At 60.1% G+C, this 57,402-nt stretch carries 54 protein-coding genes and 1 riboswitch (1 of these 55 only partly in view); of the genes, 10 read left to right on the forward strand and 44 right to left on the reverse strand.

From position 1 onward, the window contains the following. Positions 1–86: 86 nt before the first annotated feature. The 11 genes from PG888_RS06120 to PG888_RS06170 form a co-directional block, all read right to left on the reverse strand. On the reverse strand, positions 87–890 hold the full coding sequence (locus tag PG888_RS06120) for a HEPN domain-containing protein (RefSeq protein WP_182938858.1): 804 nt from the start codon (positions 888–890) through the stop codon (positions 87–89). An 11-nt stretch (positions 891–901) separates the two neighbouring features. Continuing rightward, positions 902–2,083 (reverse strand): DUF262 domain-containing protein, encoded by a 1,182-nt coding sequence (locus PG888_RS06125; RefSeq protein WP_270692972.1) that lies wholly within the window; start codon positions 2,081–2,083, stop codon positions 902–904. A 606-nt stretch (positions 2,084–2,689) separates the two neighbouring features. After that, positions 2,690–3,910, reverse strand: a complete 1,221-nt coding sequence (gene thiH / locus PG888_RS06130; protein WP_182939702.1) for a 2-iminoacetate synthase ThiH — start codon at positions 3,908–3,910, stop codon at positions 2,690–2,692. A 35-nt stretch (positions 3,911–3,945) separates the two neighbouring features. Beyond that, positions 3,946–4,713 carry a thiazole synthase gene (locus tag PG888_RS06135; protein ID WP_270692974.1) on the reverse strand — a complete coding sequence of 256 codons (768 nt, stop codon included), beginning with the start codon at positions 4,711–4,713 and terminating at the stop codon, positions 3,946–3,948. 1 nt (position 4,714) lies between these two features. Further along, positions 4,715–4,921 (reverse strand): sulfur carrier protein ThiS, encoded by a 207-nt coding sequence (thiS, locus tag PG888_RS06140; RefSeq protein WP_182938856.1) that lies wholly within the window; start codon positions 4,919–4,921, stop codon positions 4,715–4,717. Further along, positions 4,918–5,694 (reverse strand): HesA/MoeB/ThiF family protein, encoded by a 777-nt coding sequence (locus PG888_RS06145; RefSeq protein ID WP_182938855.1) that lies wholly within the window; start codon positions 5,692–5,694, stop codon positions 4,918–4,920. The genes thiS and PG888_RS06145 overlap by 4 nt, the downstream gene beginning before the upstream one ends. Then, positions 5,684–7,306, reverse strand: a complete 1,623-nt coding sequence (gene thiE, locus PG888_RS06150; protein ID WP_182938854.1) for a thiamine phosphate synthase — start codon at positions 7,304–7,306, stop codon at positions 5,684–5,686. The genes PG888_RS06145 and thiE overlap by 11 nt, the downstream gene beginning before the upstream one ends. Next, positions 7,303–9,360: a phosphomethylpyrimidine synthase ThiC gene (thiC, locus tag PG888_RS06155; protein WP_182938853.1), complete on the reverse strand. Its 2,058-nt coding sequence runs from the start codon at positions 9,358–9,360 to the stop codon at positions 7,303–7,305. Before thiC ends, thiE begins: the two co-directional genes overlap by 4 nt. 280 nt (positions 9,361–9,640) lie before the next feature. Then, a riboswitch (TPP riboswitch) is annotated at positions 9,641–9,753 on the reverse strand. A gap of 77 nt (positions 9,754–9,830) precedes the next feature. Continuing rightward, on the reverse strand, positions 9,831–10,346 hold the full coding sequence (locus PG888_RS06160) for a MerR family transcriptional regulator (protein WP_182938852.1): 516 nt from the start codon (positions 10,344–10,346) through the stop codon (positions 9,831–9,833). A gap of 56 nt (positions 10,347–10,402) precedes the next feature. Then, positions 10,403–10,888 carry a hypothetical protein gene (locus tag PG888_RS06165; protein WP_182938851.1) on the reverse strand — a complete coding sequence of 162 codons (486 nt, stop codon included), beginning with the start codon at positions 10,886–10,888 and terminating at the stop codon, positions 10,403–10,405. 86 nt (positions 10,889–10,974) lie between these two features. Continuing rightward, complete coding sequence (locus tag PG888_RS06170) at positions 10,975–11,397, reverse strand: hypothetical protein (protein WP_111809133.1); 423 nt, start codon at positions 11,395–11,397, stop codon at positions 10,975–10,977. Positions 11,398–11,485: 88 nt separating this feature from the next. Between PG888_RS06170 and PG888_RS06175 the strand changes: the two genes are divergently transcribed. Next, a complete protein-coding gene (locus PG888_RS06175; protein WP_005340090.1) occupies positions 11,486–12,154 on the forward strand; it encodes a response regulator transcription factor in 669 nt (222 codons plus the stop codon). After that, positions 12,151–13,380 (forward strand): sensor histidine kinase, encoded by a 1,230-nt coding sequence (locus tag PG888_RS06180; protein ID WP_182938850.1) that lies wholly within the window; start codon positions 12,151–12,153, stop codon positions 13,378–13,380. The genes PG888_RS06175 and PG888_RS06180 overlap by 4 nt, the downstream gene beginning before the upstream one ends. A 245-nt stretch (positions 13,381–13,625) precedes the next feature. Here the strand turns inward: PG888_RS06180 and rimK are convergent, their stop codons facing one another. Together rimK and metH are read right to left on the reverse strand one after the other, a co-directional pair. Beyond that, complete coding sequence (gene rimK / locus PG888_RS06185) at positions 13,626–14,522, reverse strand: 30S ribosomal protein S6--L-glutamate ligase (protein WP_005340088.1); 897 nt, start codon at positions 14,520–14,522, stop codon at positions 13,626–13,628. Between the two features lie 231 nt (positions 14,523–14,753). Further along, entirely contained in the window at positions 14,754–18,449 is a 3,696-nt protein-coding gene (metH, locus tag PG888_RS06190) for a methionine synthase (RefSeq protein ID WP_182939701.1), read from the reverse strand. A 216-nt stretch (positions 18,450–18,665) separates the two neighbouring features. Between metH and PG888_RS06195 the strand changes: the two genes are divergently transcribed. Further along, positions 18,666–19,943 carry a cation:proton antiporter gene (locus PG888_RS06195; RefSeq protein ID WP_042057196.1) on the forward strand — a complete coding sequence of 426 codons (1,278 nt, stop codon included), beginning with the start codon at positions 18,666–18,668 and terminating at the stop codon, positions 19,941–19,943. Positions 19,944–20,434: 491 nt separating this feature from the next. Further along, entirely contained in the window at positions 20,435–20,611 is a 177-nt protein-coding gene (locus PG888_RS06200; RefSeq protein WP_005342935.1) for a hypothetical protein, read from the forward strand. 154 nt (positions 20,612–20,765) lie between these two features. Here the strand turns inward: PG888_RS06200 and PG888_RS06205 are convergent, their stop codons facing one another. Both PG888_RS06205 and PG888_RS06210 read right to left on the reverse strand, forming a co-directional pair. Then, entirely contained in the window at positions 20,766–21,263 is a 498-nt protein-coding gene (locus PG888_RS06205; RefSeq protein WP_075112783.1) for a GNAT family N-acetyltransferase, read from the reverse strand. A gap of 128 nt (positions 21,264–21,391) precedes the next feature. Continuing rightward, a complete protein-coding gene (locus PG888_RS06210) occupies positions 21,392–22,213 on the reverse strand; it encodes an HDOD domain-containing protein (protein ID WP_182938849.1) in 822 nt (273 codons plus the stop codon). A gap of 169 nt (positions 22,214–22,382) precedes the next feature. Between PG888_RS06210 and PG888_RS06215 the strand changes: the two genes are divergently transcribed. After that, entirely contained in the window at positions 22,383–22,649 is a 267-nt protein-coding gene (locus PG888_RS06215; RefSeq protein ID WP_005348674.1) for a hypothetical protein, read from the forward strand. 73 nt (positions 22,650–22,722) lie between these two features. On the opposite strand, the gene aphA is transcribed toward PG888_RS06215, so the two are convergent. Beyond that, positions 22,723–23,442, reverse strand: a complete 720-nt coding sequence (gene aphA, locus PG888_RS06220) for an acid phosphatase AphA (protein ID WP_182938848.1) — start codon at positions 23,440–23,442, stop codon at positions 22,723–22,725. A 107-nt stretch (positions 23,443–23,549) separates the two neighbouring features. Continuing rightward, positions 23,550–24,224: an adenine nucleotide alpha hydrolase gene (locus PG888_RS06225; protein ID WP_182939700.1), complete on the reverse strand. Its 675-nt coding sequence runs from the start codon at positions 24,222–24,224 to the stop codon at positions 23,550–23,552. A 180-nt stretch (positions 24,225–24,404) separates the two neighbouring features. Between PG888_RS06225 and PG888_RS06230 the strand changes: the two genes are divergently transcribed. The 4 genes from PG888_RS06230 (at position 24,405) to PG888_RS06245 (ending at position 27,336) form a co-directional block, all read left to right on the forward strand. Further along, positions 24,405–25,721, forward strand: coding sequence for an MFS transporter (locus tag PG888_RS06230; RefSeq protein WP_182938847.1), 1,317 nt, complete (start codon positions 24,405–24,407; stop codon positions 25,719–25,721). A 139-nt stretch (positions 25,722–25,860) separates the two neighbouring features. Further along, complete coding sequence (locus PG888_RS06235; RefSeq protein ID WP_058054193.1) at positions 25,861–26,583, forward strand: MarC family NAAT transporter; 723 nt, start codon at positions 25,861–25,863, stop codon at positions 26,581–26,583. A 159-nt stretch (positions 26,584–26,742) separates the two neighbouring features. Beyond that, positions 26,743–26,946, forward strand: a complete 204-nt coding sequence (locus PG888_RS06240) for a hypothetical protein (RefSeq protein ID WP_042057225.1) — start codon at positions 26,743–26,745, stop codon at positions 26,944–26,946. Between the two features lie 186 nt (positions 26,947–27,132). Beyond that, positions 27,133–27,336, forward strand: a complete 204-nt coding sequence (locus PG888_RS06245) for a hypothetical protein (RefSeq protein ID WP_042057178.1) — start codon at positions 27,133–27,135, stop codon at positions 27,334–27,336. 122 nt (positions 27,337–27,458) lie between these two features. Here PG888_RS06245 and tldD read toward each other — a convergent pair whose 3' ends face one another. From tldD to PG888_RS06375, 26 genes are all read right to left on the reverse strand, one after another. After that, entirely contained in the window at positions 27,459–28,907 is a 1,449-nt protein-coding gene (tldD, locus tag PG888_RS06250; RefSeq protein WP_042032236.1) for a metalloprotease TldD, read from the reverse strand. Between the two features lie 70 nt (positions 28,908–28,977). Then, the gene (locus tag PG888_RS06255) at positions 28,978–29,799 is read right to left on the reverse strand and encodes a carbon-nitrogen hydrolase family protein (RefSeq protein WP_182938846.1); all 822 of its coding nucleotides are present in this window, start codon (positions 29,797–29,799) and stop codon (positions 28,978–28,980) included. A 37-nt stretch (positions 29,800–29,836) separates the two neighbouring features. Beyond that, positions 29,837–30,157, reverse strand: a complete 321-nt coding sequence (locus PG888_RS06260) for a Dabb family protein (protein ID WP_270692982.1) — start codon at positions 30,155–30,157, stop codon at positions 29,837–29,839. Between the two features lie 49 nt (positions 30,158–30,206). Beyond that, entirely contained in the window at positions 30,207–34,097 is a 3,891-nt protein-coding gene (locus PG888_RS06265) for a YhdP family protein (RefSeq protein ID WP_270692983.1), read from the reverse strand. Continuing rightward, the gene (gene rng, locus PG888_RS06270) at positions 34,098–35,567 is read right to left on the reverse strand and encodes a ribonuclease G (RefSeq protein WP_005348639.1); all 1,470 of its coding nucleotides are present in this window, start codon (positions 35,565–35,567) and stop codon (positions 34,098–34,100) included. Between the two features lie 95 nt (positions 35,568–35,662). Beyond that, a complete protein-coding gene (locus tag PG888_RS06275; RefSeq protein ID WP_058054199.1) occupies positions 35,663–36,250 on the reverse strand; it encodes a Maf family protein in 588 nt (195 codons plus the stop codon). A gap of 2 nt (positions 36,251–36,252) precedes the next feature. After that, complete coding sequence (gene mreD, locus PG888_RS06280) at positions 36,253–36,738, reverse strand: rod shape-determining protein MreD (protein ID WP_042057163.1); 486 nt, start codon at positions 36,736–36,738, stop codon at positions 36,253–36,255. Further along, positions 36,738–37,628, reverse strand: a complete 891-nt coding sequence (gene mreC, locus PG888_RS06285; protein ID WP_042057160.1) for a rod shape-determining protein MreC — start codon at positions 37,626–37,628, stop codon at positions 36,738–36,740. The genes mreD and mreC overlap by 1 nt, the downstream gene beginning before the upstream one ends. Before the next feature lie 42 nt (positions 37,629–37,670). Beyond that, positions 37,671–38,711 carry a rod shape-determining protein gene (locus PG888_RS06290; protein WP_005340051.1) on the reverse strand — a complete coding sequence of 347 codons (1,041 nt, stop codon included), beginning with the start codon at positions 38,709–38,711 and terminating at the stop codon, positions 37,671–37,673. 204 nt (positions 38,712–38,915) lie between these two features. Beyond that, the gene (locus PG888_RS06295; protein WP_270692986.1) at positions 38,916–42,608 is read right to left on the reverse strand and encodes a DUF6701 domain-containing protein; all 3,693 of its coding nucleotides are present in this window, start codon (positions 42,606–42,608) and stop codon (positions 38,916–38,918) included. Next, positions 42,605–43,030: an MSHA biogenesis protein MshP gene (locus PG888_RS06300; protein WP_270692987.1), complete on the reverse strand. Its 426-nt coding sequence runs from the start codon at positions 43,028–43,030 to the stop codon at positions 42,605–42,607. Before PG888_RS06300 ends, PG888_RS06295 begins: the two co-directional genes overlap by 4 nt. A 37-nt stretch (positions 43,031–43,067) precedes the next feature. Continuing rightward, positions 43,068–43,997, reverse strand: a complete 930-nt coding sequence (locus PG888_RS06305) for a PilW family protein (protein WP_270692988.1) — start codon at positions 43,995–43,997, stop codon at positions 43,068–43,070. Next, the gene (locus tag PG888_RS06310) at positions 43,997–44,566 is read right to left on the reverse strand and encodes a type II secretion system protein (protein ID WP_270692989.1); all 570 of its coding nucleotides are present in this window, start codon (positions 44,564–44,566) and stop codon (positions 43,997–43,999) included. The genes PG888_RS06305 and PG888_RS06310 overlap by 1 nt, the downstream gene beginning before the upstream one ends. Beyond that, positions 44,553–45,047 carry a prepilin-type N-terminal cleavage/methylation domain-containing protein gene (locus PG888_RS06315; RefSeq protein ID WP_270692991.1) on the reverse strand — a complete coding sequence of 165 codons (495 nt, stop codon included), beginning with the start codon at positions 45,045–45,047 and terminating at the stop codon, positions 44,553–44,555. The genes PG888_RS06310 and PG888_RS06315 overlap by 14 nt, the downstream gene beginning before the upstream one ends. 57 nt (positions 45,048–45,104) lie before the next feature. Continuing rightward, positions 45,105–45,542, reverse strand: coding sequence for a prepilin-type N-terminal cleavage/methylation domain-containing protein (locus tag PG888_RS06320; protein WP_158110908.1), 438 nt, complete (start codon positions 45,540–45,542; stop codon positions 45,105–45,107). A 14-nt stretch (positions 45,543–45,556) separates the two neighbouring features. Beyond that, positions 45,557–46,228, reverse strand: a complete 672-nt coding sequence (locus tag PG888_RS06325; protein WP_270692993.1) for a type II secretion system protein — start codon at positions 46,226–46,228, stop codon at positions 45,557–45,559. 77 nt (positions 46,229–46,305) lie between these two features. Continuing rightward, positions 46,306–46,767: a hypothetical protein gene (locus PG888_RS06330; RefSeq protein ID WP_270692994.1), complete on the reverse strand. Its 462-nt coding sequence runs from the start codon at positions 46,765–46,767 to the stop codon at positions 46,306–46,308. Between the two features lie 77 nt (positions 46,768–46,844). After that, entirely contained in the window at positions 46,845–48,065 is a 1,221-nt protein-coding gene (locus PG888_RS06335; RefSeq protein WP_270692995.1) for a type II secretion system F family protein, read from the reverse strand. 3 nt (positions 48,066–48,068) lie between these two features. Next, on the reverse strand, positions 48,069–49,778 hold the full coding sequence (mshE, locus tag PG888_RS06340; protein ID WP_042057133.1) for an MSHA fimbrial ATPase MshE: 1,710 nt from the start codon (positions 49,776–49,778) through the stop codon (positions 48,069–48,071). Between the two features lie 74 nt (positions 49,779–49,852). Further along, entirely contained in the window at positions 49,853–50,947 is a 1,095-nt protein-coding gene (locus tag PG888_RS06345; RefSeq protein ID WP_270692997.1) for a tetratricopeptide repeat protein, read from the reverse strand. A gap of 100 nt (positions 50,948–51,047) precedes the next feature. Beyond that, on the reverse strand, positions 51,048–51,938 hold the full coding sequence (gene mshM / locus PG888_RS06350; protein WP_075112765.1) for an MSHA fimbrial biogenesis protein MshM: 891 nt from the start codon (positions 51,936–51,938) through the stop codon (positions 51,048–51,050). A gap of 92 nt (positions 51,939–52,030) precedes the next feature. Further along, positions 52,031–53,704 (reverse strand): pilus (MSHA type) biogenesis protein MshL, encoded by a 1,674-nt coding sequence (gene mshL / locus PG888_RS06355; RefSeq protein ID WP_270693001.1) that lies wholly within the window; start codon positions 53,702–53,704, stop codon positions 52,031–52,033. Positions 53,705–53,774: 70 nt separating this feature from the next. Next, a complete protein-coding gene (locus PG888_RS06360) occupies positions 53,775–54,104 on the reverse strand; it encodes a SctD/MshK family protein (protein WP_005342886.1) in 330 nt (109 codons plus the stop codon). Further along, the gene (locus PG888_RS06365; RefSeq protein WP_270815672.1) at positions 54,097–54,744 is read right to left on the reverse strand and encodes an MSHA biogenesis protein MshJ; all 648 of its coding nucleotides are present in this window, start codon (positions 54,742–54,744) and stop codon (positions 54,097–54,099) included. Before PG888_RS06365 ends, PG888_RS06360 begins: the two co-directional genes overlap by 8 nt. After that, positions 54,744–55,337, reverse strand: coding sequence for a PilN domain-containing protein (locus PG888_RS06370; protein ID WP_111809110.1), 594 nt, complete (start codon positions 55,335–55,337; stop codon positions 54,744–54,746). The genes PG888_RS06365 and PG888_RS06370 overlap by 1 nt, the downstream gene beginning before the upstream one ends. Beyond that, on the reverse strand, positions 55,337–56,200 hold the full coding sequence (locus PG888_RS06375) for a hypothetical protein (RefSeq protein WP_058054213.1): 864 nt from the start codon (positions 56,198–56,200) through the stop codon (positions 55,337–55,339). The genes PG888_RS06370 and PG888_RS06375 overlap by 1 nt, the downstream gene beginning before the upstream one ends. A gap of 86 nt (positions 56,201–56,286) precedes the next feature. Here PG888_RS06375 and PG888_RS06380 point away from each other — a divergent pair, with 86 nt between their 5' ends. Beyond that, positions 56,287–57,210 (forward strand): 1-aminocyclopropane-1-carboxylate deaminase/D-cysteine desulfhydrase, encoded by a 924-nt coding sequence (locus tag PG888_RS06380; protein WP_182938836.1) that lies wholly within the window; start codon positions 56,287–56,289, stop codon positions 57,208–57,210. A gap of 63 nt (positions 57,211–57,273) precedes the next feature. On the opposite strand, the gene PG888_RS06385 is transcribed toward PG888_RS06380, so the two are convergent. Beyond that, positions 57,274–57,402: the end of an EAL domain-containing protein gene (locus tag PG888_RS06385; protein ID WP_182938835.1), read on the reverse strand. 1,800 nt of this gene lie beyond the right edge of the window; 129 of the gene's 1,929 nt are visible here — the last part of the coding sequence; its start codon lies off the right edge, out of view; it ends in the stop codon at positions 57,274–57,276.

Raw genomic sequence — 57,402 nt, forward strand, 5'->3', positions numbered from 1 at the left:
CACAGGCCTATAAGTATTTGTTTTGTAGGCAAAAAACTATTTTTAATTTTTAACAAAATGTTCACGATCTCGCCCTGTTAGGATAACTAAGATGCTTGTGGCCTATACGTTGCCAGGTAAATTTTTGCAAGATTCACTGTATTTGATGCCAACATTTTCAAAAAAGCAGCAGAACTAAGAACTTGATCTGGATCGGGAAACTGTGTTGTTGCTGTTGGATGAGCAACTTGATTCCGCTCCTCCATTATTGCATTTAACTTAGATTGTGCCTTTACTGTTGTCTCACTATCAGTGGATGTTTCCAACGCTAATTTCACTGTCGCCTGCTTACCAATTTCACGCCAAAAATCTTGCACTCCAACTCTTTTCAGAAGATCTGCAAGAACACGGTCCTTAATATTAGAATCTGTCAATGATAGCACAGAGGACTTTATGGTTACTGGACCAGAAATTGCCCCTTTGCTAGCCACTAGAGATGCTAACAAGGAATCAACCATAACATCATTATATCCATATCTTCGTGGATTTTGTGCAATCTCCAGAGTCCTAGTCTTAAGCTCACCTTGGATTACATCTGGCAGTTCAGTGAATGCATTTACTTTAGATGCAATTTCATCGGACACAGTTTCTACTATTTGCCTAATACAATACTCGAAGCGGCCAGCAAGATACAGCTGTAACGAGCCAGAGAGAACTGGTAGATCAGTCCTGCGTTGCTTGGATGCTTCATGTAGTAAAGCAGCTGTTGACCATAAAACTCCAGATTCACATTCTATTTCTGGTGGAGTACTGGCCCCAAACTCTCTGAAATTTTTAATTAAAGATAGTAAATGCTCCGCTCGCTCTACATCACTGCAAAATTCTGTTAACACAACATCAAGCGCACTCATGATTGTAAACCTCACGCAGAAAGTATCTCTATGGCTAGCAGAATGCGTTGACGAACAGCCTCAATCGTATTTCCTCTACCAATCAATATTTCATAGCTTTCCTCATTAGCTAATGCGCTCGCAAGCTTATCAACAATAATAGTCTTCCTATTTTCAACATCCAACCCAGGATTAATACTTAGTGCGATCATTAGTGCATCATATAATGGACGACTTGGCCTTCTTGTTTTGGGTAGTTTAAATGGTTCACCATCAAAAACCATATAAAGCCTTTTAATAGAGTCACTAAAATCAGACTGCATTCTTTGTTGCTCAGCTTCGTTAATATCTTTATTAAACTCCATATATCTGTCTAAAATACGTCTCAATGAGCCAGTTTTACCAGAGAGGAATGCGTCTTGTAATGCAAAAAAACGAAGAACCAATTCGGCATCTGCCATAGTGGAGAAAAGAGAGTTTTTTAGCAATTCCTCTGAAGGCTCGCTTTCCTCATTTTTTTTATATTTTGGTATATTCCACGTTGAAGTAAAATACTCCGTCCTTGCTAGTTTAATTAGTAGCGCATTTAAGGTTCCGGGGTAAAGTGCATTTCTCAGCTCTTGAGGATTTAGTTTAATACCGCCTGTATTAAGACGATCAAATAACACTCTGCGTACATCAAGCTCATGAGCCCCCTTGTCTGTTTCTGCGAGTAATACGATGGCTGAAATGCTTCGTCTCAAAAGACCACGCTGTAAAACAACAGGCAGTTCAGTAAACCGTTTGTTGTTTAACTCGGACCAGTACTCAAGGCTATTAAGAGAGAACTCATTAGAGAAAAATGCATGTATCGTCTCTATTCTCTGGCGACCATCTATTACTTCATACTCACCATAGTCCCTTTCAAAAAGGAAAATAGGTGGCACGGGTATATTTAATAAAAATGACTCAATGAGCAAGGAGCGCTTTTTATTTGTCCATCTCAATCTCCGTTGATAGCCAGGAGATGTGTCAATTATTTGCCTTCCCGGCTGAAGTGCATGCTTAAGATAATCCAACTGGTAATCTCTAGTCTCACGAACCACACGCAGTTGACTTGCTGCATATTTCTCAGCAGGGTCAACCATGCTTGAAAAAAAAGAATTTGTTTCGGAAAGATCGTCCTCAAACCATTCATCTATTTCATGTTCGTCTGATGTAAATTCTTTACTCATTTTACTCACCCATTAAATAAAAATGACCAAATTAAATTTTAATAACCGATAAGACTTGCTCACTAGCCGTATCAAATTAACTCTGAATTAGCTATACAACGCATTGGATCGAACCCAATAGAGATAATGAACTTCTAGTAATGTTATCGATTGAAGCCGTCATGGGGAAGGATATCGAGGGGATGATGTGACCGTGATCCTAAAACGTTGAGCTTTGGAAAAATCAGTTCCAACCACTGACGACAAAACCCTTACAACGAATAGATGGCTAAGGCCTAAGATCATCGGCGCATACCGATGGAACCCGACGAAGTCGGGCGAATAAGCGGGGGAGAAGACCTTTGGTGACTTTGGGTCTTTCCAAAGTCACTCGCCCCGGCCCGAAGGGCGGGCGAAACCCCTTCGAGGCCAGCGGCCTCGCATCCTGCACGGCAAAGCCGTGCCACCACACAACGGCCCCTGCCGCCAACGCCATACCTCGGAACGGACGATTACGCCTACCGGCTAATCGACCCTACGATTGCACGGCGCAGCCGTGCCTGCTTGCCACAGGCACGGAGTCTGGCTGGACGCCGGAATGCCACCGGCAAAGGGGCGTGGCCGCCCCTAGCGGCCCAAGAAGGGTTCCCAGTCCTTGAACACCGGCTGCAACCCTGCCTGCCGCACGGCGGCGGCCACTTCCCCCACCGGGCGGTCGTCGTGGATGGCGAACTGCTCCAGCTCCTCGGCATCCCCCTCGGCATAGCCACCCGGCTGGGTGCGTGACTCGGCCGACATCTGGGTGATGCCAAGGCGCACCGCGCCGTTGCGAAACGTGGCCGACTCGCGGGTGGAGAGCGACAAGTCCAGGGTTGGCGAGAAGAGGCGCCAGGCGCAGATCAGCTGTGCCAGCTGGCGATCCGACATGACCACGGCAGGTTCCAGTCCGCCGGTGCAGGGGCGCAGGCGCGGGAAGGAGAGCGAATAGCGGCTCTGCCAGTGGTGGCGCTCAAGCCAGCTCAGGTGCTCGGCGACAAAGTAGCTGTCGGCGCGCCAGTCCGAGGAGAGACCGATCAGCGCCCCCAACCCGATTTTGTCGATACCGGCGCGGCCCAACCGATCCGGGGTGGCGAGGCGCCATACGATATCCCGCTTGTTGCCGCGCAGATGGTGGCGGGCGTAGGTGGGGGCGTGGTAGGTCTCCTGATAGACCATGACGGCGTCGAGGCCGAGGGTCTTCAGTTCGGCATATTCGGCTTGCGAGAGGGGCTGCACCTCCATCCCTACCGTGCTGAAGTGGCGGCGGATGATGGGCATCACCTCGCGAAAATAGGCGAGCCCCACCTTGTGCTCGTGCTCGCCGGTCACCAGCAGCACGCTGTCAAAACCGCGCGCCTTGATGGCCAGACACTCGCGCTCAATCTCATCTGCATTCAGGGTCTTGCGCTTGAGGCGGTTGCTCATGGAGAAGCCGCAGTAGGTGCAGTCGTTGGCGCACAGGTTCGACAGATAGAGCGGCACATAGAAGCCGATGGTGTTGCCAAAGCGCTGGCGGGTCAGCCGCTCGGCCTCGGCCGCCATCTGCGGCAGATACACCTCGGCAGCCGGCGAGATCAGCGCCATAAAATCGCTCAGGGTGCGGCGGGGTGCACTCAGGGCGCGTGCCACATCGGCGGCCGTCTTGGCGCGGATCTGCATGCCGATATCGTCCCACTCCAGCTCCTGCCATCGGTCGAGAAAGGTAGGCTCCTTAGCCCTCACCCCCGGCGCCCTCACCCCCAGCCCCTCTCCCAGAGGGAGAGGGGGGCTAAACACATTAGCCTCGGGAGAAACCGAGAAAGAGGACATGGCGATTGGCTCTTGCCCCGCGCCAGCATCATGACTCATAACGCCCCCAGAAAATCGGTGAGCGGGCTGGAGGCTTGGGCCTGCAGGGCGCGGGCGCCGAGGCCCGCTTCATAGGCACTACGACCGGCGGTGCAGGCGAGCGCAAAGGCGCGGCCCATGGCGACCGGATCGCCGCTCACTGCAATGGCGGTGTTGACCAGCACGGCATCGGCCCCCAGTTCAAAGGCGGCGGCGGCGTGGCTCGGCGCACCTATGCCCGCATCCACCACCACAGGCACATTGGCCTGCTCGACGATGATGGAGAGAAACTCCCGGGTCACCAGCCCCTGATTGGAGCCGATGGGGGCGCCCAGCGGCATCACGGCGGCGCTGCCCACCTCTTCCAGCCGTTTGCAGAGCACGGGGTCGGCGCCGCAGTAGGGCAGCACCACAAAGCCCTCTTTCACCAGCTGTTCGGCGGCTTTCAGCGTCTCGATGGGATCGGGCAGCAGATAGCGCGGATCGGGGTGGATCTCCAGCTTCAGCCAGTTGGTGCCCAGCGCCTCGCGGGCCAGGTGGGCGGCAAATACCGCCTCGGCGGCGGTCTTGGCGCCTGAGGTGTTGGGCAGCAGCTTGACCCCGAGTTGCAGCAAGGGGCTCAGGATATCGTCGTGGGCCTTGCCCGGTTCGAGCCGCTTGATGGCCATGGTGACCAGTTGGGAGCCACTCGCCAGGGTGGCGGCGGCCATCAGATCCGGGCGGGCAAACTTGCCGGTGCCGGTAAAGAGGCGCGATGAGAAGGTGTGATCGGCAATTGTCAGCATGTCAGCCTCCAGCAATGGCAGTGAAGAGGTGAAGTTCGTCCCCGTCATTGAGACGGGTCTCGGCCCAGCGGCCACGGGGCAGCACGCCGCCGTTAAGGGCTACCGCCACTCCCTGTGGATTAACGTCTTGCGCTGCCAGCAGATCGGCCACACTCAGCCCTGCCGCCAGCGACTGGGCTTTATCGTTGAGTCGAATGGTGAGGGTCATGGGGTGATCTCCTTATCGTGTGTCGGGCATCGGCGCTGCCCGCAAACCGGGCAATCGGGATCCGGGGCCAGAGTGAGGGTCTGCCACTGATGGGTCAACGCATCGAAGCGGCGCAATGTGCCAGCGACCGGGCTCGGCATCCCGAGCAGCAGTTTCAGTGCCTCCAGCGCCTGCAAAGAGCCCATCACTCCCACCAGCGGGCCGGTGACACCGCTGGTCTCGCAGCTCTCCTTGATCTCTGTATCCAGCGGATAGAGGCAGGCGTAACAGGCGTGATCGCTGCTGGTGCGCGCCATCAGCTGCCCCTGCCAACCCACTGCGGCGGCGGAGATCCAGGGTTTGTCCTGCTCCACGCAGGCGGCGTTGATGGCCTGGCGGGTGGCGAGGTTGTCGCAGCAATCGATCACCAGATCTACCTCGGCCACAAACTCCGGCAGGCTGGCGGCATCGAGCCGCTGGTTGATGGCGATCAGCTCCACCAGCGGGTTGTGGGCCGCCAACCGCTCGCGGGCCAGCTCCGCCTTGGAGTGGTTGACCGCCTCGCTATCGAACAGGATCTGGCGCGGCAAGTTGCTGGAATCGACCGTATCGCCATCGGCCAGCCACAAGGTGCCCACCCCGGCCCCGGCCAGATAGAGGGCGAGCGGCGAGCCGAGCCCGCCAAGGCCGACGATCAGCACCGATTTATCCTTGAGCCGCGCCTGCCCCGCCTCGCCCACTTCCGCCAGCATCAGCTGACGGCCGTATCGCAAATACTCAACATCAGAGAGCATGTTCCACCTCTCTTATGTCAGTGGCCGAGCGTGGCTCATCCCCCGCTCCCACGGCCTCGAGCAGCCGTTCGGTCGCCCCCTGCCAGTCATCGCTGGCCGTGATGGCCGAGACCAGCGCGATACTGCCGACCCCGCTTGCCTTGACCGCCGCCACCCGCTCCTCGCTGATGCCGCCGATGGCCACCGTCGGCCACTGCGCCATCAGGGCGCGGTAGCGGTGCAGCCGCACCAGCCCCTGCGGGCGCGAAGGCATCGCCTTGGTGTTGGTCGGGAAGATATGGCCGAGCGCCATATAGGAGGGGGCCAGCTCGCGCGCCCGCATCAGCTCGAAGTAGCCGTGGGTGGAGATGCCAAGGCGCAGCCCGGCCGCCTGAATGGCGGCAAGATCGGCGGTTTCCATGTCCTCCTGCCCCAGATGCACGCCCCAGGCGCCCGCCTCGATGGCCTGCTGCCAGTAGTCGTTGATAAAAAGCCGCGCCCCATGACGGCGACCGAGCGCGACAGCCTCGGCAATGGCCGGTGCCACCTGGGCGGCGGGCAGATTCTTGATCCGCAGCTGGATGGTCTTGACCCCCTGCCCCAGCAGGCGGCGCAGCCACTTGACCGAATCGACCACCGGATAGAGGCCCAGATGCTGTTCGGTTGCGGCAAAGGGGCCATCCGGCAGGCGGACGCAGCTCGCTTCCATCCCTTCAACAGAAAAGAGGCCGAAACGGCGATCTAGCGTTGAGCCCGCCAGCACGGCGCGGGGGAAGTGGGCAAGATCGGCGGGCCAGCCGAGATGGGCGATGGGGCCCGGGCCTGCGCCCACCCCCTGCGCCGCCGCCAAGCCCTGTTGCAGGTAGGCTCGCGCCAGAGTGATGGCATCCTCTACTGGATAATCCAGCGCCACCACGGCGGCAATGGCGCTGGCGTAGCAGCAGCCGGTGCCGTGGCCGTGGCGGGTATCGAGGCGCGGCGCGGCGAGCCAGAATTCGCGGCTCTCGTCCTGGTAGTAGTCGAGGCAGAGATCCCCGCCCCACGCAAGGTGGCCCCCCTTGACCAACACGGCGCGGGCGCCGAGTTCGCGCAGCCGCCGGGCGGCGAGGCGCACCAGCTCGGGACTGGTGGCGGGCAGGCCGGTCAGGGCTTCCAGCTCGGGACCGTTGGGGGTGATCAAGGAGAGGCGCGGCAACAGCTGCTCGCGCACCGCCTCCAGCATATTGGGCTCCGCCATCGGGGTGCCGGTGCTGGCGATGGCTACCGGGTCGTAGACCACAAAGGGGGCCTCGATGGCCGCCAGTCGGCGGGCCAGCACCTCCACATGGAGCCGGGTCGGCAGCAGGCCGATCTTGATGGCGGCGGGCGGCAGATCGACGCCAAGGGCGTCGATCTGGGCGGTGAAGGTCTGCATCAGCACGGGGTCGACCATCTTCACCGCCACCGAATTTTGGGCGGTGATGGCGGAGATGACCGAACAGCCGTGCACACCTAGGTCGTGCAATGTGTGCAAGTCGGCCTGAATGCCGGCGCCACCGCCGGAGTCGGAACCGGCGATGGTCCAGACCACAGGACGCGCCTCTGTGGCCACCAGCAGTTCGGCGGGGCTGACAGCCCCGCTTGCGCTGCTCACGCCTCCTCCCCTGCGGCCTGTTTCAGCGCCGCCGCCTGATGGTAGATCTCGCCGCCAGTCTCCTTGAAGGTCTCGGCCATCCGCTCCATGCCGCGCACCACCTCGGCCTGCTTGAAGGTCTCGGGCTCCTTACGGGCCATGCCGCTCTCCATCTGAGCCACTACCTGCTCCTGCTGACCATCCATGCCGACCAGCTTGATCTCCACCGCTTCCAGCTTGGCTGCATTCAGTTCAGCGGTGTAGGCGCGCACGTCCTGAGTGATCTTCATGGAGCAGAACTTGGGCCCGCACATGGAGCAGAAGTGAGCCACCTTGCCGGACTCCTGCGGCAGGGTCTCGTCGTGGTAGGCGCGGGCTGTGTCGGGGTCGAGGGCCAGATTGAACTGATCCTCCCAGCGAAACTCGAAGCGCGCCTTGGACATGGCGTTGTCGCGGATCTGGGCGCCCGGGTGCCCCTTGGCCAGATCGGCGGCGTGGGCGGCGATCTTGTAGGTGATAAGCCCCTGCTTCACATCCTCCTTGTTGGGCAGGCCCAGATGCTCCTTGGGGGTGACGTAGCAGAGCATGGCGCAGCCGTACCAGCCGATAAGCGCGGCGCCGATGCCGGAGGTGAAGTGATCGTAACCCGGCGCGATGTCGGTGGTGAGCGGGCCAAGGGTGTAGAACGGCGCCTCATGGCAATGCTCCAGCTGCTCGGTCATGTTGCGCTCGATCATGTGCATCGGCACGTGACCCGGCCCCTCGATCATCACCTGCACGTCGTACTCCCACGCGATCTTGGTCAGCTCGCCCAGGGTGCGCAGCTCGGCAAACTGGGCCTCGTCGTTGGCGTCATAGACGGAGCCGGGACGCAGACCGTCGCCCAGCGACAGGGCCACGTCATAGGCGGCGCAGATCTCGCAGATTTCGCGAAAGTGCTGGTAGAGGAAGTTCTCCTTGTGGTGGGAGAGGCACCACTTGGCCATGATGCTGCCGCCGCGCGAAACGATGCCGGTGAGGCGCTTGGCGGTCATCGGCACGAAGCGCAGCAGGACGCCGGCGTGGATGGTGAAGTAGTCCACCCCCTGCTCGGCCTGCTCCAGCAGGGTGTCGCGGAACAGCTCCCAGGTGAGGTCTTCGGCGATGCCGTTGGTCTTCTCCAGCGCCTGATAGATGGGCACGGTACCGATGGGCACCGGGCTGTTGCGCAGGATCCACTCGCGGGTCTCGTGGATATAGCGGCCGGTGGAGAGATCCATGACGGTGTCGGCGCCCCAGCGGGTGGACCAGACCAGCTTCTCCACCTCCTCTTCGATGCTGGAGGTGACCGCCGAGTTGCCGATGTTGGCGTTGATCTTCACCAGGAAATTGCGGCCGATGATCATCGGCTCCGCTTCCGGGTGGTTGATGTTGCTGGGGATGATGGCGCGACCGGCGGCCACCTCATCACGCACGAATTCGGGGGTGATGTTCTGGGGCAAACGGGCACCGAAATCGCGGCCAGGATGCTGGGTGCGCAACAGTTCAGAGCGCACCCGCTCGCGACCCATGTTCTCGCGAATGGCGATAAATTCCATCTCGGGAGTGACGATGCCGGCGCGGGCGTAGTGGAGCTGGGTGACCCGACGGCCCGGCTTGGCGCGGCGCGGCTTTGGCAGATGCTCGAAGCGCAGGTGATCCAGCCCCTCGTCGGCCAGCCGCTCCTGAGTGAAGGTGGAGCTGAGCCCCGGCAGTTCGTCGGTATCATCGCGCTCCAGCACCCAGTTCTCCCGCAGGCGCGGCAGGCCGCGGCGCACGTCGATGGCGACCCCCTCCTCCCCGTAACGGCCCGAGGTGTCGTAGACCGGCACCGGCTCGTTGGGCTCGAACCGGGGATCTTCTTTGGTGCCACCGACGAAGGTGTCGGCCAGCTGGATTTCCCGCAGGGGTACCCGGATATCGGGGCGGGAGCCTTCGATAAAGATGCGGCGGGAGTTGGGATGAGCCATCCCCTTGAGGCTGTCGATAAAAGCCTGAGCGCTGGAGCGCTGCTCGCGGCGGCTGGATTTGGTGGTATCAGATACGGAAGTAGACATAGCAAAACTCACATTAACTGGTTGAAGTTATGGGTGTTTGCTTGTCTGGAGTTCGAGGAGAAGATGAACTTGCGGCGGGGTGTTTATCTCAGGAGGGAGTGCGTGCGGGATGGATCTCCGCTCTGCTGTTCTGCCGCTTTCCGCTCTCTGCACGTTGTGGGCAAGGCGCCCCACGCGCTGGACAACCGGACGGGACAGACTCCCTCCTGTGCGCCCTGACCCATCAAGGGTGATCCCTTCGATGAGCGGAAGAGGCTTGTTCCTCCCCCGGCGCGGTAACCCGCAAGTTACCCTTGTTCCCTTCGCAGGTTTTAACCTGATCAGGTTCCACGGATCCCGAATTAACGGTCTCAGCTTCGCGTCGTTCGACGGTCAGCACTCCGACAAGATGGCGCCAGTATAAGGGGGAAAATCTAAAGCACAAGCCGTTAACAATCCGGGTCAACGGCTGGCGCTGTGGTCGGACCGGGTTACTCCCCGCGCGACCAGGTGCGGATGGCAGCGATCTCCGCGGCCGGGATCTGCAGGGATTCGAGGAATTCCTGATGGGCCTGTGGCTCCATCTTCTCAAACTGGATATGCCAGTTGCGCATCATCTCTTCGGTCATGCCTGCGGCCTGCATGATGGCAACCCAGCGTGCCTTGTCTACCATGGGGATCTCCTCGTGTATCTGTTGGCGATAGAGGATGATGGCCCGTTGTTGCCGCCTCAGCTCGGCGATCTCCTGCTCCAGTCGCAGCAGGTGACCATCGAGGCAGGAGTGGCTCTCCTGCCTCGCTGCCAGCAGGGTGCCGATCTCTTCAAGCGGCAGCCCCATGGCGCGAAAACTGGCGATCTGCCGCCCCCGTTCCAGTTCGGCCTCGCCATAGCGGCGATAGCCGTTCTCCCCGCGCAGGGCGGGAAGCAGCAGACCGAGACGTTCGTAATAGAGCAGGGTGGTGCGGCTCAGGCCCAGTTCTCTGGCCAGCCGGGTAATCGTCAACATAGGGGTTCCTTCATCCAACGGGCAGAGGATAAACCCGCCTATCATAGACAGGTCAACTACTCCTCCGGATTGACGACAAGGATTTCGCTTAAGCGGCCCTGTTCGTCGCGGATCAGCACCAGATCGCTCCCTTCGTGCAGATCGGCGGCCGAGCCGTTGATCCAGCGCACCTGCGGGTTGAGTGGCACAGTGCCCAGAGTGGCCAGCGTGAGTTGCTGTTTATCGAAGGATTGCAGGCGATCTTGCGCCCGCTGCCAGGGCTGATTGGCGAGCGGGGCTCTGGCGGCCAGCAGCTCAATCCGGGTGGCAACGCCATCGGCGACCAGCAGGGCAAGCTGGTCGCCGGGTTTGAGTGGCTGCGGCCACATCTCCCCTTGCCGCCAGACGGCGGCACTGCCCTGCTCCACTTCGGCCCCCTGAAATTGCAGGCGGATGCCGTCGTTGTGCTCCAGCTCAACCAGCCACAGCTCGTCGGCTCCCGCCTGCGCCGCCCAGAGCGGCACACCCAGCATCCATGCACACCACTTTCTCGATTGTTCCATCTTCGTTCTTCCCTGAACAAAAAGCCCATGCTGGACAAGCATGGGCTTCATTCGGGAGCATTTCTAATCGGAATGCAGAGATCGGATCAGTCATCCTCGCGGCAACGACTCAGGCGCATGCCGTCAAACTTGCACTCCAGCTCGAGCCAGCGCCCTTCGAACGGCGCCAGACTGCTGTCCGAGGTGGTGTAGCCCCAGATCCGCCCCCCTTCGACCGGCCCCTCCAGATCCATCTCGTCCTTGTCATCTTCGTCGAGGGCTTCGACCTTGCGTACATAGCGCACGCCGTTCTCCACCACCCCCTTCATCTCGACCCAGGTGCCGCCGAGATCATCCTCGTTGAGCCAATCCTTGAAGCGGGTCTGGTCGTCGATCACGAACGGCATGCCGTTGACCATCAGCTGGCCAAGCTGCCAGGTGGTGCGGCCGGTCAGCTTGAATTCGGTCGCCTGTGCGGTGCCAAGTGGCAACAAGATCAGCAGCAGGAGGGCGCAGAGAGACTTCTTCATCAGGGATCCTCGGGGTTACACTGGCAAACAGGATGCCGTATCCGGTGTGAAAAGAGCGTGAAACGCTCGCCAACCAGGAGAGCAAAGCATGAAGATTTTGGTAGTGGAAGACAATCCTCAGGTGGCGGAAACCATCATGGATTATCTGGAGCTGGCCGGTCACCGCCTCGATTGTGCCTATCACGGTCAGGCGGCGCTGCAACTGCTGGAGGAGCAGCGTTTCGACGTCATCATCATGGATGTGATGATGCCGCGCCTCGATGGGCTCAGCACGGTGGCGCGCCTGCGCGAGCAGGGGATTGCCACCCCCGTGCTGTTTCTCACCGCCCGCGACAGCCTGGAGGACAAGCTGGCAGGCTTCAAAGCGGGAGGGGATGACTATCTGGTCAAGCCGTTCGCCATGGAGGAGCTGGAGGTACGACTGCAAGCCCTCAGTCTGCGCGGCCCGCGCGGCGATGTGGGGGCCATCAGCTTTGGCGATCTGACGGTCGATGTCGCCAGCGGCCGCGCCACCCGCGCCGGTGAGCCCCTCAAGCTCGGCAAGATCCCGTTCCGGATCCTCGCGCTGCTGGCCCGCCGCGCCCCCGCCATCGTCAGCCGTCAGGAGGTGCTCGACACCGTCTGGGGGGATGAGGAGCCCGACTCCGATGCCCTGCGCAGCCACATCTACGCCCTGCGCAACGCGCTGGACAAACCCTTCCCCACTCCCATGCTGGAGACCCTGCACGGTCAGGGTTACCGACTGGTGAGCGCATGAGCCTGCCGAGCCTGCGCCGCCGCCTGATCATGGCGCTCGGCGGCGCCGGGGTGGTGCTGCTGATCCTGCTCTCCGGCCTGATGCTGGTGGCCGAAGACAAGATGGAAGAGCTGAGCCTGCGCCACTGGCTGGAGGCGGAAGTAACCCGCTACAGCGATGACTGGCTGCGACTCGGCCCGGCTGCGGCGGCTCCGAGCCCCAGACAGTTCTCCAGCTACTGGACCGAGGCGGGCCGCCTGCCGAAATGGCTGAAGCCATACCAGACCCCCGGCTTTTTCGAGCACCAGCTGGGCAAGGAGGACAAACACTTTCTGGTGGCCCGCCACCCCTCCGGCGAGGGACTGCTCTATCTGGTGTTCAACGACGACGCCGACGACTACCTCGACCCCTACGAAGACAAGCTGCATCTGGCGACCCGGCTGATCGGGCTGACGCTGCTGCTCGCCTGCCTCGGCTTCGGCATCTGGCTGGTGCGCCACATCACCGGGCCGCTGCAACGGCTGCAACACAGGGTCGCCCACCTCACCCCGGATCAGGCGGATTTCGAGCCCGATGCCCCCTGGCAGGAGCTGCGGGATATCGAGCTGGCGCTGCTGGCCGGCAAGCAGGAGGTGAGCGCGGTGTTCGCCCGCGAGCAGGAGTTCAGCCGCTTCGCCAGCCACGAGTTGCGCACCCCCAACATGGTGATCCAGGGCTCGGCCGCCCTGCTTGGCAAGGTGACGGATCTGCCCGCGCCAGCTGCCCGCGCCACCACCCGCATCCGCGCCGCCGCCGACGAGATGGCGCTGCTCACCGAGACCTTCCTGCTGCTGGGCCGCAAGGAGGCGGTCGAGCGACCGCTGCAACAGGTCACCCCGCTGATCCGTCAGGAGCTGGCCCGCCTCGCTCCGCTGTTGCAGCGGGAGGCCCTCGATATCCGACTGAACCTGGACGAGAGCAGCGAAGTAAACGCCCCCCTATCCCTGCTCGCCATTGCCCTCGGCAACCTGCTGAAAAATGCCCTGAGCTACGCCGAGGGGCATATCGAGATCGAGCTGTGTGGCCCGGTGCTCACTATCAGCAACCCGACGGCGGCGGCACCGGATCAGATCCTTGGCTACGGCTGCGGCCTCACCATCATTCAGCGCATCTGCGAGAAGCTGGGTTGGCAGATCGATACCCGGCTGGAGGATGGCGTATTCAGCGCCCGGCTGGCGATGAGCACCAGCGAACCCACAAAGGCATAGCCCCTCATCCCCGGCCCTTCTCCCCGTCTATTCAAAATAGTGGGAGAAGGGAGACAACAGACACTCCCCGGCAAGCCATCACAGCTCGCGGTGACAACCACAGGCCAACGACGATTACCCAACACCACCGAACAGTTCCCTCTCCCTTTGGGAGAGGGGTAGGGTGAGGGTTCTTTGGTTAAGCCAGATAGCAACAAGGCGCCCAAGGGCGCCCTGTTTTGATCTGACGGCTGCAAGCCCGAGGCTCACTCCGCCGGTTTGTTCTTGCGGCTCGCCTTGAGTTCGAGGAACTCGATGATCTTGCCAGCCACATCCTTGCCGGAGGCAGCTTCCACCCCTTGCAGGCCGGGGGAGGAGTTGACCTCCAGCACCAGCGGGCCACGGGCGCTGCGCAGAATATCCACCCCTGCCACATCCAGCCCCATAATCTTGGCGGCCTGCACCGCGGTAGCCCGCTCTTCCGGGGTGATCTTGATCGCCTCGGCGGTGCCGCCACGGTGCAGGTTGGAGCGAAACTCCCCCGGCTGGGCCTGACGGCGCATGGCAGCAACCACCTTGCCGTTGACCACCAGACAGCGGATGTCGGCGCCATTGGCCTCGCGGATATACTCCTGCACCAGAATGTTGTTGTTGGTCTGGATAAAGGCCTCGATCACGCTCTCGGCGGCTTTCTGGGTTTCGCAGAGCACCACGCCAATCCCCTGGGTACCCTCCAGCAGCTTCACCACCAGCGGAGCCCCGCCCACCATGGTGATAAGGTCGGGCACATCGTGGGTGCTGTGGGCATAGCCGGTGATGGGCAGGCCGATGCCATGGCGGGAGAGCAGCTGCATCGCCCGCAGCTTGTCGCGGGAGCGACTGATGGCCACCGAGCTGTTGAGGGCCATGGTGTTCATCATCTCGAACTGGCGCAACACGGCGGTGCCGTAGGCGGTAATGCTGGCCCCGATCCGGGGGATCACGGCGTCATAACTTCCCAGCTCCCCACCCTCGTAGTGAATGGAGGGGTTGTGGGAAGCGATATTCATATAGCAGCGCAGGGTGTCGAGCACCTCGACCTGATGACCGCGCGCCTGCGCCACCTCGACCAGACGGCGGGTGGAGTAGTTTTTCGGCTCACGGGATAAAATGGCGATCTTCATGACAATTCCGCTAGAAGGCTATGCCTGGGCAGGATGGGGCGGAAGAGTATAAGGTGCCACAGCGCCAAGACAACGCCAATTGTTTCTCCTGACAACAAGACAAACCACGCCAAACTGCACGCTACCCTGTCACTGTGACCAACAGGTTAAACGGCGGCTCTGCGCAGGTTGTTCAACCCGTGCAAGGATGCCGCCGTTTCTCGTTAAAGATCAACCGGTGTCACGCGGGAGTCAGTTCAGGTTTGGCCCCAACCAGCGCTCGGCTTCGGCCAGCGTCATCCCCTTGCGGGCGGCGTAATCTTCCACCTGATCGTGCTGGATCTGCGCCACCGCGAAGTATTTGCTCTCGGGGTGGGAGAAGTACCAACCCGATACCGCCGCCCCTGGCCACATGGCGTAGGACTCGGTGAGCTGCATGCCGATGGCCTGCTCCACCTCCAGCAGCTCCCAGATGCTGCCCTTTTCGGTGTGCTCCGGGCAGGCCGGATAACCGGGAGCCGGGCGGATGCCCTGATAGTTCTCGCGAATGAGCTCCTCGTTGCTGAGGGCCTCGTCGGGGGCATAACCCCAGTGCACCTTGCGCACCTGCTCGTGCAGGTACTCGGCAAACGCCTCGGCGAGACGGTCGCACACCGCCTGAATGAGGATGGCGTTGTAGTCGTCGTGCTCCGCCTTGTAAGCCTTGGCGATGGCCTCCTCACCGATACCGCCGGTCACCGCGAAGGCGCCGATCCAGTCAGGCTTGCCGCTCTCTTTCGGTGCCACATAGTCCGCCAGACAGTAGTTGGGGAAGCCCTGCTTCTCGCTCTGCTGGCGCAGGTGGTGCAGCACCTTGATGACCTCGGTGCGGGACTCGTCGCTGTAGACCTCGATGCTATCCCCCACCGCATTGGCCGGGAACAGGCCGATAATACCGGCGCAGCGCACGCTCTGATCTTTCTCCAGTTGGTCGAGCATGGCGTTGGCATCGGCAAACAGCTTGGTTGCCTCTTCGCCTATGATCTCGTCCTCGAGGATGCGCGGATACTTGCCCGCCAGCTCCCAGCTGAGGAAGAACGGCGTCCAGTCGATGTAGGGGCGCAGCACCGAAATGGGCACGTTTTCGAACTTCTGCACACCCGGCTCGCGGGGCTTGGGTGGCTGGTAGCCAACCCAGTCCAGTTGCTGCCGGTTGGCGCGGGCATGGGCCAGACTGACCGGGCGGGAGCGCGGCTGCTTGCGGGCATGCTGATCCCGGGCAATCTCGTACTCCTTGTCGATGCGGGCGACAAACGCCTCCTTGAGATCCGGGCTGAGCAGGCTCTGGGCCACCCCCACCGCACGGGAAGCGTTGGAGACATAGACCACAGGCTCCGAGTAGTTCTGCTCGATCTTCACCGCAGTGTGCGCCTTGGAAGTCGTGGCACCGCCGATCAGCAGCGGCAGCTTGAAGCCCTGGCGCTCCATCTCTTTGGCCACGTGCACCATCTCGTCGAGAGACGGAGTGATGAGACCCGACAAGCCGATGATATCTGCGCCGACCTCCCGCGCAGTTTTGAGAATCGTCTCGCAGGAGACCATGACCCCGAGGTCGACAATCTCGAAGTTGTTGCACTGCAGCACCACCCCGACGATGTTCTTGCCGATGTCGTGCACATCCCCTTTCACGGTGGCGAGCACGATTTTGCCGTTGCTGGAGCCACCCGATTTTTCCGCCTCGATATAGGGCTGCAGATAGGCCACCGCCCGCTTCATCACCCGGGCCGATTTCACCACCTGCGGCAGGAACATCTTGCCCGCGCCGAACAGGTCACCGACCACGTTCATGCCATCCATCAGCGGCCCTTCGATGACGTGCAGCGGCTTCTCGGCACCGGCGCGCGCCTCTTCGGTATCCTCTTCGATAAAGTCGGTGATCCCCTTGACCAGCGCGTGCTCCAGCCGCTTGCCCACCGGCCAGCTGCGCCACTCCTGATCCCGCGGATCCTCCGCCTGGGCACCGGCACCGCGATACTTCTCGGCGATGGCCAGCAGCTCCTCGGTGGCGTTGTCATTGAGGTTGAGCACCACCGCCTCGACCTTCTCTTTCAGCTCCGCCGGAATGTCTTCGTAGATGGCGAGCTGACCGGCGTTGACGATCCCCATGTCCATACCGTTCTGGATGGCGTGGTAGAGGAAAACGGCGTGAATGGCTTCGCGCACCGGCTCGTTGCCGCGAAACGAAAACGAGACGTTGGAGACGCCGCCGGAGATCATGGCGTGGGGCAGGTTCGTCTTGATGTCCTTCACCGCCTCGATGAAGTCCACCGCGTAGTTGTTGTGTTCGTCGATGCCGGTCGCCACCGCGAAGATGTTGGGATCGAAGATGATGTCTTCCGGCGGGAAACCGACCTGATCCACCAGGATCCGGTAGGCGCGCTGACAGATCTCGAACTTGCGGGCGCGGGTATCGGCCTGCCCCTTCTCGTCGAACGCCATCACGATGACTGCGGCGCCGTAGCGACGCAGCAATCTGGCCTGCTGGATGAACTTCTCCTCCCCCTCCTTCATGGAGATGGAGTTGACCACCGGCTTGCCCTGCACGCACTTGAGACCCGCTTCCAGCACCTCCCATTTGGAGGAGTCGATCATCACAGGCACCCGGGCGATATCCGGCTCGCCGGCGATGAGGTTCAAGAAGCGCACCATGGCCGCCTCGGCGTCCAGCATCCCCTCGTCCATGTTGATGTCGATGATCTGGGCGCCGCTCTCTACCTGCTGCTTGGCGACATCGAGCGCCTCGTCGTAGAGCCCCTCTTTGATCAGCCGCTTGAACTTGGCCGAACCGGTAACGTTGGTGCGCTCCCCCACGTTCACGAACATGGATTCGGAGGTAATGATCAGCGGCTCGAGACCCGACAGGCGGCAAGCCACCGGCAGTTCGGGCAGCACACGCGGCTTGAGGCCCGCCACGGCATCGGCCATGGCGCGGATATGGGTCGGGGTGGTGCCGCAGCAGCCGCCGACCATGTTGAGAAAGCCGCTCTGGGCCCACTCGCGGATATGCTCCGCCATCTCGACGGCATCGAGGTCGTACTCACCGAACGCATTGGGCAGACCGGCGTTGGGGTGGGCGCTGACACAGGATTCGCTGATGCGCGACAGCTCCTCCACATACTGGCGCAGCTCGTCCGGGCCGAGCGCACAGTTGAGGCCGAACGAGACCGGTTTGACGTGACGCAGCGAGTGATAGAAGGCTTCGGTAGTCTGGCCCGAGAGAGTACGGCCGGAAGCGTCGGTAATGGTGCCGGAGATCATCACCGGCAGGCTGTAACCCAGCGCTTCGAACACCCCTTCCACCGCGAAGGCGGCGGCCTTGGCGTTGAGGGTATCGAAAATGGTTTCGATCAGGATGATGTCGGCGCCGCCCTCGATCAGGGCATGGGTCGATTCGGTATAGGCGGCCACCAGCTGGTCATAGGTGACGTTGCGCTTGCCGGGGTCGTTGACGTCCGGCGAGATGGAACAGGTGCGGTTGGTGGGGCCCAGCACCCCGGCGACGAAGCGCGGCTTCGCGGGATCTTTCGCCGTCCACTCGTCTGCCACGGTGCGGGCCAGCCGGGCCGCCTCGCGGTTTATCTCGGCCGAAAATGCTTCCATCTCGTAATCGGCCATGGCGATGCGCGTGGCGTTGAAGGTGTTGGTCTCGAGAATGTCGGCCCCGGCAGCGCAGTACTGCTCATGGATCTCGCGGATCACCGCCGGACGGGTCAGCACCAGCAGATCGTTGTTGCCCTTGATGTCGGTATGCCAGTCGGCAAACCGCTCACCCCGATAATCCGCTTCGCCCAGTCGGTAACCCTGGATCATGGTGCCCATGGCCCCGTCGATGATCAGGATCCGCTCCCTGAGGCAGGCTTCCAGCTTCTTTGTTATGTCCGACTGCTTGCTCGGCTCTCTGCTCGACATTTCGTTCGACACCGCGTGTTCCTCTTACATCCATGCAACTGCGTAAACAGCATCCTAACAGCAAACAAATAAAATGGAAATCTAGCCGTCTATCAGTCCAAACAGAACACCATATACTCATTTATGGGTAATGAGTAACATAGGGCCCGAGAGTAACCTATGCCCGTCCTGAATAGGGATACGTGCTTGCTGTCTACCAACGAGAAAAAAATAACTATGAGCGTCTACTACACACTCTGTTTTCTGGCAGCGCTGGCGATTTTTATCGCCTTTGCCAACCAGTATGTTGTGAAGATCCAGACCACCATCGCCATTACTGCGGGCTCTATGCTGATCTCCGCGCTGATGGTGCTGTTTGGCAAACTGGGCTGGTTCAACCTGGAACCTCTTGCCGTCAAAACCATGGAGAGCATCGACTTCCAGAACTTCCTGCTGAAGGGGATTCTGGGCTTCCTGCTGTTCGCCGGTGGTCTTGGCATCAACCTCAAGGCGTTGCGTAGCCAGAAGTGGGAGATCACCATTCTGGCCATCATCGCCACCCTGCTCTCCACCTTTATCATCGGTTACGGCTTCTGGTTTATCGCCAAGCTGCTGGGCTGGGAACTGCCGCTGGTTTACTGCATGCTGTTCGGGGCGCTGATCTCCCCCACTGACCCGATTGCCGTACTCGCCATCGTCAAGAAGATGAAGGCGCCACCCCAGATCGCCATCCAGATCGAAGGGGAGTCCCTGTTCAACGACGGCGTCGGCCTCGTCATCTTCGCCACCGTGTTTGCCGTCGCCTTTGGCGGGGTTGAGCCGACCTTCGGTAGCGTGGCCGGTCTGTTCCTGCACGAAGCCCTCGGCGGCATCCTGTTCGGCGCCGTGCTGGGCCTCATCGCCCATGTGATGATCAGCGCCACCGACGATGGCTCGCTGGAGCTACTGCTGACGCTGTGCATCCCGACCGCCGGTTTCGCCTTTGCCAACATGATCGGCGTCTCCGGTGCGCTGGCCATGGTGGTCACCGGCATCATGATCGGTAACTGGACCCGTCAATCCGGCTTCTCCGAACAGAGCCGTCATCACCTGGATCACTTCTGGGAGTTGATGGATCAGTTCCTCAACGCCCTGCTGTTCCTGCTGATCGGTCTGGCGCTGGTGCTGCTGGAACTCTCCTGGCATGACTGGGTGCTGCTGGTTATCGCGGTACCGCTCTGTCTGGCTGCCCGCTTCATCAGCGTATCGCTGCCCTACGTGGCCTTCCGCAGATTCCGCAACTACAACACCTTCTCGGTGCGGATCCTTACCTGGGGCGGTCTGCGTGGCGGTCTGGCCATGGCGATGGCACTGGCACTCCCCTCCGGCGTCATGATGATCCCGGATCACGGTGTCGACCTGCGTCAGGTCATCCTGGTGATGACCTACTCGGTGGTGATGTTCTCCATCGTGGTGCAGGGCATGACCATCACCCCGATGATCACTGCCGCCAAGAAGGCCTGTGGCGACTACTGAGTCGACCGACGGTACTGATTGCAGAATGAACGAGGGCTCCGTCAGGAGCCCTCTTTTTATGGCTAATATTTGCGACTGATAGCACCTTGATAACACAGAGGAAAAGCGCACTGACTTCAACATCGCCAAATTATTGTTTGCTTTTTATTCATTTCGAGGAGAGAATGCGCCCCGGCTAGTTAATCAGCCCTGTTTATGTTCGCAATGTTTCAACGTTAGATGAATCCTGCCAAAACCCACATAACCTTCCTCTGATTTACTCGCCTTGAGAACCGTCAGGCTGTCTGCCTGCGTTGCCCGGCTCTCACGGTGCAGACCCGATCTGCCCACCCAATTTGATTTATGCATCAGCATATTCCTTGAAAAGTGCAGACGCCCCTTAACCGGGCTGGGTATTCCTGCGCGCTTGTCGTTCACCCAATCGACCGCGCCCATTAACCTGACATTTGCCAATACAAGGAGCAAACACCTAATTTATATAGAGAAATACCATGATGAAAGCCGTACAAACACACAAGCCCCTGCGTCGTAGCAAACCCATCAACCTGCCCCCGCAAGAGCAGGATTCCGATGCGTTCCTGATCCAGTTCAGCACCCGCTTCAGCGGCGGTTTCGCCATCTCCTGTGATGGTATCGCTGGCGAGTTCTCCATCGAAGACCTCAACTGATCCTGCCTGCCCTCCGGCAGCGCCCGATGCAGACAGGCCGCAACTCACGGCGGCCTCTTTGCTTCTCTCACACCTTTAACCAGATCCAGCCTCTTGCTTGTCACTCAATCTGACCAGCCACCTCGCCATTCGCTTTCCAGCTCTCTGACCTCGATCACTGCTCCAGCAGCAGGCATTCGTCAGCATCTTCGCTCAGCTTGACCAGACGGCTGCGTACCAGCCCCAGCTTGGCCAGCAGGCCGATGGAACGCTCGTTGCCCGGGGTGACGATGGCGACCACCTGCCCAATCCCCAACCGGCTTTTGCCATCGGCAAGGGCGGCCTGCGCCGCTTCAATGGCATAACCCTGACCGCGATACTGCGGCAAGAAGGCGTAACCGATATCGACCTGCGCCAGGGTATCGCGCTTGATCAGGCCGCAGATACCGAGGCTGGCCCCGTCCTCCTTGCGCTCCACCAGATAGAGCCCGTGACCATAACGGGCATAGCTGACTGCTGGCCCCTGCTGGATATACTCCTGCGCCTGCTCCAGAGTGCGAATACCCCGATCGCCGATGTAGCGATAAAAGTCGCCGTCATTGAGCAGCTCAAGGATGAAGGGGGCATCGGTGGCGATCATTTCGCGCAGGATCAGGCGGGAGGAGGCAATCATGGCAAGGGCTCTCTAACGGAAAGTGAAGGGCAAAGAGTGCCCCGTCACTCCCGGGCTGGCAAGCCTGTGGCGCCATCGGCCATGAAAAAGGGGCCGCGTTGGCCCCTGATGAGATGGGATAAACAGGCTCAGGCAGCCAGCAATCCGGCATAGCCATTACCCTGCTCGCGCAGTGCAGTGAACTGGGCGGCGCAATCGGCCCAGCTCAGCCCCAGTGCATCTGCCACCTTGTGGGGCCACTCGGGCGGCGCCTCTTCCCCCACATCGGATTGCGCAGCCAGCACGATCGCCAGATGGATCAACCCGGCCTCGGCGGAGAACTCCTTGGCCAGCATGGGGTTGTAGTGATACTCCACCGCATTGCTGATGGTCTCGGGGAACTTCCAGTAGCGTGCCATGGCCGCCCCGACCTGGGCATAGTTGAAGCCGACCACCAGCTCTTCCGCCTTGGCCCGCCCCTTGTGCAATTCCAGATCGTGAATGTGGTGGACGGTGTTTTCCGGCAGGCCCACATGCATCACCAAGCGGCCGAGATCGTAGAGCAGGGCGCAGGTAAAGACCTCATCCCCCTTCATCCCCTTCTTCACCGCCAGACGACGGGCCAGCTCTGCCACGTTGAACACGCAGCCCCAGAAATGTTTGAGGTCAATGCCGGGCACCGCAGTGACCGATTCGGTGAGCCCGCAAGCCAGCACCATGTTGCGCACCATCGCCAACCCCAGCCGCACCGCGGCTTCATTGACGGTACCGATCTGACGACTGCTGCCGAATTTGGCCGAGTTGGCCAGCCGCAGCAACTTGGCGGAGATGACAGGGTCCTTGTTGATCAGCTTGCTGATCTTGAGCAGATCCGGATCCTTTTCATTGAAAGTCTGGATCAAATCGCGTATCACTTCCGGGATCTGGGGCAGTAGCTTGGGCTCGGCCAGCAGGGAATCTATCGTGGGCATAGGCGTGTCCATCCATGTTATCTGTGTTCCAACCTGTTTGCCTTGGCAAACTCCTCCTAATTATGGGTAACAAATGGCCTCCTCATCGGATTGTTTATTCGCTGGCCATTCAAGGTGTTAGTCACATTCAGGCTATACTGGCCGCCACATTCATTGTTGCGGATATCCCATGAACGACACTCAGGAATTTTTTGACGAAGACGCGCTGCTGGAGATGGTGGAGAACCAGCTCAACGATGGTCACCCGCCCCATGTGAAAGCGACCCTGATGCGGCTGGTAATGAAGGGCACCCCACGGGAAGAGGCACTGCAATATATCGCCTGCGCCCTCGGGGCCGAGCTGATGGCAATGGAAGCGGATCAGGGCCCCTTCAATCTGACCCGTTACGGCGAGTTCCTCGACAGCCTGCCCGAGATGCCGTGGGCTGACGACTGATCCGAGCTGGATGACGGATGCAAAAAGGGCGGGTGCCGATGGCCCCGCCCTTATTGCATGGATCCGCTGTGGATCAGAACTGGGAGTTGATGATCACCTCTTCCCCCAGCGCCCCTGCCAACGGCAGTGGCCGGTAGCTGGAGTTGGCAGCCCGCAGCAGACGAATGCCGCGAATACCAACCTCCTGCGCCGCCTTGATATCCCCGTCGGCATCGCCGTAGAAGAGCTTCATCTGCTTATCCTTGAGCCACTGCACCTTGGTATTCTGGCCCGGCTTATCACCCGCGAAGATCACCGGATTGAGCTGGTCGGCCGGAATATTCATGGTCTGCTGCAGAGTCTGGCTCACGGTTTCGGTCTTGGTGGCCGAGCGACCGGTGACGAAATAGATGTGGTCACCGCGCTTGAGATGCATGGCGATGAGCGCCTTGCCCACCTCTTTCGGCATGCTGAACGCATCCCAACCATTGTTCATCTTCTCCCAGAAGGCGGGGTTTTTCAGATAGCTCTCGTCGTTGGGCGAGAACTCCTGTTTGCCGCGATAAAAACCCGGGCTGGAGAAGAGCAGGGTATCGTCGATATCAAACCCGACCGCCATCGGGGGCAGGCCATCCAGACTCTTGGCTATCTGCTCCACCGAGACCCAGTGGATCGGTGCCTGCTGGGCCAGAGTGACGGTGGTGACACCGGCAGGGATCGGCTGAACGGTAGCGGCTTGACCCGCGACAGCAGGCAGAGCGAGGGCGGCAGCCAGCAAGGAGGCAAGCAGCGCCGGACGAGAGACGTGTTTCATAAGGCAGGTTGTCATCTTGAATCAAAAGAGGGGGCCAATAGTGCCCCCATCCCGCCTCTCAAATCTGTGAATGCTCCTGCAAAAAGGGAGCATTTGACGCCCGATAATTAATCTTCGATTGGCAGCAGATCGGTAAAGACAAAGCCGTCGCGCAGCACTGTCTCGCCGACCCGAATGCCAAGCGGGCGGGAGAACATGGGGCCATCATAGGCCAGGGTGTGAAACTCGCCGTTCTCGCCGCACGGATCGACCCCCTCCGGCAGCGCCGCCAGCAGTGCCTCGTCAAAATCGTGGCCCCCCAGGCTGGCATCCAGCTTGTTCGGGTCGAGAGCACTGATCCGCGCCTTCAACCCAGCGGCCACCATCTGCGGCGCCAGTTCACGGGTATTGCTGCCCCACAGCGGGAACAGTGGTTCGATGCCGGTGCCTGCCAGCTGCTTTTCACGGTAGGCGCGCACATCCTCGAGGAACAAGTCGCCAAAGGCCATATGGCGGATCCCCTGTGTCACCACATCGGCGATAAAGCCGGTCATGATGCGGGCGTAATCCTCGTTGCTGCAGGGCCAGGGCAGATCGATGGTGATGAGGGGCAGCCCGACGCAGGCGGCCTGCTCGGTCAACAACTGCTTGCGCACCCCGTGCATCGCCACCCGCTCGAATGCCTGATTGAGAGTGGTAAACAGCCCCACCACCTCGATGGCGGGATCTTGCCGCAACTGATGCAGTGCCCATGCGCAATCCTTGCCGCTGCTCCAGGAGAGCAGTACCCGTTTCTTTTCCATCATTCCTCCGCCAGCGGGGCGCTCTGGTTTCCCAAAAAGGTTGCCCCAAAAAGATGCAAGACAGTGTTGCGAATTGCGCGATTTACACACAAGAGGCAGGCAGCATACTCTCGATCACCTGCATATGCCCCCTTTACCGGGGCGACAATAACTAAAAAAACCGATGGGAAACATACGGATATGACCACAACCGCACAACAACACGATCACGCCCGCCCCCTCAATCGACAGGATTACAAGACCCTGAGTCTGGCTGCCCTCGGCGGTGCGCTGGAGTTTTACGACTTCATCATCTTCGTCTTCTTCGCCGTCGTCATCGGCGAACTGTTCTTCCCGGCCGATATTCCCGAGTGGCTGCGCCAGTTCCAGACCTTCGGCATCTTCGCCGCCGGTTATCTGGCCCGCCCGCTCGGCGGCATCATCATGGCTCACTTCGGCGATCTCATCGGCCGCAAGCGGATGTTCACCCTCAGCATCCTCATGATGGCGCTGCCGACCCTGCTGATCGGTCTGCTGCCCACCTATGCGGTGCTCGGCATCGGCGCCCCCATTGCCCTGCTGGGACTGCGTATCCTGCAAGGCGCCGCCATCGGTGGTGAAGTGCCGGGCGCCTGGGTGTTTGTCGCCGAGCATGTTCCTGCCCGTCGGGTCGGTGTCGCCTGCGGCACGCTCACGGCGGGATTGACGGCCGGCATCCTACTCGGCTCCCTGATCGCCACTGCGGTCAACAAGAGCCTGACCCCGGCCGAAGTGAGCGAGTGGGGCTGGCGGGTACCCTTCCTGCTCGGCGGTATCTTCGGCATCGTCGCCATGTACTTGCGCCGCTGGCTGCACGAGACCCCGGTCTTCGCCGAAATGCAGGCCAACAAGGCGCTGGCCGACGAGTTGCCCCTCAAGACGGTACTGCGCAGCCACAAGAGCAGCGTGGTGGTCTCCATGCTGCTCACCTGGCTGCTCTCCGCCGGGATAGTGGTGGTGATCCTGATGACCCCCACCTATCTGCAGAAGGTCTATGGCATCAGCCCGGCTGACGCCCTGACCGCCAACTCGCTGGCCATCGTGGCACTGACCCTCGGCTGCATCGTCTATGGCCGACTGATCGACCTGCTGGGCAGCGGTATCACCTTCATGTTTGGCTCCCTGCTGCTGGCAGGTTCCAGTTACGCCTTCTATCACGGTCTGGCGACCGGTACGAGCCAGCTGGTGCCGCTCTACATGCTGGCGGGCTTTGCGGTCGGGATTGTCGGCGCCGTGCCTTACGTGATGGTCAATGCGTTTCCGCCGGTGGTGCGCTTCTCCGGTCTGTCGTTCTCCTACAACGTTGCCTACGCCATCTTCGGCGGCCTCACCCCGATGGCAGTGACCCTCTGGATGAAGAGCGACATGCTGGCCCCCTCCCACTATGTGGTGAGTCTGGCGGTGCTTGGCTTTGCCATCGGCCTCTGGCTCTGGTTCCAGCAGCGCGCCATCCGGCAGCAGCAACCCCAACCCGCCTGACCCCGAGCCCCGAATCTGATTCGGGGCTTTTTTGTACTGCTTGTGTTCAGTTTGGCCAGCATAAGATAGCCTCCCTCTTGAGTCAGGTGACAGCCTGCCTCATGGCGTTCCTATTCACTCCTGCTATCAGAGGCCCAATATGTTCTTTCAGGTCGTCTTTATCGCCTTGCTGGCGCTGCTGCCCATGGTCAACCCGCCCACCACGGCCACCCTGCTGCTGGGGCTGAGCAAGGGGATGTCGCGCGAACACGTGCGCCGCCAGGTCAACCTGGCCGCCATCTATCTGTTCTGCACCCTCTGCATCACCTTCTTTATCGGATCCTCGGTTCTGGATCTGTTCGGGATCTCCATTCCGGGCTTGCGACTGGCCGGTGGCCTCATCATCGGCTTTATCGGTTTTCGCATGTTGTTTCCCGCCCCCAGTCAGGCAAGCGGGGTAGACATCAACCAGAGCATCGCGTTCGTGCCGCTCACCATGCCCAGCATGTGCGGGCCGGGCACCATGGCACTGGTGATCAGCGGTGCCGCCCAGATCGCCGAGCTGCCCGGCGAGTACAATCGGCTCACCATCTACGGCGGCATGGTGACGGCTTTTGCCCTGATGAGCCTGATCAGCTGGGGAGTATTGAAGCTGGCGGATCCGGTCTGCAAGATCCTCGGCGACACCGGCATCGACGCCATGACCCGCATCATGGGCTTCCTGCTGGTTTGCATGGGTATGCAATTTTGCATCAATGGCATCAAGGAAGTAGCACAGGATCCGGTATTCCACGGTGGGGGCGCCGTACAGAGCACACCGGCGCTACCGCAGGTTTCCGGCACTTTTGATCACTTGCCGCAAAAGCCCACCAGCTCTGATTGAAAACGGTATCAAAAAGTCCCTGACGATCTGCACTGATCTTGTTCCTGATCATGTTATTGACACACAAATGAGTTAGTTTGTTTTTCATACAGACTTTGTTCAGACGGATGCTGATAGGTTTGTTGATGAATACCCACTCAATTTCAGGAGAGTATGCAGATGGACAAGATGCTGACCGAAATAGGGAGCCATAGCCTGTTTCACGAGTACCTGAATGTGGTTGGGATTGCGAGCCCATCCCTCGCCAAGATCGAACAGCGCTGGGAATATAAAGCGCAAGAGCAGCTGGTCGCCAAGATCCAGATCGACAAACAGGGTAACGCCCGCTACTTCATCGACGCCCGCGCCATATCCGTCAACTGATACCGAATAATCCGCCAGCCCCGGTCCGCCGACCGGGGCTTTTTGTTGTCCGCAATCCCGTACTCAATGACCGGCCTCATCTCTGCTATGACGACAAGCCATTTGTTGTTTGTTTTTTGTACAGCAATCATTCAGCTCGACATGGCTATCTTGTATCCGCCCCCCTTGTTCCAGAAGAGTGTCCAGATGACCAAGATGCTGACCGAAATTGGTAGTCATAGCCTGTTTCACGAGTATTTGAATGTGCTCGGCATTGTCAATCCAGCCCTTGCCAAAGTAGAGCAGCTGTGGGAACACAAGCAGCAAGAGAGGCTGATCGCCAAGATCCAGATCGATAAACAGGGCAAGGCCCGTTACTTCATCGACGCCCGCGCCATCTCGGTCAACTGATACCGAATAATTCGCCAGCCCCGGCCCACCGACCGGGGCTTTTTGTTATCTGCGACCCCTGAAAAGCAAAACCCCGGCAAAAGCCGGGGTTTGATTTCACTGTGACCAGTTTGCCGCAAGACTTACTGGGTGCCACCCACGGTGAGTTGATCCAGTTTAAGGGTGGGCTGGCCGACACCAACCGGCACGCTCTGCCCCTCTTTTCCGCAGATACCGACGCCGCGATCCAGCGCAAGATCGCTACCCACCATGGAGACCTGGCTCATCGCCTCGGGGCCGTTGCCGATCAGGGTCGCGCCCTTGATGGGGGCGGTGATCTTGCCATCCTCGATGAGGTAGGCCTCGGAGGCGGAGAAGACAAACTTGCCGGAAGTGATGTCCACCTGACCGCCGCCGAAGTTGGGGGCATAGATGCCCTTCTTCACCGAGGCGATGATCTCGGCCGGATCGTACTGACCCGCCAGCATGTAGGTGTTGGTCATGCGGGGCATCGGCATGGCGGCGTAGGATTCGCGGCGACCGTTGCCGGTGAGCGGCACACCCATCAGACGGGCATTCTGCTTGTCCTGCAGGTAACCCTTGAGAATGCCGTTCTCGATCAGCACGTTGTAGCCACCCGGCGTCCCCTCGTCATCTATGCTGACGGAGCCACGCCGACCCGGCAGGGTGCCGTCATCGACGATGGTGCAGTGTTTGGAGGCCACCTGTTCGCCGATGCGACCGGCAAACGCGGAAGAGCCCTTGCGGTTGAAATCCCCCTCCAGACCATGACCCACCGCCTCGTGCAGCAGCACGCCGGGCCAGCCGGCGCCGAGCACCACCGGCATGGTGCCGGCCGGCGCATCGATGGCGTCGAGGTTGACCAGCGCCTGACGCACCGCTTCGCGCACATAGCCAAAGGCGCGGCTCTCCAGCCCGTCCAGTTCGAGGAACCAGTCGTAACCAAAACGGCCACCACCACCGGCACTGCCGCGCTCGCGACGATCGCCCTTCTCGGCAATGACGGTCACTGACAGCCGCACCAGCGGGCGAATATCGGCAGCCAGGGTGCCATCGGTAGCGGCCACCAGTACCTCTTCGTAGACACCGCTGATGGAGGCCATCACCTGATTGATGGCGGGATCCAGACTTCTGGCAAACTTGTCCATCTGCTCCAGCAGGGCGATCTTCTGCTGCTTGTCGAGGGTCTGCAGCGGATCCATGGCCGGATAGAGCAGGTTCGCTTCGGTGCGCGCCCACGCCTTCACCTTGCCGTGAGCACCGGCAGCGGCGATGCCGCGAGCAGCAGTCACCGACTGTTGCAGCGCCAGCAGGCTCAGCTCGTCAGAGTAGGCGAAGCCGGTCTTCTCGCCGCTGACGGCGCGCACCCCGACCCCCTGATCGATGTTGTAGCTGCCATCCTTGACGATGCCATCTTCCAACATCCAGGACTCGTGCCAGCTGCGCTGGAAATAGAGATCGCCGAACTCAACCTGATGGCTCATCAGGCTGCCGAGCAGCTGCTGCAGGCGCCCTTCGTCGAGGTCGTTGGGGGCCAACAGGGAGGCACTAACCTGGCTCAATAGACTCAATCTTCTTCTCCACTCTCGTAACGAGATGTTTTAAATCGTCTTGCCGACGGGGTGGCAACAAGCCACGCCATCACAACAAACGGGCATGGGTCAGCACTGGCATGGTGCGATGCAATTCGTCGATAAATCCGGGCTCCATCTGCGCCAACACGGTGCCACGCCCGGACTCCTTGCTGGCCAGCACCCGACCCCAGGGATCGATCACCATGCTGTGGCCCCAGGTCTGGCGCCCCGTCTCGTGAGTTCCGCCCTGATTGGCAGCAACTACGTAGCACTGGTTTTCGATGGCGCGAGCCCGCAGCAGCGGCTCCCAGTGCGCCTCGCCGGTCACGGCGGTAAAGGCAGCAGGCACCAGCAGCACACGGGCACCGGCACGGGCCAGCTGGCGGTAGAGCTCGGGAAAGCGCAGATCATAACAGATCGAGAGGCCAAGGGGACCAAAGGGGGAATCCACCAGCATAGGAGCCTCCCCCGCACTGAAGGTCTCCGACTCCCGATAACGGCCATGATTGTCCGCCACATCCACATCGAACAGGTGGATCTTGTGGTAGTGGCCCCTGAGCTCACCGCTTGGGTCAAACACCAGCGAGCTGGTGTGGATATGGTCGGAACCGGCGATGGTGGTCGGCATGGCTCCGGCCACCAGCCAGATGCCAAAGTCGCGGGCCCACTCGGCCAGCTGTTGCTGGATCGGCGCGGCGCCGCTCAGATCGGGGCCCATCGCCTCGGCGCCATCCAGATAGCCCTGCCGCTCGCCAAACAGGGCAAAGTTCTCCGGCAGCAGCACCAGCAGCGGCCGCTCGGTTGGCAAGGCCGCCAGCTCGGCGGCAATCTGCTCCCGGTTATCCTGCCAGTGACGGCCAGATACCAGCTGTATTGCGGCTAACCACATGACGCTCTCCTTGTCGCTTGCCTTGTAGATTGGACCATCAGACGGTGACAGCATCCCCTGCCTGCAGGGTGTAATCCAGCACTATGATACGTGCCAGCACCGGACGGAAGATGGCCTTGAGGACATCGTGCTCCGGATGGGGCAGATAGCGCTGGCGGGCCGCTTCGTCGGCGAAGGTCATCAGCACGCTGTGGGTGAAGCCGTCATCCCTCCCCTCGGGGCTGTCATTCTCCCCCCACTCCACCGCGGTCACGCCGCTGACCTTGGCCGGTATGGCGAGGAAGGCGGCCCTGACGGCGGCAATATCGGCGGGGAGTGCGTCGGGCTTGAAGGTGATCAGCAGAATATGTCGGATCATGGCTCTCTCCTTGAGCGTGAGCAGGTCGAAGCAAGGGTTGGCGCCAGCATCAAGGCTGACGCGGAATGCCTGGTTGTGGATTGAGCAGGAAAGGGGTGGCCGCTGGCAGGGTGGGCACCACCGCATCGACCGCCTGTTTCTGCTGCTGGTTGAGCTTGATCCGAGCCCGATTACGTCCCGCCTCGATCAGCTTGGGATCATCGAGCGGGCCGGAGACCCGGAAATCGATGCGGGTCACCACATCCACCACCGGCTCCAGCAATTTGGAGAGGGCCAGCACATAGAGCCCGGTCACCGGCGTGATGGAGAAGGCCGCCACCACCGGCAGGGTGCCACCCAGGTTCGGGGAGAAGCTCAGATCGAAGTCGAGCCGCCAGCGCACCAGATCGGCGATTCCTTCACCGCGCAGGTTGCCAGCCGCCCCTTTCATATAGAAGTCGTCATTTTTGAGCTGACCCTGCTTGATGGTGGCAGAGGCAGACATGGATTCGAAGTAGAAGCCCTTGTCGAACACATCGCGAAAATCGAGGCGCAGCTTGCGCAGCAGGGAGTCGAGGCTGAGCAGGGAGAGCAGTCGCGCCCCCTTGTCGTTGACCTCCCGCAGGGTGCCGCCCTCCAGCTGATAGTTGGCACTTCCCCCCAGGGTCGGCAGACTCGGGCGATAGGGCACATCCTGCCAGTTCAGATCAAAGGCGAGCGAGCCGGGGGCATCGCCGATGGGCGAGGTGTAACCGAGCCGCTTGAGCAGCAACTCGCTGTTGCTGCTGGTCAGCTTGCCACGGGCGCGGGTCTGCATCCGGTTGCCATCGGCCAGCCAGTCCATGCTGCCAGTGAGCTGGCTGCCGGCCAGCCGCACATCCAGCCCCTTGAGGGTCACCTTGTTGGCGCCGGGCACCAGCTCCCCTTTCACTTCGCCGAGCGGCAGCTCGCCAAAGCGGCAGTCGACACAGCTGAATGTCAGCCAGGGAATGGAGGCCATGATGGCGTTATCTTGCTGCGCATCGGGATCCGGGCTGAGATCCGAACTCTTGCCGGACCAGTAGATACGGGCAAACTTGGCATCCACCGGGCGATTGGCCACTGCGGGCAGCCGGATCACCCCCATCACGTCGGGGCTGTCGATCATCACCTCGGTCGCCTGACTGGTCGGCCCCACGGTGAAGCGCGCCGCCTTGAGGGTGGCACTGCCGATATAGGCGCGGGCCAGCTGGCCATCCACCCACCACTCTTGTGGCAGGAAGGCGGGGCCGACCACCGCATTGCCAGTCTGGTTCTGCGCTGGCAACCACTGCTTGAGCCGCGCCAGCCAGCCGCCGACGTCGGCCTCCTGCTGGTTGATGGCGAGCAGCATGGGGGCATCGCGCAGCACCCGGGCACCCGGTTGACCCACATCGACCCGCACCCGGCTGAGATAAGGCACCCCTTCGCCGTAGACCAGTCGGGTCTGCATATCCACATCCGCACCCAGTACGGCGCGAATATCGGCGCTGCCATCCCGGCCACGGGCGATCACCTTGAGCGGCAGCCGGCTGGCACTGCTCTTGGCCAGCGGCAGCGGCAGATCCAGCCCCATCCCCTGCAGGTTGGAGTCGAGTGCCAGCTGGAAGCTGAACGGTTTGCTGTCGGGCAGGGTCAGCCCCAGCTTGCCGCCCCAGTTGCTGCGGCCGTTGAGGATACCGTACGAGGCGATGGCCGCAGGCTGACGGCGGCTATCCCACTGCCCCTTGAAATCGAGGTCGACCTGATAGTGATCCGGATGCTGGCGCCCCTGATAGTCGAGGGTCAGCGGCTGGTTCCACAGACTCGCCTTGAGATTGCTGAAGCGGGTCTGTTCGTTGTCATATTCGAGGCGTCCCTGCACCTTCTCCAGCGGCAGATCCAGACTGGCGACCCGCACCTTGTTGTTGCTGAAGGTAGCATCACCGCTCGCCTTCACCTCGCTCTCGCCATCGAGAGGGATATCGAGCTTGACCGAACCGGCCATCGGGCCGCGGATCTCGATCTCTCGCAGCGCCTGTCCCACCGAACTGCCCAGCGGGGAGTCCTGCAGGTAGTCGCTGATGGCCTTGCCCTCGCCCTGCACCTTGGCATCCACATAGAGGTGGGCGCCGGGGGAGAGATCCGGGATCCAGGCATGCACCGAGTCGGAGCTCGCCTTGCCAAGCCGGGTGGAGCGGCTGCGCATATCGAGGCCGGCATTCTGGAACAAGAGATCGATCTGCAGGTCGGTGAGCGGTTGCCAACCGGGGAAGAATTCGTAGGTGGCCTGCTCCAGCGGCACCGCCACCTGGAAGACCCCTTTGCCATTGTCGTAGGGGAAATCCCGAAACTCGCCATACCAGAGCAGGTCGGCCCCCTTGGCCTTGCCCCCCTTGATGGCGCCGCTCAGGTAATCCACCAGCCCCTTGTCCATCACCTGCAGCGGGAAGTAGCGATCGGCATGGCCCGCGTTCTTCACATCGATGCGGCCGGTCAGGGCCAGGAAGGGGTGCTCGAACAGATCGAGACGGAAGCGGCTGGCAAGGGTCAGGTCCGGGTTATCCAGCGCGATATCCTGCCCGTAGAGCACCCAGCCCTGAGCCTCGCGCCACCAGTCGAGGCGGGCCGAGAAGCGATCGACCGGGATCGGCACCTTGAAGTGACGGGCAGGATCGACCTTGTCGTTCGCCAGCGCCAATCTGGCACTGCCCCCCTTGGGGGTGAGCCAGAACTCGCCGTTGAGATCCCGCCAACCGGGCACGTCGTGCCAGGCATTGAGGCTCACATTGGCGATCTCACCGCTGAAGGAGATATCCTGCCACCCGGCATCCGCCAGCAGGGTCAAGTCTGTCAGCTTGCCCTTGGGTCTGGTCCGCTTGAGCAACTCGCTCTGGGCGGGATACATCGCCGAGACCAGCTGGCTCAGCTGGGCAAGCTGATCGAGATCGATCTGCGGCACATAGCCCTGCACCCGCTCGCCGATCCGCTCCAGCTGCAACCGGCTGTGCAGCCAGGGTTTTTCGTCCAGCTTGAAGATCACATCGTGGCTGGCCAGTTGCCAGTCCTGACCATCGCGGCGTAGCTGAACCTTGCCGCCATCGAGACCGAGACGATGGAGCCGCTGATCCTTGGGATCCTTCCAGATCAGGTAGTTGTTGCCAAAGGCCAGCAGGGTGTTGCCCAGCTTGCCGCTGTCAAACTCGCTCCAGAGCTGGAAGTCGAGCTGACCGGCGACGCTGGGCTCACCGGCATGGATCTTGGCGAGAATGGGACTGATATCGAGCTGGCGGGCACCCAGATAGAGCTGCCCCTTGAGGCGGTCGAGGCGCGCCGTCGGGGCATCGATATCCAGAATCAGATCGATGGTGCTCTCGCCCACCCCGTTGATGAGGTAAGCCTTGCCGACCCCCTGATGGCGCTTGCCGCGGTTCTGCCAGCGCAGTTGGGCAATGTCGAGCGCCCGCAGATCGCCGAGGGAGGTGGTGACGCTGAGGCGGGTGTTGTGCACATCGAAGGTGGAGAGCTGGGTCAGCAGAAAGCGCAGCAAGGCCCCCTGTTGGGGGTCCCCTTGTGGCTCGCGGCTGTTGGCGGGCTGGCTGAAATCGAGGGTGATGTCGCCATCGCTGAGGGTCAGCTCGCCAAACACCGGCTTGAGCTCGTTGAGGGTGCGCCAGAAGTCAAGATGCACCCAAGCTTTGCCGAGCTGTACGGTAAAACGCCCCGAATCCGGGGCGATGGCGAGTTGCTGCAATTCGAGGGCAGGGCCGGATTGTGTCCAGTCCAGCCCCACTTGCTCCACGCTGACCTTGAGTTGTGAATCACCCAGCAGAGTGTGGATCAGGCTCTCCCGGTATTGATTCAGCAAAGGGCCCCCAACCCGTACCAGCGTGACCAGCATGGCCATCAGTACGAACAGGACCCCCAGGGCCAACCAGCCCCGACTCAGCCAGCGATAGACCAATTACATCATCACCACGTCGAATTGCTCCTGACCACAGAGGGGTTCGCTCACCACCCGCACCTGCTTGCCGATAAACACTTCCAGCTCCGCCAGACTGTGGGACTCCTCGCCATGGAGGTAATCGGCCACGGCCGGAGCTGCGTAAACGGTAAACTGATCCGCATCATAGGCGCGATTGACCCGGATGATCTCCCGCAGGATCTCGAAGCAGACCGACTCTACCGTCTTGACCCGACCGCGCCCCTTGCACTCGGGGCACTCGGAGCAGAGCACATGCTCCAGACTCTCGCGGGTGCGCTTGCGGGTCATCTCCACCAGACCGAGCTGGGAGAAACCGTTGACGTTGGTCTTGGCGCGGTCCTTGGAGAGCGCCTGCTCCAGGCTGTGCAGCACCCGACGACGGTGATCTTCCGACTGCATGTCGATGAAGTCGATGATGATGATGCCGCCGAGGTTGCGCAGGCGCAGATGGCGGGCGATGGCCGCCGTCGCCTCGACGTTGGTGTTGAAGATGGTCTCTTCCAGATTGCGATGGCCGACGAAGGCGCCGGTGTTGATATCCACCGTGGTCATGGCTTCGGTCTGGTCGATGATGAGGTAGCCGCCGGATTTCAGCTCCACCTTGCGCTCCAGCGCGCGCTGGATCTCGTTCTCCACGTCGTAGAGATCGAAGATCGGCGACTCGCCAGGGTAGTACTCCAGCTTGTTGGCCAGCTCCGGCACATACTCACCGGTGAAACGCTTGAGCTGATCGAAGCTCTGGCGCGAGTCAACGCGGATCTTGTCGAGCTCGGCGCCGACGAAATCGCGCACCACCCGGAAGGCAAGGCTGGGATCCTCGTAGAGGATCTTGCAGGGCGGGTACTTCTGCTTGCGCTCGAGGATCTTGCGCCACAGGCGTTTCAGGAAGGCGGCATCCTGCTCCAGCTCCAGCTCCCCCACCCCTTCGGCGGCGGTGCGGATGATGTAGCCACCCAGCTCGTCCACATAACCGGCCACGGTGCGCTTGAGACGCTCCCGCTCCGCTTCGGACTCGATACGCTGGGAGACACCGACGTGGGCGCTGCCCGGCATAAACACCAGATAGCGAGAGGGCAGAGTAATGTCGGTGGTGAGACGGGCACCCTTGGTACCCAGCGGATCTTTCACCACCTGCACCATGATGTCCTGCCCCTGCCGCACCAGCTCGGCGATGTTGCCGACCTGGAACTGCTCCTTCTCCTTCACCGCCACACACTCGGTGTGCGGCACGATATCGGAGGCGTGCAGGAAGGCCGCCTTGTCCATGCCGATATCGACGAACGCCGCCTGCATACCGGGCAGCACCCGACTGATCTTGCCTTTGTAGATATTGCCCACGATGCCGCGCTTGGCCTGACGCTCGACATGCACTTCCTGCAGCAGACCGTTTTCGACCAGAGCGACCCGGGTTTCGGAGGGGGTAACGTTAACCAGCAGTTCTACCGACATAAGTAACCTTGCCTGTTCCAGTTTTGAATTCTATAGAGCCAATCCGGTACAACGCGCGCAAGGGAGAAACGCAGCAGAGCACAGCTGACGGGAAATTATTTGAGCTGTTCCAGATGATGCTTGATCAGCAGGTCTGTCTCCAGCAGGGGCAGGCCGACCACGGCGCTATAGCTCCCCTCGATGCGGCTGACAAACTTGCCGGCAATGCCCTGAATGCCGTAAGCCCCGGCCTTGTCACAGGGCTCACCGGTCCGCCAGTAGGCCTCGATTTCGGCCTCATCCAGCTTGCGAAACGCCACGTTGGTGGTGACCAGACGCACGTCACAACGATCCTTGCTGGCCAGTGCCACCGCCGTCATCACCTGATGCACCTTGCCGGAGAGCGCCTCCAGCATATCTTTGGCATCCAGCAGATCGGACGGTTTCTCCAGTACCCGGTCGCCCAGCACCACTATGGTGTCGGCACCCAGCACCGGCAACGCCGTCGGCGCACACGCCACGCCAGCCATCGCCTTGTCACGGGCGAGGCGGCAGACGTAATCCTGCGCCTTTTCACCCTCTTCCCGCTGCTCGGGCACATCCAGTTTCAGCACCTCGAAGCGGTAGCCAAGCTGGGTCAGCAGTTCACGGCGACGGGGAGAAGCCGAGGCGAGATAGAGTTGTGGTTCGTTGTTTTTGCTCATATTTACCTAATGTTGAAGCGGCGCCGCACCTTGCGCAGCACCAGAAACACCCAGGGCCATATTAACATCGTCGTCAACGTCGACCAAAAATAGGCGAAGTTGAGGCTGGCCTGGCTGAACAGGTGCTCGGCCCAGAATACCGTCATCTTGCCCACCAGCGAGAGACCACCGATGATCAGAGCCTGCTGCCAGAGTGAGAAGTTGCGGATCTTCTGGAACTGGAAGGCTGCCAGATAGGTGGTGATGGCCATCGCCATCGCCCGCACGCCGAGGGTACTGCCGAGCAGCACATCCAGCAGCAGACCCGCCACCCAGGCGGTGCCGACGTTGGTCCGGTGCGGCAAGGCCAGTGCCCAGTAGATCAGCACCATGGCCAGCCAGTCCGGACGGAAGGGGTCAAATTCGAAAGGAAGCGGCAGGATCGACAGGCTCAAGGCCAGCAGGATCGAGATCCAGATCCAGATCCTGCCGCTGGCGGGTTGCAGCATCAGCGAGTGGCTCCTGCGGCGGACGCAGCGGGCGCTGCCTGTTCGCCATCCTCATCATGTACTTCAGGCTTCTTGTCGGTCCACAGCAGCAGCAGGTAGCGCAGTCGATCCAGCTCCACCAGCGGCTTGGCCTCGACCTGGGCGAAGGGCTTGCCCTCCACATACTCGGAGCGAGTCACGGTCGCCACCGGATAACCTTCCGGGAAGCGGCCACCCAGACCCGAGGTGACCAGCAGATCCCCCACCTGAATATCGGTGTTGCGCGGCAGGTTGCGCAGCTCAAGCTTGTCGAGCTCGCCACTGCCGGAGGCAATAGCACGCAAGTCGTTGCGCAGCACCCGCACCGGAATGCCGTGGCTGGAGTCGGTGATCAGCAGCACGCGACTGGTGGTGGAGCCCACGTGGAGCACCTGACCAATCACCCCCTGATCATTGATCACCGCCTGACCGTTATAGACGCCATCCAGCGCCCCCTTGTTGATCAGCACCTGATGGCTGAAGGGGTCGGAATCCACCGACAGCAGCTCGGCCACCATCTTGCGGGACTCCTTATGCACCGGCGAGCCCAGCAGCTCGCGCAGACGCTGGTTCTCGTGCTCCAGATGATCCATCTTGAGCAGGCGAGAGCGCAGGGTAAACAGCTGTTGCTCCTGCTGCTTGGTCTGCTCGATAAGATCGGCACGGGTCTGCACCTGGGTCGACATGGTGTCGAGCAGGGTACCGGGCGCATTGGCCATGTATTGCAGGGGACTGACTAACGAACTGAGGTAGACGCGGACATGGGTAAACACACCGAAGCGGGAATCCGCGACGATGGCAGCGATGGAGATGATGACGGCGAGAAACAACCGTAACTGAAGCGAAGGGCCTCTACCAAAAATGGGTTTCATGGGTCGTCAAAAAAGAGCCGGCACGCTGGCCGGCTTTGGGTCTTATTCGTAGTGGAACAGATCGCCACCGTGCATATCGATCAGCTCCAGCGCCTTGCCGCCGCCACGGGCCACACAGGTGAGGGGATCTTCGGCCACGACGACAGGAATGCCGGTCTCTTCCATCAGCAGACGGTCGATGTCTTTCAGCAGTGCGCCGCCACCGGTCAACACCATGCCGCGCTCGGAGATGTCGGAAGCCAGTTCCGGCGGAGACTGCTCCAGCGCCACCATGACAGCCGCAACGATACCGGACAGCGGCTCTTGCAGCGCTTCCAAGATCTCGTTGGAGTTGAGGGTAAAGCTGCGCGGTACACCTTCAGCCAGGTTACGGCCACGCACTTCAATCTCGCGCACCTCTTCGCCCGGATAGGCGGAGCCGATCTCGTGCTTGATGCGCTCGGCAGTCGCTTCACCGATCAGGCTGCCGTAGTTGCGACGGACGTAGCTGATGATCGCTTCGTCAAACTTGTCGCCACCGATACGGACGGACTGGGAGTAGACCACACCGTTCAGGGAGATGATGGCTACTTCAGTGGTACCACCACCGATATCCACCACCATGGAACCGGTCGCTTCGGAGACCGGCAGGCCGGCACCGATGGCAGCAGCCATAGGCTCGTCGATCAGGTAGACCTCACGGGCACCGGCGCCCAGTGCGGACTCCTTGATGGCGCGACGCTCAACCTGGGTGGAGCCGCACGGCACACACACCAGCACACGCGGGCTGGGGCGGAAATAGTTGTTGTCGTGAACCTGCTTGATGAAGTGCTGCAGCATCTTCTCGGTCACGTAGAAATCGGCGATCACGCCGTCTTTCATCGGGCGGATCGCGGAGATGTTGCCCGGGGTACGGCCCAGCATCTGCTTGGCGGCATGACCGACAGCAGCGACCGATTTGGCGTTCCCGCGCTCTTGGCGAATGGCGACAACTGAGGGTTCGTTAAGGACGATCCCTTGATCTTTTACATAGATCAGGGTGTTGGCAGTTCCCAAATCGATCGACAGATCGTTGGAAAAGACGCCTCTGAGCTTTTTGAACATGGCTACGGGAAATCCTAAGAATTTGGAGGTGCAGAAAACCGGCTAACTTTACCAATGCCCACCCCAATGGGCAAGCGCTCAAACTGTCGCCAATCAATCAGGCGCGACAAAAATGCGAGTCATCACTCACTCGCACACGCTTGCAAACGCTAATAAACAAGGATTTAGGGGGATGCCGTTGCGCCATCCCCCCTTACACATCATTTACTGCAATACTTCGCGCCGATAAATAATTCTGTCATTACCTCGGCTGGAGCCGAAAATGGCCTCACCTTGCAGGTTGCCATCATTGGCACTGGCCGGGTCAGACAACCAGAGCGGCGATAATGGCTGTTTTGCCAAATCGACCTTGTAGGGAATGCGCACCGAGATATCCGGCTTGGCAAAGTGGAACAGGATCTCGCCATCTTTTGCCTGTGCAGCATCGCCACCCGGTGCCGAGCTGCCCAACCCCAGCTTGATCTTGCGGCCCGCCCCCAGATTCAGATCGCGAGTGGCTGCATCAAACGAGTGGCCCGGATTGAGGAAGCGGATGCCGTCAGCGGCGAGAGAGAGCCGGGTACATTTATCTTCCTTGTTCGGCTGCCAGTTACCCGCTTCGTAATATTGCATCTTCAGCGGAATAGCCAGCGGCGCCGAGGCAACCCCGGCTTCAGTCCCGGCCAAAAGGCGGCCATACAACAGTTTTTGAGTGCCCAGCCGCACCGCATCACAACTAGCCCCAGCGCAGGATCCTGCTACAGCCGTATTCATATTCGGATTCGCCAACAGCGTAGTACCGCCATCCTTATCATCGACTTTGATACCAAAGCTCAACGTGGCAAACGGTGCTTCTGGACTAGTAGCACGATCAAAGCGGGTATTCAGCCCGAAAGGTGACTGCTGATTAACACTCGCAATACCACTTGCCCAGCTGAGCGAGGGAGATAGTGTAATACGCTTGTCACGCGCAACCCCATCCAGAGCATTGGCCGCCACCATCTCAGCAACCCCTTTAGCGAACGCCCCCTGATAATTCTGTGTCGTCCCTTTCTGCAGATTGCGCGCAGTGAGGACAAAGCCGCTGGCAAAGGGCTGACTCATGTATGTAAAGGCATTGCAGGCAGGCGTGATAACGCCATTACTCAAGCTGTAATCCCAAGGTACGAAACGACCGATGGGTACGCTCCATCGCAACACGGCCTCAAGTTGAGGTAATTCATCCTGATAAGCGGGATAAGGCACAAAGTTGCTGACGCCTAACCGGATCACCCCGACCTCAGACCAATTCGCCGTCACGTTTGCTACCCCGCTCGCCAACGTGATCGCTGTCGGCGAGAATGTTCCGGTGCCGCCAGCTGCCGGCGCTAACAGCGTCCAAGAGATCGCCTTATTACTGGTCGCAAAGCCAGGGGTTAGCTGATCCTGCTCATTGAGGGCACGCGCTTGCAGAGTAAAGGACTCGCCCGCTTTGCGATAGACAGGGCAGGCCGCATATGTGTTGTCGTTACTGCCCGAGCAGCCACTTTGTCCTTGTGCCTGGAGTGCGATCGCTTTAGGAATCACAGCAACCGTATCGCTACCGGCCAGCTTGAGGGTGCCGGTGACATCATTCTTCTGGAAAGTAGCATCCAGTCGCAACACGCCGGCATCCGGGTACTGCACGGTCAGTTGACCCACCCCATCACTGTTAAACGCGACCTTAACGTTTCCTGATGGCGCGATCGCGGTGCTATTGACCATCGGCACGGCACCACTGGCTTCAGAAACGACCTTGCTCGAGGCAAATTGGAGAGTCTGATCACCAGTCAGTAAGGGCACGCATACCTTGGTCGCCCCCGCATCGTTTGATTTGATAGCGCGGATCGAGGTGACACCCGAGGTACCGGCATAGAAGGTGGGGACATTGAAACGCAGTGCAGCATCGGCAAACGGGAGCGTGCAATATTGTTTAGCAGGCCCCAATGAACCGGACCGACATAATGTATCACTCGGTGGCCGCAGTGGCGGAGTAGAACTTGATACCCCCATAGTGATTGAATTGGCCGAATAATTACTCAACATCACTTTGGTGACACCATTAGTAATGGTCACAATGCCATTGTTGACATTATTTAAACCACTGCCTGACAACCAGCCACCATTCGTAATAGGATGGGGAGTAAGTGCCGCCGTCACCGTTTCTGACATCAATTGCGAGCAATCTGCATTGGCACAGGCTTTAATCGTAACTTCTTCTGGCTGACACGTGATTCCCTGCCCTGAATGGGAAAACTCGAAATGATCTACCTGAACTCCGACCGGGTTCACTTTCAAAGCACATATATTTACATTGTCGATGTCATGATTATTGTTCGAACCACCTGTGGAACCTGTGAACGACAAATAAAAGTTTTCGGGTATCTGGGACTGCCCTAATCCCTTGTCGGTGGCATCAAATGTCGGTATACCAGGAACAGCAGCATAACCAGCACCGACATTTCGCTCCAACGAAACCATGGTCTTATTCCCCGAACGGGAATCAACCGTCAAGCGATAGCGATGGGGGGGGGTAGGGTAATTATTTCCATTGTGGATCGTCGGGTTCAAGGTCTGTGAACCATACAAATATTTATACCCCGTAGTACCAGTACCAGAGCCTCGAATAGCAATTGAATTCTTGCGGCTAGGTTGATTATTACTACCGCCTTCAGCAGAAAAGTTACCAAATTCATCAATACCGACACCCAACCAGCCACCTGCGAATCCGGGTGCAGCACTGCCTTTATGGCCATACCCCAGCGGCCCACCAAATGCCCCCGGTTGAGGGGTTATCTTGGCATCTGACAACACCATGGCAATACCATCTGCACCAGTACCACCATAAGCGGAATGATCGAACTCTACCGTCACCAAGTTATTAGCCGCAGGAAATAATTTCAGATAGGTCAATGAAGTGGCTTGATCATTTTTATTTTCAGTTAAACGCAAGCGGCTATTTTTAATAGAAGGGGAAAATGTACCTTTACTGGTTTTAACTACCCACTCAGGCCCGAGTGAGGTTGCACTAAAATTATCACTAAAGCATTCAAGGGTTGGCTGACCGCCATCGTAGATAACTTTACTGTTGCCTTTCAACTCAACATGCTTCGCACTCACTCGACCCAAAAGAGTCACGTTATTCTCAAGAGTTGCGTAGTTTTCCGCATAAAAGCTACCTGTTAGGGTATTACTCCCCGTAAATTTAATATCGCCACCGACATAAACTTCCATTTCAGGACTAGCTTGCAGCTTTGATTCGTTATGAGCCGATAAATTGTTTTTTATATATATTCTAGTCGTACCACCACCTGTTATTTTTATTGTGCCAGATATCAAACCGAGATCACCCTCGATAATATATGTTTTGCCAGCCAGTAGTGTTACAACACCCTTGTTTTGTATTATCAAACCTTTAATTATATAAGTATCGTACAGATCTGAGACACTCAAAGAACCCACGAGGCCATCGGTTCCTATGTCACCAGACACAGTTACCGAGCCGGTATCCCAACGTGAACCGACAGCTTTCCCATAGCCAGGTGTTTTCCCTAATACGACTTGAGATGGTTTCCCCCAACTTGGTATTAGATAACTGGAACTATCCGTTCCACTAGGAATAGTCGGGCTAACCTGTTTCTTACTCGCAATACCCGTTATCTGGCACTTCCCAGCACCGCAAGCCAAGGTATTCATCTCTTCGTTATAAGCTTTAACTTGCTTAAAACACACATCAACGCCATTGTAATTTTCTACACGAGCACCACTTTGCATATATAGTGAGCCATCATCGGCATAACTCTGAATGGGCCCAGGAAAAACGCTATTACAATCAATTGCAGCCAAGACTGGGGGTGTCATGGCATATAAGATAATGAGCAAAAATAATTTGCGCATCATGGCGTTCCTCCATCATAAGCTTCGACCATCAGGGATCTGCTCACGGCAAAATCAGGGTTGGCACTGTTGAGGTCCGAGTTGCCACAGGTGCCGATACTCTCGAGGCGATAGCCATTGGTCACAGATCCGTTATAGGTCACCGGCACCGTGGCGCAACGAACCACAGCCAGGCAGTTGTTCAGCCCGGGATTACTGGCAAAGTTCAGTGTGCTGGTTGCCTGGCACTCCGCTGGCGGCATCGGTTGGGCAAGTGTACGGTTGGGGAACAGTCGATAGAGCGCCACTTCCAGCCCGCTCTGGGCAGCCAGCAGAGCCCGCACGCTGCGCACCTCCACCGTATTTTTCTCACCGCTATCGACCAGAAAACGCCCCATGGCGGCCGCCAGCAGCGCCATTACCACAATCACAAACAGGGCGATCATCAAGGCGCTGCCTCGCATCCGACCGAACGCATGTGGATCAGGGCACATTGAACACCTCTATCTTGTGGTTGAAGGTGACCGACTCCCCCTTGCGCTCGAAGACAAAGCGCATGCCAAACTCCCCTTCGGCGTTAAACGCCGAGGCTTCCCGATAGAAGGTGCCAATACGAAGAGAGTCCGCCATCAACACGCCCTGTGCAGGTAAGGATGCACCAATGGGCGCAGTGGCACGGGTGAGCGTGTTTCCTTCCACACAGTAACGTACCTGCTGGTTGGCAAAGTAGACCCGGCTGCCGGGAGAGAGGCCAGCCAGACTCTCGGCACTGGTATAGCGGATGGTTTGCGCCCCGGAGACGGGAGTCAGCACATCGGTAACCTTGGCCACGCAGCGGCCATAATCGCAGCCTGCCGTGAGCGAACCGGCATTTTTGTCCGGCACGGGGAAGACGATCAGCTGATCATCTTTTTTGACGGCGGTAGCATCCACATCCAGTGGGTTGGCCGCAGAAGCCGGGGTCGCCATCACCAGCTCAAGGGTGGTCGTGCTCCCCGACATGGCGCGGTTAAGCGCCAGATAGCGGCTGGAGGTGCTGATGGGCCAGAACCGCAGACAGGCACCCGAGTCGACCCATGCCCCGCCAGCCGTCTCGATCCGCTCCGATCCCGGCACGGCATCACGCAGTTCGCGGTTAAGCCGCTCCATGGCGAAGCGGGCATCGCTCATCAGCTGCTCACGACTGCTGGCATCGCCATAAATCTGGCTGCCGATACCGATAAACTGGCTGGTAAAGGTCGCCATTATCCCGAGCAACAGGATTACCATCACCAACTCGACCAGGGTAAAGCCACTGTTACCCCGAGGTTGGCGGTAGGTTCGATTAGCCGGTCGGCGTAATCGGACGCTGGAAGTAGTTACAGGTGCGGACATTCGGACAGGCAGGCAACACCCGACAGCGGAGCGATCCATCAGTAGTTCCCCCGATAGAAGGAGAAGTCGAGCACGCTCTCATCTGGCAGCTTGATCTGCAGATCGATGCGTTTGCCCACAGAGCAGGGCGCTACACAACTCTTGAAGCTGCCATCGCTAAAATCTGCGGCACTTACTGCAATCCTGACCTGATAGTTGCGATATTCATCATCATTATTCGTAACCCAGCTGGTTTGCGTAAACCGGCTGGCCTGCTGCCAACTGCCCGCGGTATCAAAATCATCCACATCGTTATAGGTGTAGGGCTCTGACTCGCCGGTGCCATCAGGACCATAGCTGCTGGAACAAGGAGAGATGGTCACCCCCGCCACCTGCTCGCCACAGCGATAGCGGCCACCGTTATGATCCGACTTTTCATCAAACGACTTTTGCAGGATCTCGCCAGCTAGGCGCTGGGCCAGCTGGGCAGCACGCACCTGCTGCACCGGATCCACCGCCTGTGGCGCCTGATTAATCAGCAGCCCCAAAATACCGGTCAAGGCCACCGCCAGCAGCACGATGCCGACGATCAGTTCAATCAGGGTAAAACCGCGCTTAAGGGATCTCATGGACAAACCCCTCAGACTCAATCTGGACTCGACTGGTTTCGCGACCATCACTCACCAGCAAGGTACAACCGGCAGCGCAAGTGCCCAACGGTCGCCCCATCTGATCGAAGCGCAGCACGAAGTTGTTGCTGTTATTGAGGGAGATAGACATACCGGCAGAGGGCGTAATCAGTCGACCACGGGTCTCCAACGGGGGAGTCCAGCCACTACTGGTATCCAGGTCATCGCTGGCGGGACACGCCGCATAAGTACGGTGGGCAAAACGGGGAGAGGCAACCACCAGCTGGGTGCAACGGTTGGCGGGCTCATGCATATTGACGGTCTGTACCAGCCGCAAGCGGGTCAGCAGCTCGTCACGCACGGTTTGAGTTTCAAAGCCGCCTTTGCCCAGCCATTTGGGCACGGCAAAGGCGGCCAGAATCCCGAGTAACAGGATCACCAGTACCAGTTCAATCAGGGTAAAGCCCTTGGTTGCAGGCATGGGATTTCTCATCAGGGAAAAGAGAAAGCGAGGCCGAAGCCTCGCTCGTCACGACAATTAGCATCCACTAAGCGTGGTTACAGCAGCGGAGGTATCGCTTGCTTCCTTGTAGTTAACGGTACATTTGGAGCTGCTAGTAGAAAACACATAGTTGCCAGGAGCACTGGAAACTTTGCCGGTCCAAGAACCATCGATAGTCACTGCGTTTTTGATCCCAGCATCAGTCGCCTTTGGATAACCATAAGCAGTATCAATCGATGTACCATCAGAGCCAGTCACCGCAGCACTACTGACGCGCTCTTCGCCTTCCAATGCAGATTTGCTATAGACCAGCTGTGCAGAGCTACTCACGGCAGCCTGCACGCCTTGCGCCGCAGACTTCTTGGCATCATCCTGCAAATTCAGGAACTTGGGTGCAGCGGTGACCGCCAGAATACCCAGAATGATGATCACGATAACCAGTTCGATCAGGGTAAAACCCGCCTGTTTTTTCATTTCACTTTCCTCTGTCAATTGATGTTGGTAGTCACCTGACCGGATGCCGGGCGGTAACTGAAACTCATAAATGCATCAGTCTTGCCTTGCGGATCCTGATACTTGCCATCACTGCCCTTACTCAAACTATTGACCAGATAGTAGCGGCAGACCGAATCAAGCCCGCTACCACTCACGGTGGCATAGTATTTCAGGTCATTCCCGCTACCACGCACTTCATTGAAGGTGGCCGTAGCCTTGGGCGGGTTTTGCAGCAGCCCCTCCCAAATATTGAGACAACGCTCGGCTGTCAGACTGGCCGGATCCACATTAGGATTGCCGCTGGCAGCGGTATCCATGGGATAGCCGGGCGACAGCTCGCCGTTGCTGATCTGGCTGTCAGTCGGGGTAGTCAGATAGAAGCGGCTGCCGTCATAGAGCACGGTATTGAGACTGTCCTGTTTGGCGCGACCTTCCGCCTCCCATTGAGCCCGCACCAGCGAAACGCCGGTAGCAAAACCGCCAGAGACCCCTTCCACGCTGGCCTTTTTCGCTTCGTCAGTCACATCGAGAAAGCGTGGCAGCGCAGTCACCGCCAGGATCCCCAGGATCACGATAACGATCACCAGCTCAATGAGGGAGAAGCCAGCAGCCCGTCTCATCATCCCGTTTTCCGGCCTTGTTGGTGCCATTGGTTTCATTGTCATGCTCCCTTCGTAATGCCCCGCATTATTTCATGCAGGCCCAAAAAAATCATGTAGTTGGGTCATATGATTAGCTTCATTCAAGGCTTTTTCATCACCCGCCCGTCAGAAAACTGATAAATCAGCCAATAACCATCCCACCCCATCTCGCAACCACTGCCATCGGGGCGGGCCAGAACCTGCAACGGGGGCATGCCACCGTCCGTCTCACCCACCAGAGCCAGCCACAACTGGCGGCAATTTTCCGAAGGGGATTGCAGCGGCACCAGCCCCAGGGGCCACCCTCGGGCATCAAACTGCCACCCCTTGCCAGCGGCATGCAGAGTCTGCGGACGCCGCTCATCGAGCCAAATGCCGTGCAAACGCTGTGCCCGCTCGGCAAATTGCTCCCCCAGCAAGGTGAGTGTGAGCTGCTGCGCCTCTTCCCGGTGGCTCTGATAGCTGCGCACCAGGGTCGCCACAATCACCATCAGCAGGATGATCACGGCGATCCGCCGATATCCGGTCAGCCAGCGATCATCCTGCTGCGTCTGTCTGCTCATCCAGCCCTCGACTCCACCGATCACTTGCCTCTTACGGCTCTCATCATGTCCCACCATTCAAGCGTGAAGATGCCGAGTTACTTGCCGCGAACAGCGCGCATCATGTCCCACATTGGCGTAAAGATCCCGAGTGCCAGGATCAGCACCATCACCGCCACGATCCCGATCAGGATCGGCTCGATGCGGGCGGTGAGACTCTTGAGGTCATAATCCACCTCCCGCTCGTAATACTCGGCCGCTTCGTGCAGCAGGTCATCGACCTGACCGGTCTCCTCCCCCACGGCGATCATCTGCATCACCAGCGGGGTAAACAGGCCACTGCTGCTGGCGGTGCGCAGCAGGCTCTCGCCCCGCTCGATACCGGCGCGCATATCCCGCACCCGCCCCGCCATATAAGCGTTATCCACCGCATCGGCCACCAGGGTCAGCGCCGTGTTTAGCGGCACCCCGGCCTTGAGCATCATAGAAAAACTGCGGGCAAAACGGGCCAGCAGGGAGCGTTCTATGATGGTGCCGACGATCGGCAACTTGAGTTGCCAGCGGTGCCAGGTCAGCTTGCCCTTGGTGGTGGCGACCCAGCGGCGCCAGCCAAACACCATCCCCGCCAGAATGGCGAGCAGCAGCCACCAGTAGTGGACAAAAAAGTGGGAAGTGGCGAGCAGAATGCGGGTCGCCAGCGGCAACTCCACCCCGAATTTGGCGAACATGCCGGCAAACACCGGGATCACCATGATATTGAGGATCACCATGGCGATACCGATGGCGATCATCACGAAGCTGGGGTAGCGCATGGCGGTCTTGATCCGCTTGCGGGTCTCCAGCTCCAGCTCGAAATAGGTGGCGAGCTGCAAAAAGGCCTCTTCCAGCTGACCTGTGTTCTCACCCACATGGATGATGGCAACAAACAGGCTGCTAAATACCTTGGGATGCGCCTGCATCGAGCTCGACAGCGGACGACCATTGCCGAGATCTTCCCCCAGCGAGTGCAGCGCCCGCTTGAGCGGCTTGCTGTGAGTGCTCTCCTCCAACCCGGAGATGGCGCGCAGGATCGGGATCCCGGCCCGGGTCAGGGCATACATCTGGCGGCTGAAGATCACCAGCTCATCCAGCTTGATGCCCCCTTCCAGCAGCAGTGACCAGTCGATGACGGCGGATTTGGCCTTGCCCGGTTTGAGCTCGGTCGGCATCACCCCGCGGCGCATCAGCTGCTCGGCGGCCGCCATCTCGTTGGCCGCTTCGACCACGCCACTGGTGGCGTTGCCCTGGCTGTCACGCCCCTTGTAGGCAAAGTTAGCCATCGCTTACCCCAAATCCTCGGCCAGTCGCAGCACCTCATCCACCGAGGTGATCCCCTGACGGGCATAATCGAGGGCTGTGAGGGCCAGCGGCCGGTAGTGTTCGTGTTGACGGGCCGCCTTGGCGAACCCTTCTGCATCGTTGCGGCGCAGGGCATCCATCATCGGCTGATCCAGCTCCAGCAGCTCGTAGACTCCGATCCGGCCGGAATAACCGGTAAAGTTGCAGCTCTGGCAACCCCGGCCCTTGTGATAGGTATGCTGGCCAGGCGCCTCGCCGGAGAGCACGGTGAGCCAAGTGGCCTGCCCTTCGTCGGGCGCCTTCTCCTCGACGCAGTGCTCACATACCCGCCGCACCAGCCGCTGGGCGACCACCGCCCGCAGGGCGCTCGCCACCAGATAGCCGGGCGCTCCCATGTCAATCAGACGCAGCGCACTGGTCACCGCATCGTTGGTGTGCAGGGTGGTCAGCACCAGGTGACCGGTGATGGCGCCACGCAAGCCGATCTCTACCGTCTCGTTGTCCCGCATCTCACCCACCAGCAGGATGTCCGGATCCTGACGCAGAGTGGAGCGCAACACGTGAGAAAACGTGAGGCCAATCTTGGGGTTGACCTGCACCTGATTGACGCGGGGCAAGCGATACTCCACCGGGTCTTCTACCGTGATGATCTTGTGGCTGGACTGGTTGAGCTCGGAAAGCGCGCCATAGAGGGTGGTGGTCTTGCCGCTACCGGTCGGGCCGGTCACCAGGATCATCCCGTGCGGGCGTTTGAGCTGGCGGCGGAAACGGGTCAGGATCTCCGGCGGCATGCCGGTCTCGGTCAGCGACAGGATGCCGGAGGATTGATCCAGCAGACGCATCACCACCGACTCGCCATATTGCACCGGCATGGTGGACATCCGCACATCCACATCGCGACCGCGCACCTTCATGTTAAAACGGCCATCCTGGGGCAAGCGCTTCTCGGAAATATCGAGCCCCGCCACCAGCTTGAGACGCAACACCAGCGCCTGAGCGATGCGCACCTCGTTGAGGATGTTCTCGTGGAGGATGCCGTCGATCCGCTGACGAATGCGCAACACCTTTTCGTCCGGCTCGATGTGGATATCCGATGCCCCCACCTGCACCGCATCTTCGAACAGGGAGCGCAGCAGCTTGGCTACCGTCGCCTCCCCCTCGTCATTGGCACCCAGATTGCTGGAGCCCAGCTCGAAGCCGGAGTCCTGATACTCCTCCTGCAGCTGTTCGGCGAAGCTCTCGATCTCGCGGGTGCGGCGATAGAGGCGGTCAAAATACTCCAGCAGCTGCCCTTCCCGCGCCACCGCCAGCACCATGATGCGCGGGCTGAGCAGGGCGGCGATGGCATCCAGTGCGCTCAGATCCGCAGGATCCGACATCGCCACCGTCACCTTGTTGTCGGTGAGATTGACCGCCAGCGCCCGATAACGGCGCGCCTGCACTTCGGGCAGCAGCGGCACCGCGGCGGCGTCGATGGTGAGGTTGTTGAGATCGAAGAAGGGCACATCCAGCTGGCGGGCGAGGAACTGTAGCAGCTGCACCTCGCTGATAAAGCCGAGGTCAATCAGGGTGGTGCCCAGCTTGCGGCCGGTCTGACGCTGCTGCTGCAGGGCAAGCTGCAGCTGATCATCAGAGATGATCTGCTCTTGTACCAGCAGGTCGCCGAGGCGCATTTTCAGTCTGGGTTGTGCCATGTTTGCTCCGATGTCTGTTGCTTCACACCCGTTGCCGCATCCGATCCGGCTTCGCTAATCGAAATTGCGGTTTATCAAGGGGTTAGTTGGCCAATTCGTTGTTCCAGCCAGTTGGTCGACGCCTCGCCGAGGTTGCCGTGCAGCAGGGCGTTGCGATAGGCATCGAGCGCTCGCTGACTGTGGCCCTGACCATCCTCGGCCACGCCAAGGCCAAGCCACCAGCGGCCCTGATCCGGCTGCTGGCGCAGCAGCTTCACATAGAGCGCCGCCGCATCGGCATTCTGGCCCAGCTCCTGGGTCAGCCCGGCCCAGGTGGCGTAGTAGTCCATGTTGCTGGCGAGATCCGGCTGATAACCGGACAACCAGCCAAGGGCCTGCTGCTGCTGTCCCTCGCTGATGGCAAGACGGGCCAGCAGCAGACGAAAATCGGCCTGCTGGGGATCAAGCCGGATCCCCTCCTCCAGCAGCTGACGCGCCTCGGTCAGGCGGCCCTCGCCGTAGAGCAAACCGGCCAGCTGCTCCCGCGCCCCCTGGTTGTAGGGATCGTGGGCCAGCACGTCGTAATAGTTGTCCTGCGCATCCCGCAGGCTTCCCTTGGCCATGGCGGTGGTCGCCTTGCGCTCCGCCAGTGCCGCCAGCTCCTTGGCCGACAGCTCCACCGTCTCGATCTTCAATACGCCCGGTTTGCGCGGCGCGCTGGCGACGGCCTGCTGCTCTGCCGCCAGTTCGGCGTAAAGCTCGGGCTGCAGCTCTTCATCGGTCGGCTCCGACTCGTCAACATCGCTGGAGGCATCAAAGGGCGCGCCGTCGGCCGTGTCGCCCGAGTCACCTTCTCCGGCCTCGTCGTTCACTTCATCCTGACTTGGCAGCGGCAGCGCGGCCGCCACCTCGACCGGCTCGGACTGACTGACGGGCGCGGCGGCCCTTGTCACCACATCGGGAGTCACCGCATCAGGAGTGACCACTTCACTAGCGGCAACTACAGGGTGAGTCTGCTGCCAGTAGATCCAGGTTCGCCAACCGAGGATCCCCAGTGCCAGCCCGCAGATCAGGGTCAGCAGCAACATCCACCATCCCTGCTGACGCGCAGGCGCAATATAGACGGCAGCGCCATCGGATCCTTGCTGGCGCTGATCCAGATCTTTCAGCATCTGGTTGATAACGCTCATGGCCAGACTCCATAAGCCAGCATAGGTATCCGCCAGCCCCATCTTGACGCACAACGCAGCTGGGGCGCTCTCATATCCCCGAGCATCTGGTTGATGACGCTCATGGCCAGACTCCATAAGCCAGGGCGCACCCCAGCAACAGTAACAGGGGCCACCAGCGCCGTGGCGCAAAGCGGCTGGCATCGTCGGTATCGCGAATGGCGAGCCGCACCAGACGGCTATCGATCTGGCGCACACCCTGACCATAGGCCAGCATCAGGCACTTCTGCGCCAGGATATTGATAAGTCTCGGGATCCCTCGCGAGGCTCGCCACAACAGGCGCATGGCGCGACCTGCAAACAGCGGCGCCCCGCGATACCCGGAGACCTGCAATCTGTGCTCCAGATAGGCGCGGGTCTCGTCAAAACGCAGCGGCCGCAGGCAATAGGAGAAGCCAATCCGCTGGCGCAGTTGGCGCAGATGTGGCTTGGCCAGTCTGGCATCCAGCTCGGGCTGGCCGAACAGCACGATCTGCAGCAGCTTGCTCGATTCGGTCTCGAGATTGCCGAACAGCCGGATCGCCTCCAGCGTCTCGTCCGGCAGCGCCTGCGCCTCGTCGATCAGCACCACCACCCGACTGCCCTGCTGGTGCAGGCTGATCAGGTGACGATGGATGCGATCGGTGAGATCCAGCTCGCTCTGATCCCGCACCGCCAACCCCAGCTCCAGCGCCAGCGCGATGCGCAGCTCGGCCGGGGTGAGGTGGGGATTGGGCAACCAGGCCAGCCGCACCGGACGCGCTTCCGAGCCCAGTTCACTTAGCAACTTGCGGCAGAGCAGGGTCTTGCCGGTACCCACCTCGCCGGTCACCTTGATAAAGCCCTCCCCCTGCGCCAGCGCCCAGTTGAGCACCTGAAGCGCCTCTTCGTGAGGCGGCAGGCCGTAGTAGAAGCCGGTATTGGGGGTGAGGCCAAACGGCGCCTCCTGCAGGCCAAAGTGAGTCAGGTACATGAGACCTCACCTGCCACGGCGAGCACGCGGCCTGTGCTGGCAAAGCCGCACAGGCCGTTCGGGATAAGGATGACCGCATCTGGTGTCATGGTTCAGCCCTTGGCCGGATACCACTTGTCGAGCAGCTCGGAGGAGCGTTGCAGCTCGTTTTGCCAGGTGTCTTTCTCCACCACGGTCGGTTTGAGCATGATCACCAGCTCCACCTTCTTGGTGCTCTCGCGGCGATTGGTAAAGGCCTCGCCCACCCAGGGAATGTCACCCAGCAGCGGCACCTTGCTGACAATCTCCTGCTTGTCGGTCTTCATCAGACCGCCGATAACGATGATGTCGCCATTATTGGCCTGCACCACGGTATCGGACTCGCGGATCGAGCTCTTGGCGAGCGGCAGCTCCAGCGGTTTGGCGGTGCCGACGTTGATGATCTTCTTCTGCTCTTCGGTATCGATAACAGAGGGATGGATGTGCAGCAGCACCTTGCCCTCTTCATCGATCTGCGGCGTTACGTCCAGCGCAATACCTGAGAAGAAGGGGGTCAGCTCCACATTAGGGGTCACGATAGGTTCGGCCGTGCCGGTCGAAGTCACTGTAGTGGTCGAGGCGTTGGTGACGAAGTACTCGTCCGTCCCCACCTTGATCACCGCTTTCTGGTTGTTGGTCGCGGTGACACGGGGGCTGGAGAGGGTATTCACATCGCCCTGGGTCTTGAGCAGGTTGACTGCCACGTTGAAGTTGCCGTCAGAGATCTTGAAACCGGCGCCGCCACCCAGCGCACTGAAGATCTGGTTGGGGGTGGTTGGCAACTGAGTGCCGGCCAGTGAACCGCCGCCGGTGATCCCCTTGCCGCCATCCCAGCTGGCGGAGAGACCGCTCCAGTCCACCCCCTGCTCGTACCCTTCGTTGAGAGCGACTTCGATGATCCGCGCCTCCAGCACCACCTGACGTTTGAGGTGACTCTCGGATTGATTGAGGAATTCACGCACCGCCTTGAGCTCTTTCGGATAGGCGCGGATGGTGACCAGACCCGCCTGCGGGCTGGTGATCACGGCGCGCCCATCGCCACTGCCGATCAGGGTCTGCAGAGAGTCGCGCAGATCGGTCCAGTAGTCGCTGTTGGTGTCGGTCTCGATACGGGTACCGTTACTGCTGTCGCCGCTCGAGTTGTTGCTGGAGGAGTTGTTAGAGCTGTTGTTGCTGGACGAGTTGTCGAAGCTGCCGTTGCTGTCGTTGTTGCTGTCATTGGCGGTCACCCCGCCGGTACTGACCGAGGTGCGGGAGAGGCCACGGCGGGACATCATCAGGTAGTTGACCGGGATGGTTTCGGTGCGCAGGCCCGCCGGATAGATATGGAAGACATTGCCCTTGCGCTGCACGTCAAAGCCGTACATGTCGCCCACCACCGCCAGCACTTCCGGCAGGGTTACATCTTTCAGTTCGACGGAGACCAGACCGGCCACCCCGGGGTGAACCGCCACGCTGTAGCGGGAGCCCTTGAACAGGGAACCGAAAAACTCCACCGCCTCCACGTCGTGAGCCGCGATGCGCAGCCGCTTCTCCGGCATGCCGACCGGCATCTGGGGGCGGTTCAGCTGCAGCAATTCACTTTGCACCGATTTGGGCAAGGCGGTCAGCGGGGCAGCCTGCTTCTGCTGGTCGTTCATGGCCTGCTTGAGCGCATCCTTGGCCTGGGTCGGCTCGGGGTGCTGATACGTGGTACAGCCTGCGGCCATCATGGCCACGGTGATCAGACAGAGACGGTGTTTTTTCATGTAATTAGGGCACCCTGACTTGCAATTAAACTCGATAAAGCCGGCTCACCTGCCAACGGGCAGCTGCGACTCAAACCCGGATCTTGCTGGCAAACAGTGTTACCGCATGGCGTTTTCCCGCCTTTTCCAGCACCACGGCATCGGCATTGATGGCCACCAGCGTATAGCCGTCCACCTGTTGTCCGACCCGATAACTCTTGCCATTGAGCACCGCCAGTGCCGGGCCATTGCCCAGTACCACGCTCTGCAGCTTCGGCAAACCGGCGCTGCTCTCGCCGGTCGCACGGGCGCCAACCGCCACATCTGCCAGCGGCGCGGTGGGATCCTGCAATACCTCGACCTGCTCCGCCTGTACCAGCAAGCTGAACAGGCAACAGCACAACGCAAACACTCTAGCCACGGATAAACTCCTTGCTGGTACTCAGGGTGTAGATCTCCATCTCCACCACCGCACCGGGATAGGCTTTGACCTGATAGTCGAACTGCTTCCAGTAGAAGTGGCGCGGCAAGGCTTCCAGCGCTTTAAGATATTGATACACATCGAAATAGCCGCCTTCAAGCTGAAGCCGGATACCGTTTTTGTAGAGATTGACCTTCTGCTCCCCCGCCATCAGCGGGGTCGGCTCCAGCGAACTGAGCGCCAGCATATGGAGATTGGCGGAGCGGGAGAGCAACGCCTCCAGCACCAGCGGCATCTCGTGCGCCGGGATCAGATCCACGGTCTGGGCCTTCAACTCACCGTCGATCCGGGCCAGATCCGCTTCCACTTGCGCCAACTGGTCACGCACTCCCTGATTGGGATCCCGCTTGAGCCGGGCCTGTTTGCCGAGGTTCTCCAGCTCCATGATTTCGAGGTCACGCTCGGCGGCGCTCAGGGCCATGCGATCCTGCTGCAGGCGGGCATCGGCGCCCTCGAGCCAGCCGTAAATGCCGGCCGCGCCCAGCAGTACCAGACCGGTCAGCAGGATCAACACCCGCTCCCGCTGGCTCAACACGGCGATACGCTGGCCCCATGCCTGCCATTGTGCTTTCAGGTTCATCAGGGTTTCTCCCGCGCGATGCCGCTCAACTGGAAGGTCAGGCGACCCTCCTTGTCACGGCTCAGGGTCAGTTCACCAAACTCCTTGCCCACCAGACTCGGGGTCTGCTTGAAGCGGTTGACCCAGGCCGGTACATCCTGACTGCGGCCAGCAAAGCCGGAGAGGTTGATCCGCCCTTCGTTGATCTCGATGCGCTGCAACGAGAGGTTGCTGTTGCGAATGCGGGAGAGATCCGCCATCACGCTGGCGTAGCCCTGGGATTTTTGCAGGGTCAGACTGCCCAGCTGGCGCATCAGTCCCTGCTTGGCCGTCAGCTCATCCTGCTTGTTGACCAGTTGCTGTTGTAACCGGGGATCTGCCTGATGGCGCGCCAGCTCGGCATCGAGCCGTTGCGCCTCGCTGCGCTTGAGCTCCAGCTCGGCATGACGCTGTGCCAGTGCCCGGCTGACCTGTTGCTGCTGCCAGCCGTAACCGACTCCCACCAACAGCATCAGCAGCAGCGCAAAGCCCCACACCAGCGCCATCTGGTTAAGGCTGGCCCACTGCCGTTTGGGGCGAAACTCGGCGCCATAGAGGTTTATCTGACGTTTCATCACGCATCCTCCCCGATGGCGGCGGCATAGGCCGAGAGGTATTCGACACCGGCCAGCACCGCTTTATTGGCCATGGCGGAGACGGCAAAACCAAAGGTCTGCTCCATGTGGCGCACCAGAGTACCGATAAAGGGCGAGGCGACGGCAAACTGCATCTGTCCCAGCTCGGGCAATTTCAGCTGGCCCGCCAGATAGTCGAGGGAGCGCTGGATCTCCAGCGCCAGTGAATCGAGTTGCATGCTGTCCGGCTCATGCTCACCGGTCAGGCTGGAAAAACCGCGCAGCTGGCGAGAGAAGCAGAGCCCCCCCTGATGAAAGACCAGCAGTTGCAGATCCAGCCCCTTGGGCTGCCACAACAGCATGCGCACCACATCATCAGCCTCATAGAGAGAGGTGAGCGCCAGCTCGTCACTGATGATGGATTGCAGGGTGGCGATGCCGTTGATAGCATCGGCCAGCTGTTGCACCCGGCTCTTGGGCAGGCAGATCACATTGATGCGCGGGCGACCGGCAGGCGGAGTGGGCAAATCCACATAGTCCATCGCCAGTTGCAGCACGGGTTCGCTGACATAATCCTTGACCGCCCAGGGGAGCGCCCCCGCCATCTCGGCGTCAGGCACGGCAGGCTTGTCGATCTGGATCTGCTGATAAAGGCTGGCGGCGAGGGCCACCCGCACTCTGGACTTGGCCAGACCATGACGGCTGAACAGCTCGTTGATGGCCACCGCCCACTCCTGCGGGCCGTTGATGGTGCGCGTTGCGAAGACGGGGGGATTGCCCACCGCGGCCAGCATGATCCTGTCATTGGCCAGCAATAGCCCGACCTGGCGGCTTGGCGTCGACCGTCTGAACAGTTGTTTCATGTAAGCCCGCCCATCATAATTGGTTAAATGATTGAAATATTAACATAAACCGCAGATTAGCCTCCAGATAAAAGACGGACTCACCATTGCAAGCCAGCCTTTCAAGCGAGCCGGATGGCCATGCCACCCTGCCCTCCCCCCTGCAACGCCTCCACCACCCGTTGCTGACCCGCTATGACGTCGAGCTCTGGTGCAAGCGGGATGACCTGATCCATCCGGCCATCTCCGGCAACAAGTGGCGCAAGCTCAAGTACCACCTGCTGCATGCCAGCGAGCACGGCAAACAGCACCTGCTCTCGTTCGGCGGTGCCTACTCCAACCATATCCACGCCCTGGCTGCCGCCGGATACCAGACCGGTCTTCGCACTACCGGTATCATACGGGGCGAAGCCGATGCCGTCAGCAATACCACCCTCAGGGATGCCAGACGCTGGGGCATGGATCTCGTTTTCGTCGATCGCCAGAGTTATCGGCGGCGGCAGGATCCCGACTGGCTGGCCCAATTCGATGCACCCGATACCCTGATCGTTCCGGAAGGGGGTAGCAGCCCGCTGGCTATCCCCGGGGTGGCCGAGCTGGTCGGCGAAGTGCCCTTCTCGCCAGATCTCTGGGTACTGCCCTGTGCCAGCGGTGGCACTCTGGCAGGACTCATCGCTGGCAAACGGGATCGGGAGCAGATCCTCGCCATTGCGGTGCTGAAGGGGGGCGACTTTATCGCCGACGAGGTGTGCCGCCTCCATCCCGCAGCCGCCAGCATTCCCGGTTGGCGGATCGCGCTCGATCATCACGACGGTGGCTACGCCAAATTCAGCCCGGCGCTCTGGCAGTGGGTAGAGGATTTTAGCGCCGAAACCGGCCTGCCGCTGGAGCCCATCTACAGTGGCAAGGCGATGTGGGGGCTGTTTCGCGAGCTGGCGGCGGGCCGCATCGCCCCCGGCAGCAAGATCGTCTTTATCCACACCGGCGGCATGCAAGGACTCGCCGGACTGCGGGAGCAGGGGCGGCTGTGAGCCCGCCTGACGGCAACCGCAAACAACAGAGGGTCGCCCCAAGGCGACCCTCTGTTGTTTATCTCACACGCCAGCCGGTTCCGGCACCAGCCGCTGGGGCTCGGCAAACCAGGGCCCCTGCCCGGCATGCACCCCGAGGTGGCGCAGCATCTTCCACTCGTCGCCACTCTCCACCCCCACCGCCAGCACCCG

This window comes from Aeromonas sp. QDB23, from assembly GCF_027707745.1.
Classification (GTDB): Bacteria; Pseudomonadota; Gammaproteobacteria; order Enterobacterales; family Aeromonadaceae; genus Aeromonas; species Aeromonas allosaccharophila.

What these genes read in the sequence shown, in the direction of transcription:
- PG888_RS06200 (WP_005342935.1), top strand. Translation starts at nt 20,435, where the DNA reads ATGATGAAAGCCGTACAAACACACAAGCCCCTGCGTCGTAGCAAACCC.
- PG888_RS06325 (WP_270692993.1), bottom strand. Translation starts at nt 46,228, where the DNA reads ATGACAATGAAACCAATGGCACCAACAAGGCCGGAAAACGGGATGATG.
- PG888_RS06145 (WP_182938855.1), bottom strand. Translation starts at nt 5,694, where the DNA reads ATGCTCTCTGATGTTGAGTATTTGCGATACGGCCGTCAGCTGATGCTG.
- PG888_RS06320 (WP_158110908.1), bottom strand. Translation starts at nt 45,542, where the DNA reads ATGAAAAAACAGGCGGGTTTTACCCTGATCGAACTGGTTATCGTGATC.
- thiH (WP_182939702.1), bottom strand. Translation starts at nt 3,910, where the DNA reads ATGTCCTCTTTCTCGGTTTCTCCCGAGGCTAATGTGTTTAGCCCCCCT.
- PG888_RS06300 (WP_270692987.1), bottom strand. Translation starts at nt 43,030, where the DNA reads ATGATCGCCCTGTTTGTGATTGTGGTAATGGCGCTGCTGGCGGCCGCC.
- mreC (WP_042057160.1), bottom strand. Translation starts at nt 37,628, where the DNA reads ATGAAACCCATTTTTGGTAGAGGCCCTTCGCTTCAGTTACGGTTGTTT.
- metH (WP_182939701.1), bottom strand. Translation starts at nt 18,449, where the DNA reads ATGTCGAGCAGAGAGCCGAGCAAGCAGTCGGACATAACAAAGAAGCTG.
- mshE (WP_042057133.1), bottom strand. Translation starts at nt 49,778, where the DNA reads ATGGCACAACCCAGACTGAAAATGCGCCTCGGCGACCTGCTGGTACAA.
- PG888_RS06295 (WP_270692986.1), bottom strand. Translation starts at nt 42,608, where the DNA reads ATGATGCGCAAATTATTTTTGCTCATTATCTTATATGCCATGACACCC.
- PG888_RS06290 (WP_005340051.1), bottom strand. Translation starts at nt 38,711, where the DNA reads ATGTTCAAAAAGCTCAGAGGCGTCTTTTCCAACGATCTGTCGATCGAT.
- PG888_RS06165 (WP_182938851.1), bottom strand. Translation starts at nt 10,888, where the DNA reads ATGGAACAATCGAGAAAGTGGTGTGCATGGATGCTGGGTGTGCCGCTC.
- PG888_RS06240 (WP_042057225.1), top strand. Translation starts at nt 26,743, where the DNA reads ATGGACAAGATGCTGACCGAAATAGGGAGCCATAGCCTGTTTCACGAG.
- PG888_RS06225 (WP_182939700.1), bottom strand. Translation starts at nt 24,224, where the DNA reads ATGGAAAAGAAACGGGTACTGCTCTCCTGGAGCAGCGGCAAGGATTGC.
- PG888_RS06215 (WP_005348674.1), top strand. Translation starts at nt 22,383, where the DNA reads ATGAACGACACTCAGGAATTTTTTGACGAAGACGCGCTGCTGGAGATG.
- thiS (WP_182938856.1), bottom strand. Translation starts at nt 4,921, where the DNA reads ATGACCCTCACCATTCGACTCAACGATAAAGCCCAGTCGCTGGCGGCA.
- PG888_RS06245 (WP_042057178.1), top strand. Translation starts at nt 27,133, where the DNA reads ATGACCAAGATGCTGACCGAAATTGGTAGTCATAGCCTGTTTCACGAG.
- PG888_RS06315 (WP_270692991.1), bottom strand. Translation starts at nt 45,047, where the DNA reads ATGCCTGCAACCAAGGGCTTTACCCTGATTGAACTGGTACTGGTGATC.
- PG888_RS06260 (WP_270692982.1), bottom strand. Translation starts at nt 30,157, where the DNA reads ATGATCCGACATATTCTGCTGATCACCTTCAAGCCCGACGCACTCCCC.
- PG888_RS06345 (WP_270692997.1), bottom strand. Translation starts at nt 50,947, where the DNA reads ATGAGCGTTATCAACCAGATGCTGAAAGATCTGGATCAGCGCCAGCAA.
- PG888_RS06195 (WP_042057196.1), top strand. Translation starts at nt 18,666, where the DNA reads ATGAGCGTCTACTACACACTCTGTTTTCTGGCAGCGCTGGCGATTTTT.
- PG888_RS06310 (WP_270692989.1), bottom strand. Translation starts at nt 44,566, where the DNA reads ATGAGATCCCTTAAGCGCGGTTTTACCCTGATTGAACTGATCGTCGGC.
- PG888_RS06175 (WP_005340090.1), top strand. Translation starts at nt 11,486, where the DNA reads ATGAAGATTTTGGTAGTGGAAGACAATCCTCAGGTGGCGGAAACCATC.
- PG888_RS06170 (WP_111809133.1), bottom strand. Translation starts at nt 11,397, where the DNA reads ATGAAGAAGTCTCTCTGCGCCCTCCTGCTGCTGATCTTGTTGCCACTT.
- PG888_RS06375 (WP_058054213.1), bottom strand. Translation starts at nt 56,200, where the DNA reads ATGAAACAACTGTTCAGACGGTCGACGCCAAGCCGCCAGGTCGGGCTA.
- PG888_RS06120 (WP_182938858.1), bottom strand. Translation starts at nt 890, where the DNA reads ATGAGTGCGCTTGATGTTGTGTTAACAGAATTTTGCAGTGATGTAGAG.
- PG888_RS06235 (WP_058054193.1), top strand. Translation starts at nt 25,861, where the DNA reads ATGTTCTTTCAGGTCGTCTTTATCGCCTTGCTGGCGCTGCTGCCCATG.
- PG888_RS06365 (WP_270815672.1), bottom strand. Translation starts at nt 54,744, where the DNA reads ATGAACCTGAAAGCACAATGGCAGGCATGGGGCCAGCGTATCGCCGTG.
- PG888_RS06275 (WP_058054199.1), bottom strand. Translation starts at nt 36,250, where the DNA reads ATGAGCAAAAACAACGAACCACAACTCTATCTCGCCTCGGCTTCTCCC.
- PG888_RS06135 (WP_270692974.1), bottom strand. Translation starts at nt 4,713, where the DNA reads ATGCTGACAATTGCCGATCACACCTTCTCATCGCGCCTCTTTACCGGC.
- PG888_RS06180 (WP_182938850.1), top strand. Translation starts at nt 12,151, where the DNA reads ATGAGCCTGCCGAGCCTGCGCCGCCGCCTGATCATGGCGCTCGGCGGC.
- mreD (WP_042057163.1), bottom strand. Translation starts at nt 36,738, where the DNA reads ATGCTGCAACCCGCCAGCGGCAGGATCTGGATCTGGATCTCGATCCTG.
- PG888_RS06210 (WP_182938849.1), bottom strand. Translation starts at nt 22,213, where the DNA reads ATGCCCACGATAGATTCCCTGCTGGCCGAGCCCAAGCTACTGCCCCAG.
- thiC (WP_182938853.1), bottom strand. Translation starts at nt 9,360, where the DNA reads ATGTCTACTTCCGTATCTGATACCACCAAATCCAGCCGCCGCGAGCAG.
- PG888_RS06255 (WP_182938846.1), bottom strand. Translation starts at nt 29,799, where the DNA reads ATGTGGTTAGCCGCAATACAGCTGGTATCTGGCCGTCACTGGCAGGAT.
- PG888_RS06205 (WP_075112783.1), bottom strand. Translation starts at nt 21,263, where the DNA reads ATGATTGCCTCCTCCCGCCTGATCCTGCGCGAAATGATCGCCACCGAT.
- PG888_RS06160 (WP_182938852.1), bottom strand. Translation starts at nt 10,346, where the DNA reads ATGTTGACGATTACCCGGCTGGCCAGAGAACTGGGCCTGAGCCGCACC.
- PG888_RS06125 (WP_270692972.1), bottom strand. Translation starts at nt 2,083, where the DNA reads ATGAGTAAAGAATTTACATCAGACGAACATGAAATAGATGAATGGTTT.
- aphA (WP_182938848.1), bottom strand. Translation starts at nt 23,442, where the DNA reads ATGAAACACGTCTCTCGTCCGGCGCTGCTTGCCTCCTTGCTGGCTGCC.
- mshL (WP_270693001.1), bottom strand. Translation starts at nt 53,704, where the DNA reads ATGAAAAAACACCGTCTCTGTCTGATCACCGTGGCCATGATGGCCGCA.
- rng (WP_005348639.1), bottom strand. Translation starts at nt 35,567, where the DNA reads ATGTCGGTAGAACTGCTGGTTAACGTTACCCCCTCCGAAACCCGGGTC.
- PG888_RS06330 (WP_270692994.1), bottom strand. Translation starts at nt 46,767, where the DNA reads ATGAGCAGACAGACGCAGCAGGATGATCGCTGGCTGACCGGATATCGG.
- PG888_RS06370 (WP_111809110.1), bottom strand. Translation starts at nt 55,337, where the DNA reads ATGAAACGTCAGATAAACCTCTATGGCGCCGAGTTTCGCCCCAAACGG.
- PG888_RS06335 (WP_270692995.1), bottom strand. Translation starts at nt 48,065, where the DNA reads ATGGCTAACTTTGCCTACAAGGGGCGTGACAGCCAGGGCAACGCCACC.
- rimK (WP_005340088.1), bottom strand. Translation starts at nt 14,522, where the DNA reads ATGAAGATCGCCATTTTATCCCGTGAGCCGAAAAACTACTCCACCCGC.
- PG888_RS06305 (WP_270692988.1), bottom strand. Translation starts at nt 43,997, where the DNA reads ATGGATCGCTCCGCTGTCGGGTGTTGCCTGCCTGTCCGAATGTCCGCA.
- PG888_RS06230 (WP_182938847.1), top strand. Translation starts at nt 24,405, where the DNA reads ATGACCACAACCGCACAACAACACGATCACGCCCGCCCCCTCAATCGA.
- mshM (WP_075112765.1), bottom strand. Translation starts at nt 51,938, where the DNA reads ATGTACCTGACTCACTTTGGCCTGCAGGAGGCGCCGTTTGGCCTCACC.